The following is a 48,178-nucleotide window of genomic DNA, read 5'->3' as shown; positions in this document are numbered from 1 at the left end:
GGCAGGGTGTGGAAGCGCAGTGATGCGTGTAGCTAACCTGTACTAATTGCTCGTTTGGCTTGACCATACAACACCCAAGTGGTTTTGTAGCTCCTTATAAAGAGCAAGCTATAATTATTTCGATATCATCCTGATAATATTTGATTCAGGTTCTGATATAATAGTCAAACAAAGTTAAGCTAACCCTTAACCAACTCATATCTATACCCCCTTTGCTGACGACAATAGCACGATGGAACCACCTGATCCCTTCTCGAACTCAGAAGTGAAACATCGTTGCGCCAATGGTAGTGTGGTTCGCCCATGTGAGAGTAGGTCATCGTCAGCTCCCTATACCCTAAAAGCCCCCATTCAATTCGAATGGGGGCTTTTTTTATGTGCTTCAATAATTGCATAGCTGACAAGCACTTACCTAAAATAGCTTATGGCTTTATTCAGTATTAGCTAAATATCTTCTTAAAATGATTTGACTTATATCGTTTTGACTGCTAATTTTGACTTATATTCTTAAAAGGAGTTGAGAATATATTAAGTCGGCTCAAGGAAGGTATTGGAAGCAATGCTGACTTACTATCTATCTGCTATTTTCATTATACTTCGGCACTACTTTATCTTAGTAGAGATAGGCCGATAGCCCTCGTATTATCAACTCCTTTATAAGTTTAAAATTAAACGCTCTATTAATTACTAATGGAGTTTATTATTTATTTATCAAAAGGAATTGATAATGTCATTACGTACCTCTTTATCTATGGCTCTTTTACTGGCCGTAGGCCTTACCGGCTGCTCAAACCAATCTTCTGATTCTGCCAAAGGGTCTGCTTCTACAGAAACCACAGTTTTACGTTTCTCTCATTTTTGGCCAGCCACCTCTTCTATTAGTACAGAAGTATTTGAGCCATGGGCTAAGCAAATTGAAGAAGAGTCTAATGGTCGACTAAAGATAGAAATGTATCCTTCAGCCGGCCTTAGTAAGGCAGATGTTACTTATGAATCTGCTGTCAAAGGCACTATTGATATTGGCTCACAGGCTCACGGCTATACCAGCGGTCGCTTTCCGTTAACTCAGGTTGCCGAGCTTCCGGGTTTATCAAATTCAGCCACTCAAATGGGTTGTATCTTACAGACTTTATATGAAGACGGTACCATCGCGAGTGAGTATCAAGATTCTCATGTGCTCTTCATGTATGGGGCTGGTCCAGGATCGCTACATACCACAAATAAATTAATTCGTACTCCTGAAGATATGAAAGGGATGCGAATTCGTCGTCCTTCAGCGGTCGCAGGAGACATTATTGAGAGCGCAGGGGCTTCTCCTGTAGGTTTGCCTGCTAACGATATGTATACCTCATTACAGCGCGGTGTGGTCGATGGTTTAAGCTTCCCATGGGAGGCCGTGACAGCCTTTAAAATTGATGAGATTACTAAGTACCATACTCATATTCCTTTCTATAGCTCAGCCTTGATGGTGGCTATGAATAAGGATAAATATGAAAGCTTACCTGATGACCTAAAACAAATTCTGGATAAACACTCAGGCATGGCACTGGCGAATAAAGTAGGCGAGGTATTTGATAAACATGACTTGATGGCAATTGAAGCCGCTAAAGCTAAGGGAGATGAAATCATTGAAATTCCAGATCCATTAAATGATCCGGACTGGAAAGGACCTCTTGAAAAAGGCACGAAAAAGTATCTTGATGATCTAAAGGCACAAGGTCTTGACGCCGATGGTGTCTATGCAAAAGCAAAAGCGGCCAGCGCAGCTTGTAAGGGTTAACTAAATTAGAGGAGTTGTCTTATGGCTTATTTGCTAAAGATCAGCACTCTAATTTCAAGGTTTTGTCAGTTCATTGGTGGTATTAGTCTTATCATCATTGTTCTGACAACCATGTTAGATGTTGTTGCTCGCTATGTCTTTAAACTTACGGGCGGAGATTTTGGCTTTACCGTAAAGGGCAGTGTGGAGATTGTATCTTTTTTCATGCTGTTTGCTTTACTAGCCGCTTTCGCCGCTTTTGTCGAACGCTCACAAATTATCGTTGATATCTTCACCCAAAAAATGTCCAGAGCCATGAAGGGCTATATGATGGGTGTGTTTATGTTGGGATTTTTTGTAATCGGAGCTTTCTTTACTTGGGGGTTAATTGAGAGTGCCTTTGATGCCATAGAGTTTGGCAAGGTAACCCAAGATCTTCGTATTTCAATGATGCCCATTTACTTAATCAGTGCTTTTTTAAGTGTTTTGCTAGCCATACGATCACTGATCGAATCCATCAACATCTTTAAAACAGGCGAGTTCTTTGACGCCGAGGAGACAGGCGCATGAGTCCAGAAATTATTGGCGCTATCGGCCTAGTCGTTATGATCCTCCTCGTTGTTTTTCGAGTCCCAGTGGCTTTAGCCATGCTAGGTGTTGGTCTGGTTGGTTTTGGTGCAGTCACTACCCCAGATGGTGCGGTACAGATGCTAAAAGATTTACCTGTAGACGTACTGGCAAAATACGATTTTAGTGCCATCCCTTTATTTATTTTAATGGGCGTATTTGCCACTCACTCAGGTATGGCAGGCAAATTATTTGAAGCGACACGTACTATTTTCGGGGGTGTTAGAGGCAGTCTTGGTATTGCAGGGATTGGTTCCTCCGGTATTTTTGCGTCTATCTCAGGCTCTTCTTTGGCCACAGCTTCAACCATGACTAAAGTGGCACTGCCACAGATGGAGAAGTATGGTTATCAGCCAGGTTTTGCTTGTGGTATTTTAGCAGCAGGCGGCACCTTAGGGATTATGATTCCACCGAGTATTGCTTTACTGGTCTATGCCATTTTGACCCAGCAATCTGTGGGCGATATGTTTATCGCTGGTTTTTTGCCGGGCATATTAGGCATGGTGATGTATTCGATTACCGTGATGATCATGGTACGCTGGAAACCTCATTTGGCCCAGCGAGGAGAGCCTACAAGCTGGAAAGATAAGCTATTGTCATTAACAGGTCTTATCCCTTTCAGCTTCATTTTCATTATCATTATTGCAGGTATTTTCTTTGGCTTGTTTACCCCGACAGAGGGTGCGGCTGTAGGTGCCTTTGTATCATGGGCCTATGCCTTTGCCAAAGGCATGCGTATGGATGGGCTTAAACAGTCATTGATTGAGACTTTGGCGTTGTCTGCAGTGGTGTTCTTTATGCTACTGGGTGCAGAAGCGTTGGGGTACTTCATCTCAGTGTCTCGCTTGTCTTACTCATTGGCAACTTGGATTGGGACCTTAGCGGTTAGTCCTATGGTGGTCCTACTGTGCATTTTAGTGATGTACTTCTTATTGGGCCTATTTATGGATGCCCTAGCCATGTTGGTTATTACTATCCCGGTGGTATTCCCGATTGTAGTGGCTCTAGGTTATGATCCAGTTTGGTTTGGTATTATCGCAGTACTAACGGTTGAATTAGGCTTAATTACTCCGCCCATGGGCATGAACATATTCGTAATTAAGGCGATGGCACCCCACATTAAGTTGTCTGATATGTTTAAGGGAGTGGCGCCATTCATTGTCTCAGACGTGGTACGACTGGCTATTTTGGTCGCGTTCCCTGCCATCTCTTTAATACTTGTAAATTAACTTAACCTATTAGCAATTTTTTGCCACACCTTCTAACAGAGGGTGTGGTTTTTTGTTTTTTGGCACAGTGCCATGATGGTTTTATTGGTATTAGTAAGTTAAACCGTTCTTTAAATGTCAGTTAAACTGGTGTATATAGGTCTATAAAATGCAGACGTTTATGGGATAATAACTCATTTAGTTAATCACTGGTTTATTGAGGCTTGGGTAGTAATGGCTGTAGATCTCTCAAATACATTAATTGTTGCGATCTCCGCAACCGCACTTTTTGATTTAAATGAATCCGAAACCTATCGTGAACAGTTGATTGAACAAGATCCTTTAACTGCCACCCAAAGATTTCGGGAATATATGCAGCAACATGAAAATGATCCCCTAGAAATAGGAGCAGGCTTTCCATTAATTCAAGCCATATTAAATTTAAATAACTGTGCTAGAGACAATCATCCGGGCAGCTACCAAAATAATGCTCCTTTAGTTGAGGTAGTGATTATTTCAAAGAGTTGTCCTGAAACGGGGATTCGGGTATTAAACGCTATTCGAAAACGTGGCTTGTGTATTACCCGTTCAGCGTTTATTTCTGGCGGTGAGGTGGCGGATTATATCGCCGACTTTAAGGTAGATCTATTTTTGACTACCAACAGAGAGGACGCTCAAAGTGTGGCTGATGCCAAGATTTGTGCCTGCGCTATATTGGATGCGACACCGGTCAACACCTTCAAGTTAGATACCGAGCAATTACGCATTGCCTTTGATGGAGATGCGGTGTTATTTGATGACTCTGGCGAGCTTTTATACAAGCAAAAAGGACTCAAGGCCTTTCATGATAGGGAGGCTAAAATGACTGACTTACCTATTGAAAAAGGGCCTTATGCAGACTTATTAATAAAACTATCATTGTTACAAGATAGGCTGCCTCGTACAGAAGAGTCTCAGCCCATTCAGATTGCCTTAGTTACTGCCCGTAATGCACCGGCTGATTTACGAGCTATTAAGACCTTGCGTGATTGGGGCGTTTCAGTAGATATGGCATTTTTTTTGGGGGGACTTGAAAAAACCTCAGTGTTAAAAACCTTTGCTCCGCATATCTTTTTTGATGATTCCATTCAGCACATTGAGGCTGCCAGAAACTATGTGCCCACTGCCTTAGTGCCTTATCACTCCACCTCCAAGCTTTATAAACACACTTGGACCCCTAGAACCAAACGTTCTGGTTAACTATTCTCTAGCTGACCTGTTTATAGTAGGGCGTAGTTATATAGTTATATAGTTTTAAGCAGTCGTTATTTACATCCAAATTAAAGGGTGTTTAAGGGCTTTGTTATTACAAAATAGGGCGTTTAAAATCCCTACGATAGGGCGATATATATGAATTGGCAGAAACTATTTAGTCTTATTAAACATCGTCTTAGCCAGGTGATTGGCCTTTATGGTTTCGTCTTGATTCCCATATGGGGCATGTATATTTTAAACAGTACGATATTGTTTAATTTTTGGAATGCGCTAGGTATTATTCCGCGCAGTCTAAGCCTAAATAGTTTGATTGGGGTTACCTCCTCTTGGACCATGCATGGTAATTTTGCTCATTTAATGGGAAACACCCTTGTTTTAGTACAAATATTATTTTTATTTGGGCTATTTGAGCGTAATGCTTATCGAACGATAGTAAAGCTAATTATTGGCTCTGGATTAATGACCTGGGGATTGGGGTCGCCGTTCTCTATCCATATTGGAGCCTCAGGATTAATATTTGCGATGCTGGGTTATATGATCGGGGGTGCCGTTTTTGCGAGACGTTGGGGTTATTTGTTGGCCTGTATATTAATGGGAGCCAGCTACTGGTTCATATTAAAAGAAGGGCTTATGCCCCAAACGGGTATTTCTTTCGCGGCTCACTTTGGCGGTCTCTGCGTTGGTTTGTTAATTGGTGCTAATTCAAAGCATTATTATGGCAATAATTACTAAGCAGATATTAATATTACCAAGGCTCAGTATGTTGGGCATCAACCTTGAAAATTTGTTACACTAGCGATTATATATGCCTTAGTTTACTTAGCCGCAAATTTGGCGGGTAATCATGGGCTTTTGTTAGTTTGTAGGGAGTAGATGCATGGCAGAACGTTCAGCCAAGCAGTTAGGGTTAAGTAAGGCGGATTTACCCAATTCGATTATTGAAGTGATTGCCACTTTGACTAAAGCTGGTTTTGAGGCTTATATTGTCGGTGGTGGGGTCCGTGACACACTTTTAGGTCTCAATCCAAAAGACTTTGATGCCGTAACTGATGCAAGACCGCATGAAGTGAAAGACTTGTTTGGCAAGCGTTGCCGTATTATTGGGCGTCGTTTTCAATTGGCACATGTGTATTCAGGCCGTGACATGATTGAGGTGGCCACTTTCCGTGCGCCCCCTACTGGTAACGAGCATACTACCAGTGATGGTATGATCGTCCGCGATAACGTTTGGGGCGATATTCATCAAGACTTTGCCCGCCGCGATTTTTCCATCAACGCTATGTATTACGAGCCTTTGAAAGGGGTAGTACATGACTTTTGTAATGCGTTAGATGATATCAAAAATAAAACCCTTAGATTGTTGGGGCATGCGCCTTTGCGTATCGAAGAAGACCCAGTCAGATTACTACGCGCTTTACGCTTTAAAGCCAAACTTGGGTTCGAATTTGATAAAGAATTATCAGAGCAGTTTCATGATGACAACTGGGCTTTGCTGGATCAGGTTTCTCCGCACAGACTGTATGATGAATCGCAGAAGATGTTCACGGGCGGTTATTTAGTGCCTTTATTGCCGTTATTGTTTGAATATGGCGCCATTCGTCATCTAATTATCTATCCACCAGAGCAGCCCAGCAGATTGGTAAATCAAGTTGCTATCAATACTGATAAGCGAATTGCTTTGGGTAAAAGTATCAACCCCGCTTTCTTCTATGCAGCGCTACTTTGGGACAATTACTTGCATCAATTGGCTAAGTTTAAAAAGAAAAACATGCCTTTTCATGATGCTCAGCTACAAGCTGCCAGTAAAGTTATTGACCGTCAGCGTATTAAGACTGCGATTCCGCGTTTTGCCGAGCAGTTTATCCGTGATATTTGGGTGATGCAGCCCAAACTTGCCAATCCTAGAGTGAAGCAGATTCCACAGTTGGCAGAGCATCCTCGATTTAGAGCGGCTTTTGACTTCTTATTATTGCGTGAGCAGTGTGATGATGAGTTGAATCCGCTGTCTGAGTCTACCAATGGTATGGGAGAGTGGTGGCAAACGTATCAGACATTATCAGAAAAACAAAAGCAACAAGCCATTGATAGTTTTGCTGGAGACAGTCGCCGCGGTGCTAGTAAATCAAGCCGTAACCGCAATCGCAACCGAAACCGTCAGGACGATCAAAACAGTCCGGTGGCTAAAGCGAATAATCAAACTGCTGCTTATAGCCCCAAACCTCCTAAGCAAAAAGAAGGCAGTAGCCCTACCCAAAATAAACACTATGCTGCCGAAAGAGCGCAACTTGAAAAGCTCTCTTTAGGTAAGTTGGCAGGTGAGCAAACCTCTCAAAAAAGCCAGCCAAGCCCGCTATTTACCATCAATGCAGATAAAATGGCAAAACAAGTGCCACAGCAATCTGATATTGATAAGCAGCAGGTTGAGCAGACTGAAGCGCATCAAGCAACTGCTAAGACAGCTCAGTCAACAAAGCAAAATGAGCCTTCAAGTACAGCTAAGCCTGCTTCAAAGAACATTGCTAAAACCAGCACAGACAAGGTGGTTTCTTCGCAGTTGGTGGTAAAAAAAGATGTGGTGTTATTACCAAAAGCGGAGCCTATCCCCAGTCAGCGTCGACGTCGTCAGCCTAGCCAAACGCTGTCATACTCTGAACGCATGCAAGCAGCCAAAAGTGAGCAGAGTGTTGCTGAGAAGCAAAAACAGCCACAAGCGTTAACCGCTAAGACTGCCTCTGAGGCTAAAGTAGAGAACAGTCAGTCAGCTAGTCCTAAGCAATTAGTAGCCTCTACGCCTGAGCCAAAAGTGACAGCGTCTAAGCAGAAGCAGGTAAAAACTGAAAAACCAAGCTCAACCCCAGTAGCCCTTACTGATAAAGTTATTCCTAAAAGTGATCGAGTGCCGGCCACGCGTCGTCGTCGTGAGCCAAGCTCTACGATTAGTGTCAGTGAAAAAAAGGCTAACAAATAAAACGGGCCACAATCAGTCATAAGGTATCAGTTATTATGGAGAAAGCCTCAACTAGTAAACGCTGTTATCTGGGATTGGGTGGTAACCTTACCAATGAGCTGGGCAGTCCTAGTCAGCACATTCATAACGCCATACAAAGTTTGGAGGCTCATCCTAAGGTAACTCAGGTGAAGGCCTCATCTCTTTACGCCTCTAAGCCTATGGGGCCTCAAGATCAGCCAGACTTTATCAATGCCGTTGTTGAAATTGAGACCACTTTGAAGCCCCATGACTTACTGAGCTTGTGCCAACAATTAGAGCAGCAAGCACAGCGCGTTCGTTTGCGTCATTGGGGGGAGAGAAGCTTAGATGTGGATGTGCTACTTTATGGCGATGAGCAAGTGAATAGCCCTACCTTAACAGTGCCTCATCCTGGCATCACTCAGCGTAATTTCGTTCTGATGCCCTTAGCTGAGCTCAATCCTACCGTGAAGATTAACGGGATTACTATTGCTGACTTGGAACAAAGTCAGGATTGGTCAGGGCTTAGTCGCTTGTCTTAGTTCATAATATTTAGTTGGTCCTTTATTGTTTATTTGATTATTTCTTCTTAGGTGACCTTATATGATTACTTTATCGACTTTAAATAAATACAAAAAAGAGGGTCGTAAATTCAGCTGTCTGACTTGCTATGATGCGATGTTTGCAAAAATGATGCAGAATGCTGAAGTCGATACTATCTTAATCGGAGACAGCCTGGGTATGGTGGTTCAGGGCCATGACTCAACATTACCGGTGACCGTTGATGATATGGTATATCACACTGCGAACGTGGCGCGCAGCAACAAGCATGCGCTGATTCTAGCGGACTTGCCGTTTATGAGCTATGTTACGCTTGAGGACACTATTGCTAATGCTAGAAAAATCATGCAAGCAGGGGCACAAGTCATTAAGTTAGAAGGCGGTGCAGAGCTGGTAGATAAGGTAGCTGCATTGACAGCTGCTGGAGCACCGATTTGTGTTCATCTAGGATTAACTCCGCAATCGGTTAACGTGTTCGGTGGTTATAAAGTACAAGGTAAAACAGAAGATAGCGCGGCCAAATTGATGGCCGATGTTAAGGCGGTCGTCGAGGCGGGGGCGGCAATTATCTTGCTAGAGTGTGTGCCAGCCGCCTTGGCGAAACAAGTAACAGAAGCTGTGGATGTGCCAGTGATTGGTATTGGTGCTGGCGCTGATACCGATGGTCAAGTTTTGGTGATGCACGATATGTTGGGGGTAACCCATGGTAGAGTGGCGCGTTTTGTCCATGACTTCTTAACCGATGAGCGTAATCAGCAAAGTGATTATGCGGGTAGTGTAGAGGGTGCTTTTGCTTTATTTCATCAGTCGGTCATAGAAGGCAGCTACCCTCAACCACAGCATCAGTTTAATTAACCGTACTTAACTATTTAAATAAACTCTTTCAGTTGGTAATCGATCGGATCATTAGGATAACTGCATGACCATCACTCATAACTCTATTAAATCGTTACGTGAAGCGCTTAAACCACTAAGAGCCAATAGAACAGTAGCCTTAGTACCTACCATGGGTAATCTACACCAAGGTCACATCTCTTTGGTAAAGCTGGCCAAACAGCATGCAGATATCGTGGTGGTCAGTATCTTTGTTAACCCTACCCAGTTTGGGGTAGGAGAAGATTTAGACAGCTATCCTAGGACTTTGGAGGCGGATACCCAGAAATTAAAAGAAGCAGAAGCGGACTATATCTTTGCCCCTACGGTGGAGGAGATGTACCCAGTTATGCCGCCTCCGACCCAAGTGTTAGCAGGTAATATCAGTCAAATGCTGTGTGGTAAATCACGTCCTACCCATTTTGATGGAGTGGGGATAGTGGTCACTAAGCTGTTTAACATTGTACAGCCTGATGTGGCTGTCTTTGGCAAAAAAGACTATCAGCAACTGGCGATTATTAAGCAGTTGGTCCGAGACTTAAGTTTTGATATACAGCTGATTGGGGGTCCTATAGTTCGTGCAGAGGATGGGCTGGCCTTATCTTCACGCAATCAGTATTTGACACAAGAAGAGAGAGCCAAGGCTCCTGAGCTTCATAAAGCAGTTCAAGATTTAGCGCTAAAATTACAAAATGGAAAAGCTAGCTGTGACAGTGATCTTGAAAGTCTAATTGAGCAAAGTATTGCTGCAATTAATGCTAAAGGCTTTAAGGTTGATTATCTTGAAGTAAAGAATCAAGAACTAACACCGATTACCGAGTTTGCTGGCAAGCAGTCTTGGTTAATAGCAGTAGCAGCCTGGTTGGGTAAAGCGCGGTTATTAGATAACCAAGAGGTCGATGTTTAGCAGTAGCCTTAAGTGTGGTACGGTATTGAAATAAAAGTGCGGAGCTTGTCGGCTTTAGTTATTTGAGTAATAGTCATAGCATCTTACAATACAAGGATAGGGGGTCTACCATATGTCTGCCAAGCAATCAGAAGCTGAAACAGCGCTACAGCCGAATCCTGAGGTATTAGCAGTAGAGGTTTTGATTGTTTCCGGACGTTCCGGCTCCGGTAAGACCTCAGTGCTTAATATTTTAGAGGATTTGGGTTATTACGTTATTGATAACATGCCCTTATCTTTATTGCCGGCAGCCGCTGAAAAGCTGACAGAAGATGGTGATATTAAAAAACTAGCCTTGGGCGTAGACATAAGAACGTTACAAGCAGACTCCTCTAATTTTAAAAGTATTTATGAGCAGCTATTGACAGCTTATGGCGTTAATAGCGTTAAGGTTTTATATGTAACCGCACGAGAGTCGGTATTGGTAGCACGTTTTGCCGCCACACGCCGAGTGCATCCTTTAATGGCGATGTCGAGTTATGAGGTCAAAAACTTACCCAGCGCCATAAAAAAGGAAACCGAAACGCTGCATTCAATTGCCAGCAACGCCGATATTACCATCGACACCAGTAGCCTTAATATTCATCAGTTAAAAGAGCTGGTGCGTGAATACATAGGAGCAGATAATAAAATTACCGTCAACCTGCTGTCCTTTGGGTTCAAATATGGGGTGCCCATTGATGCTGATTTTATTTTTGATGTGCGCATCTTGCCCAACCCGCACTGGGATCCTAAATTAAGGGTTAAGACCGGTCGAGATGTTGAGGTGGCTGAGTTTTTTGCAGAGTTTCCAGAAGTGGACGAAATGCAGCAGGATATTTACCAGTTTTTAAATCGCTGGCTGCCTGAATTTTTGCACAACAATAGACACACGGTTACGGTAGCAATTGGCTGTACAGGGGGCAAACACCGCTCAGTATTTATTACCGAGAAGCTGCATACTAGATTGTCACAAAGCTTGCCAAGCGAGCTAAAAGCGATGGTTAAGCACCGTGAAAAATTACACTGGGGACATTAAAAGCAGGTATTCTGACCTGCGAAGCCCCAAGTTATACCAAAGTGCCGATATTACTTTATTATTAATTTGAGATTTTTATGATTGATTGGTCCGAACATGACATGCGAGTTTCTCGCACTGAACTAAAAAAAGCCCATGAGCGCTTACAGAAACTGTCTGTGCCATTGGCGGCTTTATCCAAAAAACAGATGAAGAAATTGCCGGCAACGGAATACTTCTTGGCTGAGCTGATGGCTTTATCTGATATCACCAGTGCCACCGCTCGTAATCGTCAAATTAAGCGTGTGGGCAAGTTAATCAGTGAAGAGGATCGCCACGCTTTAGTCGATGCTCTGTTCCAAATTCGATTTAGCAAAGAGCAAGCTGTTAAAATTGAAGGCTGGTATACCCGCTTAAATATTAATGATGAAAGCACCTTAAAGCAGTTCTGTAAGCAGTTCAAAGCGGCAGAGCGTAATAGCTTATTCCAGCTGTTGTTATGGATTGAATATGCCAAGCACATGAATGACGATGAGCTACTGCAAGAATCAGAAACCGACTTATTGAGCTACATTAAAGAGGTCGCTATCTTGAGTCAGCTAGATTAACGGTTAAATATCTATTACCTCAATCACATCATAAGCAGGCGTCTCGTAAGGGTGCGCCTGCTTTAATGCTTCTATAACCTCAGAAATCTTATCTTTAGCCACCACCATTTCTACCCGCCATTCGGTCACCTGCTCAACGCTATCTTGCTCACCGATATGAGGCTGACTGCCTGCTTCAGGCATAAATTGACCCGTACCTTTAACCTGCCAACAGCAGTGAGAGTAATTACCAATATGGCCAGCGCCTGCGTCAAACAAAGCTTGTTTCACTGGTTCTAAGTTTGATTCTGGAATAAATACAGTTAGCTTGTACATAGTCTTATTTCCTTTTAATATAAAAAAGCCGACTATAATTTAATCATAGTCGGCTTTGATAAAGCAAAGTGTAGCAATGAAGGCTGCTTAGTTTAAAGGCACACCAATACGCTGAGCCACTTCTTCATAAGATTCGATTACGTCACCTAGGCTTTGACGGAAGCGGTCTTTGTCTAGTTTTTTCTTGGTTTCTTTGTCCCAGATACGGCAGCCATCTGGTGAGAATTCATCACCTAGTACAATACGGTCTTGGAATACGCCGAATTCAAGTTTGAAGTCGACTAGCATTAGGCCGCCTTCATCGAATAACTGTTTTAGAACGTCATTTACTTTGAAAGTAAGCTCTTTCATTTTAGCCAGTTGCTCAGGAGTTGCCCAGCCCAATGCCACTGACAACGATTCGTTGACCATAGGATCACCTAGGGCATCATCTTTAAAGAATAACTCGTAAGTAGGAGGAGTTAGAGGCTGACCTTCTTCTAGTCCAAGACGACGTACAAGGCTACCCGCTGCAAAGTTACGTACCACACACTCTACTGGAATCATCTCTAAGCGTTTCACTAGAACTTCATCATCAGAAAGCTGCTTCTCAAAGTGAGTTTCAATACCGGCTTCATCAAGTTTTTGCATAATAAATGCATTGAAGCGGTTATTTACTTGTCCTTTACGACCTAACTGCTCGATACGCTCGCCGTTAAAAGCAGAAGTATCATCACGGAAGTGAAGGATTAAGTAATCTGGGTTCTCTGTTTCATAAACAGATTTGGCTTTGCCTTTGTAAAGCAGGTCTTTTTTTTCAAGCTGCATGATTTAAGTCCTATGCATATGGTTTACTGAGCGGAGGTGTCAGTATCCCTAAAGGGGGTTTAAAAGTAGAGTGGCGGTAGTAAAGTAAACAACTAAATAATCAAGCTAACCCTTAATTGCTAGCTTGATTGGCTGTGGGCACTTGACGATGAGGCGCTGGTAACTCATAGCGTTTGCCAGACTCGTTTTCAATATCAAGAGTATTCACGCCTACAGCCGGAGTAGGGTAAAGCGGAACAAAAGGAGCGGTCTCTTGATCGGCTGGCAATTGAATAGGATCAAGTTTTTCAGCTTTTTGATAAGCCAAGCTGCCATCTCCAATTTTACCAAAAGCCCCTTTAGTCGCTTGGCATCCTGATAAAAAAGCAACGCTACTTGCCGCAATAATCGCAACCTGCGTTACGGTGCGCAAAGTTGCGACCAAAGAGGGCTGTGAATGATTTGAAAATTCAATTTGAGACATGGGTCATCCTTTGTCAGCTGTACGAGTAAAGGGATAGATTTCTCTTTGCCATACAGCTTGTATTCAAAAGTACTGATAGTCAAAAGTACCGAAGTTAAACGTAATGGGAAGCAATTAACGCTATTAGTCAATTAAACCTGCGGCACGTAAGCCTGCATCTACCTGATCATGGTACTGCTCACTTAACCAGACCATTGGCAAGCGAATGCCTTTTTCAATTTTGCCCATTTTATTCAAAGCATACTTCACTGGAATAGGGCTTGATTCGATAAACATTAACTTGTGCAGTGGCGCAATAGTATCGTGAACTTTGGTAGCGGTTTCAAAGTCGCCTTTTAAAGCGGCATTGAACACTTGGCTCATGGCTTTAGGTACAATATTCGCCGTTACTGAGATATTGCCTTTAGCACCATGTTTCATAAGCTCTAGCGCCGTACCGTCATCGCCTGATAGCACCACAATACGATCACCTAAAGCTTCAATTAGCAATTTTCCACGTTCTACAGAACCGGTCGCGTCTTTAATAGCGACAATGTTTTCAATATCCGCTAGACGTTCAACCGTCTCTTGTGCGATATCTACCACAGTACGTCCTGGCACATTATAAAGCATTTGCGGCATATCTACAGCTTCAGCAATCGCTTTGTAGTGCTGAAATAAGCCTTCTTGAGTGGGCTTATTGTAATAAGGGGCTACTAATAAGGCACAATCAGCACCAGCATCTTTGGCTTCTGAGGTTAAATGTATGGCTTCTTGGGTGTTGTTGGCACCGGTTCCAGCGATAACAGGAATACGGCCATTTACATGCTTCACAAAAAAGCGGATCACATCACTGTGCTCTTGCATAGACAAGGTAGCAGACTCACCCGTGGTACCGACCGCTATTAAGCTGTCTGTCCCTTGTTCGATATGCCAGTCAATTAGCTCGGCAAGACGAGGATAATCTACCTCTCCATTAGTCAGCATAGGAGTGACTAAGGCAACCATAGAGCCTTGTAGTTGGGTTTTAAATTCAGAATAGGGGTTACTCATAATATTGCCTTGTTATTTTTAACTAAAGTTACTTCAATATATTAGCGTGTTTATTTATCACATCAATCTTTTTAAGCGGATTTGTCTGAGCAGATTTGATAGTAGCTAAGACTATCATAACAAGTGCTTTTTACTACGCAACTAACATTTAATTTAAAATTTACGGCTGCCTAATCAGATCACGGTAAATACAGAAAGTTAGTAGTACTGACTCTTAAAGCAAAGTAATCGCATGCTAGCCTGTATTAGCCAATTACTTTGGCTTTTTATTAAGCATAAAGCTTGAAAGTAGGTTTAAAAATTGCAATTAGTGTAGCACATTCGCCCTAAAGCAATCATTAAGCTATTTTACGTCTAAATGGCGCTATGTGATACCACACATTTGATAAAAATATGAATAAAAAGTGAAAATTTATGGCCCTTCAATTTTTACTGTGTTTATTGCTTCAGGTTAAGGCGCTCTTACAAACTGTAGTTTCTCCTATTACAGGAGTATGCTTTAATGAATTGATAGCTGTTGGCTTTATCAGTCGATAGCTAATCCAAGGGTTACTTTTAAATAAATAGAGACTTAAATAATAAATACTTTAAGGGATTGAACTGTATGACAAATGAAAATATAAAAAACTCACAGCAGAAATACGGGATTGTGCTTTATGGAGCCACAAGTTTTGTGGGCCAGTTGGTTGCTGCCTATTTACAAAAGTTCCTAGCAGAGGGCAGTGCGGGCAATGAAGTAAGCTGGGCGATTGCTGGGCGCAATCAACAAAAACTAGAGCAAGTTAAGGAGCAGGTAGGTAATACAGAGCTACCGATTATCATTGCAGACAGTGATGACGCTGATAGTTTAAATAAAATGGCAGCCCAAGCCCAAGTAATTATCTCCACGGTAGGCCCCTATTTAAAATATGGGGAGCCTTTAATCAAAGCCTGTGCTGAAAATGGCACAGATTATGTCGACTTAACGGGTGAGGCTTTATTCATCAAAAATATGCTCGATAAGTACCAACAAACGGCCAAAGATTCTGGAGCCCGTATCGTCAACTCTTGTGGCTTTGACTCCTTGCCTTCGGATCTAGGCGTACTATTCACCCAAAACTGTGCCCAAAAAGAGCATGGCGAGTATTGTGAAACCATCAATATGCGAGTGAAAGCGGCCAAAGGAGGCTTATCAGGTGGGACGGTGTCTTCGATGGCTACCATCTTTGAGGAGCTTGGCAAAGACAAGTCGCTACGTAAACAGTTAGCCAACCCTTATCTGTTAAATGATGATGACAATCGCCCTAATGTGCGTCAAGAAAATGTTAACCTTCCTCAGTGGGATGCGGAAAACGAGCGCTGGGTAGCGCCCTTTATTATGGCTTCTATTAATACCCGCATTGTTCATCGCTCGAACCAATTACGCGATTATCAATACGGTCGTGACTTTAAATATGATGAGGCCATGTGGTTACCAGCAGGTTTAAAAGGTCGCCTTATGAGTTATGGCATGACGGCAGGTATTGCAGGCTTTGCCGCCAGCATGATGTTTAAGCCCAGCCGTGACCTGTTAAATGAGCATGTCCTACCGAAATCTGGGGATGGCCCTTCTAAGTCAGAACAAGAAAATGGCTACTTTGATATTCGCTTCTTTGGGCATACCAGCAACAACCAGGAAGTATTAACTAAGGTGACGGGCGACAAAGACCCTGGTTATGGCAGCACCTGTCAGATGCTAGCTCAAAGTGCTTTATGTCTACTGCAAGACATCAGTAAGCAAGAAGTTGAAGGGGGTTTTTGGACACCAGCTGCTGCGATGGGTGAAGCCTTAATAGAGCGTTTACAAGATCATGCCGGCATTGAGTTTGTAGAGTTATCAGCCTAGTTTTGTAGGGGTTAAGACAGCTTTAATTACCGTTTTAATCAACTCTAAAAAATCAATGAATATAAAAAAGGACAGCCCATGAGGACTGTCCTTTTTTTATAACGATCAAATTAGCTTAGCGGTTACTTAAGGCCGGCTTGTTTTAATAAAGCCCCTAATGAGCCAATTTTATTTTCTTCAGGCTTTTGTTTCGCAGCTGGCTTGGCTTTGGCTTTATCACTACGTGGATTATTACGGCCACCTTTGTTAGCAGGTTTGGCTTTATTGCTTCTGCGCGGCGCACGAGTAGGCTTAGTCTCAGTCTTGTCAGTAGCTGGCTTTGCCGCAGTAGTAGTGCGTTTGGCTGGAGCTGCTTGTTCTGACTTCATGCTAAAGCCAATACGATTGCGTTTGGCATCCACTGAAATCACACGAACAGTGACGATATCGCCTGGTTTAACCAAGTTCATTGGGTCTTCAACGAAGTCATTGGCCATCTCAGAGATGTGCACTAAGCCATCTTGGTGCACGCCTACGTCCACAAAGCAGCCGAAGCCAGTGACGTTAGTGACCACGCCTTCTAGTTGCATGCCTTCTTCTAGATCATTGACGCTATTGACGTCCTCTCTAAACTGAGCCGTTTTAAACTCAGGGCGAGGGTCGTGGGCTGGTTTGGCAAGCTCTTGTTTAATGGCGGTAAGACTAATATTTTCATCATTAGCCGCTTCAATACCGTCAGTGGCTAAAGTATTAATCACACTGTCATTGCCTAAGACTTCAGTAATATCTTTACCAGATTTTTCTAGAATTTGTTTTACCAAATCATAGCTTTCTGGATGCACGCCGGTAGCATCTAAGGGCTCTTCACCATCACGGATGCGTAGGAAACCTGCGGCCTGCTCAAAGGTTTTCACTCCCAATCTTGGCACGTCTTTTAGCTGCTCGCGATTGGTAAAGGCGCCATGCTCTTTGCGATAATTAACGATCTGCTGAGCCACGTTGCGATTTAGACCGGCAATGTGAGCCAAAATAGCAGGACTGGCAGTGTTCACATCGACACCTACCGCGTTCACACAGTCTTGAGTAACTTTATCTAAGCTATCAGATAATTGAGACTGGTTTACATCGTGCTGATATTGACCGACGCCAATGGCTTTTGGCTCAACTTTTACCAGCTCTGATAGAGGGTCTTGTAGGCGACGGGCGATTGAGACTGCGCCGCGGATTGACACGTCTAAGTCTGCCAATTCATCACTGGCAAGCTCGCTGGCTGAATAAACAGAAGCGCCAGACTCATTTACCACAACGGCTTTAGCAGTAATGGCCTCATCGGCATCGATAACTTCTTTGATCATAGCGTCGGTTTCGCGACTGGCGGTACCATTACCGATTGCTACCAGTTCAACGTTACGCGCTTTTAATAAATCAGAGATAGTGGCTTTTGCTTCATCCATCTTGTTGTCTGGAGCAAAAGGATACACTGTGGCTGTGGCAGGAGTATCATCAGCATTACGAATAACCTGACCCTGAGCATCAATAACCGCCATTTTTACGCCATGACGAATACCAGGATCGACCCCTAAGATAACTTTACGACCAGCAGGGGCTGCCATTAATAAATGCTGAAGATTGCTAGCGAATACATCAATAGCATCGGCTTCGGCAGCCAAGCGTTTTTCTGTTAATAAGCGGTGCTCTAAATGCGGACGCCATTTGTCTTTCCACAAGCTATTAGCAGCCGCCACTAAAAATTCACGACGGGCTTCTGGCTGCTTGGCATCTAATTCGAAGTTGCTGATAATTTTTTCAACAAAAGGAGCGTCTTCACCATCAACTTTAAGCACCAGTACGTTTTCTTGACGGCCACGAAGCATGGCAAGTAGGCGGTGGTTTGGTAGGCGTGCTAAGCTTTCACTGTGCTCAAAGTAGTCCGCAAACTTCTCACCAACTTCACGCTTTTCTTCAGAGGCTAAGCTTGAATTGATGGTGGCTGTCTTAGCGAAACCTGTACGTAAATCATCTAGCAACTCTAGTTCTTGAGTCCAATCATCGATAATGATGGCTTCAACACCAGCCAGCTGTTTTTCGGCAACTGAGAAGTCAACTTCAATCTCAGTACCCGTATCATCGGTAATGGTCTCAGGTAACTGATAACCCTCTAAGGCTTCAGTAGGGGTGATCTCGGTGGTTAACAGCTTCTCAGCAACTTCACCTAGGCCTGCAGCACGGGCCTTGGCAGCCAAAGAGCGGCGACGAGGACGATAAGGCAAATAGATGTCTTCTAACTCAAGCTTTGAGGTGGCTTGCTCGATGCGGGCTTGCAACGCTTCAGTTAGGTTGCCTTGGCTTTGTAGTAGCTCAAGAATCTTGGCACGACGTGACGCCATGTCGCGCTCATAATTCAGGCCTTTTTCCAAAGCACGTAATTGGCTGTCATCCAGACCTTGCGTTTTCTCTTTACGATAACGGGCGATAAACGGCACCGTAGCACCTTCGTCGTAAAGCTTAACAAACGCATTGACTTGCGCAGGCTTAATGCCCAGCTCTTTTGCAAGCTTGGTATGGATGTTGGCAATGACATCAGCGGGCAAATTAGTACTGCCTTGGCTGGTAGGGGTGTTGGTAGTTGGGGTATCGGTTTGGTTCATATCCGTATCGAAGTTAATAAATGTGGTTGGCATTATAGCAAAAGCTGACATAATAAAAACGCTTTTGCTTATTTATGTTTATTTCTGTCAATAAGTCTTGATTAATTAACAAACCCATACAGCACTACTATGTAATAGGTGTGTAATTTGTTTCATAATCTTATACACTAAATGATATCGATTGTCAGGCTTAATGTGGTCGGGCCTAATACAATGGATAATAGTGGGTTTTAGGATGGCTAACAGGTCGAGGCAATAGTCCCTTAGCATTATCTGCAATGAGTACCCTATATTATTAAGTTAATCATTGATTAATGCTGGCTTCATAACCATATATAACATAAGACCCAATTTATTTTAGATATTAAAAATGCAAAAGGTATTTTTCCCTTTACCCTCTGGGTTACTATAATAAATAAACAGCAGGAAAATATTATGTCAGACAATAAAATCAACAATACCGACAGTTTAACCCACCGTATATTGGTAGTAGATGACGATGCGCGTTTGCGCTCTTTATTACAACGCTTTCTAGAAGACGACGGCTTTGTGGTGCGTACGGCTCATGATGGCAGTCAGATGGATAAGCTGATGCAGCGTGAGTTATTCTCGCTGGTGGTGCTAGATTTAATGCTACCAGGAGAAGATGGTATTAGCATCTGTAAACGCTTGCGTGAAGACAACAGTGATATTCCCATCATTATGTTGACTGCCAAAGGCTCAGACAGCGATCGTATTGCTGGCTTAGAGGCGGGCGCGGATGATTATCTGCCCAAGCCATTTAACCCCAAAGAGTTGCTGGCTCGTATCAAAGCGGTTTTACGTCGCCACAGCCGCGAGCTACCTGGTGCCCCTTCGCAGCAGGTAGAGGTGGTAGAGTTCGGTCCTTGGACCCTAGATTTATCAACACGCACCTTAAAGCGAGACGGTAACGTGGTGACCTTAACTACGGGTGAATTCTCAGTATTGAAAGCTTTGGTTCAGCACCCTCGTGAGCCGTTAACGCGCGATAAATTAATGAACTTAGCGCGTGGCAGAGAGTGGGGCGCAATGGAGCGTTCTATTGACGTTCAAGTGTCTCGCTTACGTCGTTTAATTGAAGACAATCCTTCGCAGGCTCGTTATATTCAGACGGTGTGGGGCGTGGGTTATGTGTTTGTTCCCGATGAAGAAGATGCCTAAATAATAGCTTTTCTTATCCCTAAAAAAGGGCACTCTATTTAATATAGAGTGCCTTTTTATTTTTTTATATTAATAGCTTTGGATATTAAGTTTTTTATATTTGCTACTCTTCTATAGCTTATAAGTTAGTGCAGGCCAGTGTCGCTAATAACCGTCTTCACTATGCTTAGCCATTGAGTTAGCGCAATTGACTGTCTTTACTACCGCGGCGATTATACAGCTCTTGAGTCTTAGTATGGGCTTCTAGCTCAGATTGGCATTTGACACAGTACTCCACTCCAGGCAAGGCTTGACGCCGAGCTTCTGGGATACGCTCGCCACATTCCTCACAGAATTCTAAGCTTTCACCTTTAGGCAAGGCTCTTCTTGCCCGTTCAAGAGCATCATTCACGGTGGCATCCATTTGTTCGTGCTCAGCGCCATCACGCGCCCATCCTCCGGCCATAATTGACTCCTTTTTTTATTCAGATTTGCCCAAATAAAATCAGGGCTTATCCTTATATTATGGGGCTATTAGCCTATTTTTCAAGGTGGAGCTTGGCGGTTACAATAAGCTTAAAAGTACAAAAAAAGCAGAAGCTTTGAGGGGCTTCTGCTCTAAGAATAGCTTAGGTCATTATCAATATTCAGGACGACTTAAGCTACCAGTGATGTGGGTTACTAGCAATATGGGTTATTAGCAATAGGGGGAACTAGCAACGTAGATTATTTAGGTTGCAGAGCAATAACCTGACCTCTTACCCCAATGCTGGCATCACTCATTAAACACACGTACGCTGGCATAATCTCTTCTGGAGTCTTCAGGCTCATGGGGTTCTCGCCAGGATAAGCATGAGCACGCATGTTGGTACGGGTGCCGCCTGGATTGATACAGTTAAAGCGTAAGCTGGTGGTGTTTTGAGTCTCTTGAGTAAAGATATCACTCATGCCCTCAACCGCTTGCTTCGATAGGGCATAGGCTCCCCAAAAAGCGCGGGGATGAGTACCTACGGAACTGCTGGTAAACACAAAAGAGCCATTGTCTACTTCTTTGACCAACGGCATGAGTACCTGAGTCAGCATGAAGGTTGCGGTAGTATTGATGCGCATCACTTGCTCAAAGGTCACGATGTCATACATCTCTAGCGGGGTTAGCGCCCCTAAGATTCCCGCATTATGTAGCACGCCATGCAGCTCACCAATTTCTGTTTGGATAAGGTTTGCCAACTGCTGCATATCGCTATAGCTAGCGGTCTCAAGGTTCATCGGCATAATCGCAGGTTGTTTGCCACCCGCGGCTTCGATTTCATCGTAAACGGCTTCTAACTTGCTTAAAGTCTTGCCTAGTAATAAAACCGTAGCACCGTACTTTGCATAGGTTAGGGCAGCGACTCGGCCAATACCATCCCCAGCACCGGTGACTAAGATGGTCTTACCTTGTAAGCAGTTTGGTTCAGGCTCAAAGGTACGAATTTGTTCGTGTGTTAAAGGAGTTTGGGTCATAAGGTCACTATTTTTTTATTTTAAAGAGAGTTTATTTTAAAGAGAGCTTTATTTAAAGAAAGTTATTATTTATAGAGCATTTGGTCAAACAGTCCTAAAAGTACTGAACCTGAAAGAGTAAAGCTACAGATAATCAAACTCTTTGGAGCGTAACAGTTTTACCAATGCCTTTGGGGTCTCAGCAATATAGTCGGCACCCCAAGCTTCCAAATCGTCTTGATCTTCTGGCGGAATATAGCCATAGCTGGCCAGTACGTTGGTCATGCCAGCTGCAGAACCAGCTTGAACATCACGAATATGGTCACCAACATAAATCACGCTGTTGGCAATACCGCGAGGCAACTCAAGTTTTTCTAAAGCTAAGTACATCGGTTCAGGATCAGGTTTGGTGTTATTCACATCGTCAGGGCAAACCAAAACCGAGCAACGCTCAGCAAGATTTAGGTACTCTAAAAGCTTAGTAGATAAGTAGCGGGGTTTATTGGTGACAATGCCCCAAGGAATGCCATTTTTGTCGTAAAAGTCTAACAAAGACTCAAGCTCTGGGAACACTCGGCTGTCGACACAGATATCCGCTTCATACTGGTCTAAAAACTGCTGACGGTAGTGCTGTACCTGCTCTTCTGTAAGCGGTTGGTTATTGTGCTTCAGCATCAGACTAACCATGGCACTCGCTCCCGCTGAAACTTGCTCACGAATGGCATCGTTAGAGGGGACCTGCCAGCCATTGGCTTCAGACATCTGGCCAATGATGCGGATAAAGTCTGCCGCGGTATCGATTAAAGTGCCGTCTAAATCAAATAAGACGGCTTTGACGTAATTTACTGACATAGTTTTTTTCTTTTTTAAAGGAAAATTTAAGTAATTTAATTTAAAAGACTCAACAGGCTGAAGCCTCGAAGCTTACTGCACCTAGCTATTCAACGGGTCAATGGGTTTGGTTGTTAAGCCAGCTTGGTTATTCAGCTGGCTTGACCACAGCCATCATATAGTTCACATCCACATTTTGTGCCAACCAATAACGCTTAGTAATGGGGTTGTAATGTAAGCCGATTAAGTCTTGACGGTTAAAACCGGCATTGATGGCCATTTTATCCAGCTCAGCTGGGGTGATGAATTTGGCGTAATCATGGGTGCCGCGGTCTAATAAGCCCAGCACATATTCAGCGCCGATAATGGCAAATAAGTAAGACTTAGGGTTACGGTTGATGGTAGATAGAACACAAACGCCGCCTGGTTTTAAGAGATCAAAGCAGGCTTGTACAATCTGACTTGGGTCAGGAACGTGTTCGAGCATCTCCATACAAGTGACCACATCATAGCTTTCAGGCTGTTCAGCGGCCAACTGCTCAATAGCGATATGTTTGTAGCGTAAACGGTCGGTTAGCCCTGTTTGCTCAGCATGGACAGTTGCCGCTTGCAAGTTCTCGATGCCTAAGTCGACACCGGTAGCATCAGCGCCTCTGCGGGCCATGGACTCCGTTAAAATACCGCCGCCACAACCCACGTCTAGTACGGTTTTCCCCGTTAACCCCGTACCCATATAACGAATGACATTTTCTTCAATCCAGTTTAGACGAAGCGGGTTAATCTCATGTAAAGTAGCGAACGGGCCTTGTTTGTCCCACCATTGATTAGCAAGCTGAGTGAATTTACCGACCTCACTCATATCCACGTTATTACCCAGATCGTTATTTTGTTGCTGAGTAGCATTGGGCGTGCCACTTTGTGTCTCAACGTTTGCAACGGGAGTTTCAGAAGGAGTTGAATCGGTTGGCGTATTGAACTGGGTCATGAGTTATCCTAAACCTTAAAGTTATCTAATTATTAACCGAGTTTATTGCTAAGTGGGTTAACTTTATTATTTTGAATCATTACAGTCTATCTTACCACGCTTAATAAGATAGGGCATCTTCAATGGCGGGGTTTGCAGACGATAATTTACAGTGTTTTACAAGATTTAACGCTACTTATTAGCCTAGGTGCGATAGCGTAATAACGCTTATTTAACCATCTATTAAGGTTTTAGCAATGCTTACGGTTCACACAGCACTGATAAATGCGTTATCATAACGCTACCTGAATAAGTAGCGACGACTCGTTGGCCTTGATTATCATTTTTAGGTTAACTGTTATTTGATACTTATGGATTGACTCTCAACTTCCAAGTATCCAAGTGGCGAACTTCAAATTTAACATTGATCCCAAACCTATCTATATACATATTCTTAAGGAATTACGATGAAGTTTTATTCTCAGCGAGGTTTTGCTTTAGCCTCTTTAGTTGCCGCTGTAGGCCTAGCCTCGATGCCAGCTTCCGCAGCAGATTATGTGGCAGGTAAAGATTATGTAGTATTGGATAATCCTGAAAGCATTAATGGCGACAAAATTATTGTTCGCGAGTTCTTCTGGTATGGTTGTCCGCATTGCTATGCCCTAAATCCGCATATGCAAAAATGGGCCAAGACCAAACCTAGCGATGTGCTATTTTTAGAGTCGCCAGCTGCCCTGAACCCAATGTGGGAAGTTAATGCGCGTGGCTTCTATGCGGCGCAGTTGATGGGCTATCAAGCTAAAACTCACAATAAATTGTTTGATGCTATTCACAAAGACAACCAACGCCTATTTGACCAAAACTCTCTATCTAAATGGTACGCTAACCAAGGCTTGGATCAAAAGAAATTCAACAGCCTATACAACTCATTTGCAGTTAGCACCAAAGTGGCTCGTTCAAAAGCAGGCGCCAAACGTTATCAGTTAACGGGTGTGCCCGCTGTGGTTGTGCATGGTAGATATGTGGTACAAGGTGAGTCTGAGAAAGTGCCAAAGGTAGTAGACTACTTAGTGAAAAAAGTACGCACAGATTTAAAAGCAGGCAAATAATTCTCGCTTGATACTCTGGACTCTCTTATTTGTCCGCTAAATATATAAAGAAGACCGAGCCTAGCTTGGTCTTTTTTTTATTTAATTTGCCTAAAAAGCAGAAGTCTAAGGTTTTATAAACCAAGCTTTACTAAGTAAGAGTGTTTTGTAAATTAGCAGAGATTGCGCTAAAAAATTATTGTAAATAAGAATTGTTATCGTTATCATATAGAATAACTTATTCACCTTACTTGCTTTGGCAGGCCGATAGATGCCAATAGATGAGGATATCAAGATGATCGTTTGCATATGTAATAATGTTAAAGACCGTCAAATAAAAGCCGCCCTTGCTTCAGGCATCGACTCTATGGATGGCTTAAAAGAAGCATTAGATGTCGCCACTTGTTGCGGCTGTTGCGAACCTATGGTGAATGATTTTCTAGAAGAGCATCAAGCAATGAGTGTGGATAGCGAGTTGGCAGGCCAATTGGCTTATGCTGTATAAATCTGATTGGTGCTGATATAGAGCTTGAGACCAGTTAATATTGGGCAAAAAAATCAGGAAGAAGCATAAAATAGAAAAAATAAAGTGAGCTACGAGATACTCGGGTTCACTTTTTTATAGCTTAAAATTTCTTATTTTTCCTTCTATTTGCAGTTCTAAAAAACACTGTGTGAACGCTCTAAGTTTGTTACTATGAATGTGGACTAGTAGATAAGTAAATAAAATAGATAATTAAAAGGTAGCTACTATGAAAGGAAGTCAGAAAGTCATTGATTATTTAAACTTTTTGCTTGGGGGTGAATTAGGAGCCCGCGATCAGTATTTCATTCATTCAGAAATGTATGGTGAATGGCACTACGGTAAGCTGTATGATCGTATTCACCATGAAATGGAAGATGAGACCCAGCACGCTCAGGCCATTATCCGTCGTATATTAATGCTCGGTGGTAAGCCGGACATGACGGTTGATGCCATTACTGTGGGCAGCACGGTTCCTGAGATGCTTAAGCTTGACCTAGAACTTGAATATAAAGTTCAGCAGCATTTAAAAGAGGGCATTGCTCTTTGTGAGCAAGAGCATGACTATGTGACCCGTGATATCTTGGTAGCTCAGTTAGAGGATACTGAAGAGGATCATGCACATTGGCTAGAGCAGCAGCTTGGTTTAATTGATATGGTGGGTCTGCAAAACTACTTACAAAGCCAAATGGGTGAGATTTCAGAATAGGCCCTATTAGCTAGAATTATTTCATAATTTCAGCACCCAATAAGTGCTAATGCAAATGTAGGAGAAAGTTATGCAGGGAGATAAAGAAGTCCTTCGCGCTTTGAATAAGGTGCTTGGACAATCGTTAATAGCCATTAACCAGTATTTTTTGCATGCCCGTATTGCCAAAAACTGGGGAATTGAAGAGTTAAATGAAGCTTTCTATAAACAGTCTATTGCTGAAATGAAATGGTCAGACGCCTTGATTGAGCGTATTTTGTTATTAGAGGGTCTGCCAAACTTGCAAGAGTACGGCAAACTGTTCATCGGTGAAGATGTGGCGGAGATGATTGAGTGCAATGTGCGCTTAGAAGATCAGAAGTTTGCCACTATTACCGAGTCAATTGCGCTGTGTGAACAAAAGCAAGATTATGTGTCACGTAAGCTATTATTAGATTTAAAGGATGGTAACGAAGAGTACTCAGACTGGCTAGATACTCAGCAAGACCTGGTTGAAGCTATGGGCCTAGAAAACTATATTCAAGCAAAAATTGACGATTGAGTAATGAGTAATAGAACGCTGTCAATGCCTTAACTTAAAAGTCGAATTTATTTAACAGTAACTTATACTAGCTGATACCAACTTACAAAAGTAAGTTGGTATTTTTTATCCCTGCGGTTTAGTCATCAGTTAAGGTGTACTCATTAGCCAGTTACAGCTATACTAAAAACGCAAGGTTTTATTTGTGGTATAACTAGATAATTAGCAACATATAATTTAAATAAAAAAAAGGAGTAGCTATGCCTGCATTACGTTGTGATGTTGATCCTGATGGTTTATTAGAATATTCAGTGGTCTATACTGACCGTGCTTTAAACCACATGTCAAAAGTATTTCAACAGGTAATGAATGACTTATCCAGCAACCTAAAGCAAGTTTACGCAGCAGACGCAGTGGCCATTGTGCCAGGCTCTGGTACTTATGCTATGGAAGCCATTGCCCGTCAATTAGCCACTGATAAGAACTGCTTGGTTGTGCGTAACGGTTGGTTTAGTTATCGCTGGACTCAGATTTTAGAAAAAGGAAAAATTGCCCAATCAGTAGGCGCATTAAAAGCCAATCAGGTAGAAGGTGAGTCAGAAGAGGGTACTCCAAATCCTTTCGCGCCAGTAGCCATTGAAGAGGCTGTGGCAGCGATTAAAGAGCAAAAGCCAGATTTGGTATTTGCTCCGCATGTTGAGACCGCTTCTGGCATGATATTGCCTGATGACTATATCAAGCAGTTGGCAGATGCTGTACATAGCGTGGGCGGCCTACTGGTTATTGACTGTATTGCTTCAGGTTGTATTTGGTTAGATATGAAGCAGCTGGGTATCGACGTTCTTGTTTCAGCACCACAAAAAGGGTGGAGCAGCACCCCTTGTGCAGGCCTAGTTATGCTAAGCGAAAAAGCTGTGGCCCAAGTAGAGGGGACAGAATCAAATAGCTTCAGTTTAGACTTGAAGCAGTGGTTAACCATCATGCGTGCTTATGAAAATGGTGGCCATGCCTATCATGCCACTATGCCAACTGACAGCTTGCGTATGTTCCGTGATGTGATGTTGGAAGCCAAAGACATTGGCTTTGAAGAATTAAAGCAGGCGCAGTGGGAATTAGGCAATCGTATTCGTGATCTATTAGAAGACCGCGGCATCCAAAGCGTGGCGGCTGAAGGGTATCAAGCGCCAGGGGTTGTGGTGTGCTACACCGAGAATGAAGAAATGCACAAAGGCCGTGCTTTTGCTGAAGAAGGCATGCAGATTGCTTCTGGTGTGCCACTACAAGTAGGTGAGCCGGAGGGCTTCCAGACTTTCCGTCTAGGTCTATTTGGTCTTGATAAGCTAACGGACATAGATGGTGCGGTAGAGCGTTTTAAAACGGTACTGGATAAAGTACAGCCCGCTTAATCAAGCCAGCTAAGCTTTATTATAAAAGCTTTTAGGAAAATAATAAAAATGCCCATTGATATCTCAATGGGCATTTTTGTTGATTACAGCAATTTGTAGCGCTTAATGCTTAACCTTCGGCTCTTCATTGGCCATAGATTGGGCGGCATTGCGTAGCTCAAACTTCTGGATTTTACCGGTGCTGGTTTTTGGAATTTCGCAGAAGATAACGTGTTTTGGCACTTTGAATTTGGCTAAATTCTGACGGCAGTGCTCGATAACCTGATCTCGGGTTAAAGTCGCGCCTTCGGCAATTTCAATAAAGGCCACTGGTACTTCGCCCCACTTCTCATTGGAGGCAGCGACCACACCGCAACTGTTCACTTGTGGAAGGCCATAAAGAATGTTCTCGATTTCAATACTGGAAATATTTTCTCCGCCTGAAATGATGATGTCTTTTAAGCGGTCCATAATCTTAATATAGCCATCAGCATCTTTGACTCCTAAATCCCCAGTACGGAACCAACCGCCTGCGAAGGCTTCTTCAGTCGCTTTCGGGTTTTTCAAATAGCCCTTCATCACCATATTACCTTTTAATGCCAGCTCTCCCATCTCAGTCCCATCGGCGGCCACCGGCTCATTGGTGCCTTGTTTTAGTACTTCAAAGCCCGTCATTAGATGTGAGGTAGTGCCTTGGCGAGATTTCTTAGAAGCACGCTCTGCCACCGACAACTGTTGCCACTCATCATGTTCTGCACAGATAGTGACCGGGCCATAGACTTCGGTCAAGCCGTAAACGTGAGTGATGTTGAAGTTCATGGCTTCCATCTTCTCTAGCATGGCTTCTGATGGCGGAGCACCGGCCACAAAGCCATTAACGGTATGAGTAATAGCTTGCTTTAGAGCTTCGTCGCCAGCAGCAATCATATTGTGCACAACAGGCGCAGCACAATAATGGGTGATGTTATATTTGGCAATTAACTTTAGAATTAAGTTGGCATCAATCTGACGTAAACACACGTTAATACCGGCTCGTTCAGCTACCGTCCATGGGAAGCACCAGCCATTACAATGGAAGAGAGGTAGGGTCCACAGATAGGTATTAAACTTTGGCATGTCCCAATCCAAAATATTGGATAACGCATTAAGCGTGGCGCCTCGATGGTGATAGACCACCCCTTTAGGTTTGCCAGTGGTACCAGAGGTATAGTTTAAGGCAATGGCATCCCACTCATCTGCAGGATATATGGTCCGGTCAAAATCTGCTTTAGCTTGATCGCTATCGAACCCCCCAAACTCTATCAGCTGCTCGTAACTCATTTTGCCAAAAGGTTTGGTTTCGGAAAACGCTCTGTCAGTGGCATGAATAAGGATTAAATGAGGAAAAGTTTCTTCGATAAGATCGACATGCTCAGCAAACTCACTGTCTAAGATCAGCACTTTCGCCTCAGAGTGCTGCAGACAAAAAGTGAGCGCGCCAATATCAAGTCGAGTATTTAAAGTACAAAGGACACCTTGCGACATTGGCACCCCAAAGGCGGCTTCAACCATGGTTGGGGTATTGGGGGCCATAATGGCCACAGTGTCATCTTTATTAATACCCAACTTTTTTAATCCATGCGCAAGATTGCGACAGCGATTATAAGTCTGTGCCCAAGTATAGGTAATCGGTGACTGCACCAAGTCATCATAAATAATAGAGGTTTTGTTGGGATATACCGTCGCTGTGCGCGCGATAAACTGTATTGGAGTTAAAGGTTGGTAATTGGCTTCGGTCTTAGCTAGACCCGTACTATAGTCGGTCATTACAGATAGTCCTTTATCAGAGTTTTGAGCAGTCGTATCTTGGTTAGAGTGCCTAGACGGTCATTGCATACCCTTTGCATGACCTGGCTTAATCAGCTTATGATACGAAGGTAATAGGATAAGTTTAGTCAGTGAGTATATGTGAACTGAATTTATCTAGTCAACAGATAACTATTAATTTTAAATCAATAAAACGATACTAACTGAGGGTAGTTAAATGATATTATCGGATTCATTTAACCAAATACTCATCTAACAACTGCTAAGTTTGGTCTACTCTTCTTAGTCACATATTTCGGTTAAACGCTACTGCCCACTGGGTTTAGTGTCACTCTGAATTTAATAAGGATATTTTTTTATGGCAACTGCTGCTACCTCTAACGCTTTAAATAACTCAAACGGCAATACTGCAGGGGAAAGCTCTGGCTCTAACAATATTGCCACCACAAATGTTCCTTATCCGCATATCTTTCAGCCTTTGGATTTGGGTCATACCAAACTAAAAAACCGTATTGTTATGGGCTCAATGCACACCGGCCTAGAAGATCGCTTCTATAATTATGGCAAGTTGGCAGCGTATTTTGCTGAACGCGCTAAAGGTGGCGTAGCGATGATGATTACTGGTGGTATTTCTCCTAACCGAGAAGGCTGGTTGTTGCCTGCAGGGGGAACGATGAATACCCGAGCTGATGTGATCAACCATCAGCGTTTAACCCGTGCTGTGCATCGACATGACAGTAAGATTATCATGCAAATCTTACACAGTGGTCGTTATGGGTATCATCCTTTTGTGGTTTCTGCCAGTCCTTTTAAATCGCCCATCTCTCCTTTTAAACCGCGCCAGATGAGCATTAAAAATATCAAAAGCACAGTTGAGGATTATGCCCGCTCGGCCTCTTTGGCTAAGCAGGCAGGATACGACGGTGTTGAGATTATGGGCTCAGAAGGCTACTTGCTAAACCAGTTCTTATCTCGTCATGTCAACCAGCGCAAAGATGAGTATGGTGGCGATATTAATAATCGCATGAAATTCCCACTAGAGGTGGTTAAAGCCGTACGCGAAGCCGTGGGCGAAGACTTCATTATTATTTTCCGTCTTTCTATGATTGATTTGGTAAAAGACGGCAATGTCATGGATGAAGTCGTTACCGTTGCCAAAGCCCTAGAGGAAGCCGGGGTGTCTATTATTAATACCGGTATTGGCTGGCATGAAGCGCGGGTGCCCACTATTGTGACCAGCGTGCCTCGTGCAGCTTTTGTGGATTACACGGCTGAAGTGAAAAAACACGTGTCTATTCCGGTAATGGCCGCCAACCGTATCAATATGCCTGAAACTGCAGAAAGCATCTTGTCATCAGGCCAGGCCGATCTTATTCAAATGGCGCGTCCTTTCTTAGCTGATCCAGACTGGGTAAACAAGGCTAAAAACGGTGAGACGGATCTTATTAACACTTGTATTGCTTGTAACCAGGCTTGCTTGGATCACACTTTTGAAAATAAACGCTCCACTTGCTTGGTTAACCCAAGGGCTTGTTATGAAACCGAGCTAACTTATGAGCCTGCTAAGAAGGCGAAAAAAGTAGCCGTAATTGGCGGTGGTGTGGCCGGTATGTCAGCGGCGACTGTAGCGGCGAAACGGGGTCATAAGGTAACGCTTTATGAAGCAAAAGATATTTTAGGCGGGCAGTTCAACTATGCCAAAGTGATTCCAGGCAAAGAAGAATTCTTTGAAACCACGCGCTACTTCCTAAATGAGCTAAATCATCAAGGGGTAACTATTAAGCTGAATACCAAAGTTACCAAAGAGATGCTAGATGAAGCGAAATATGACCATGTGATAGTCGCTACCGGTGTTGTGCCTCGCAGCTTAGAAGGTACGCTTGAGGGAGCGGATAATCCAAAAGTTATCAGCTATGCCGAGCTATTATCCGGTGAAAAAGCTGTTGGTGAGACAGTGGCGGTTATCGGTGCCGGCGGTATTGGCTTCGATGTCAGTGAATACTTAACCGCGCGTCACGGCCAGCCGTTACACGAACTAGGTCCTGAAACTCTAAAAGACCCAAGCTACCGCCCTGAACCGCAGTCAGTAGAAGATTGGAAGCAAGAGTGGGGTGTGGATGATAATGTTGACTATGAGACTGATGGGGGCTTAACTAAGCCTGAAAATATTGTGCCAATGCGTCAAGTATATTTACTACAACGTCGTGAGGGTCGTTTGGGTAAAGGCTTAAATAAGACCACGGGCTGGGTGCACCGCGCACATATTAAATCACACGGCGTGATGCAGATGCCTGGGGTGACTTATGATAAAGTAACCAATGAAGGATTATGGGTAACCACGCCTCAAGGACACAGCCAGCTATTACGTGTGGATAGTATCGTGGTTTGTGCCGGACAGGAGTCGGTGAACGACTTAATGCCTGCCGTAACCGATATCAAGAAAGGTAAGGCGATTAAAAAAGGTAAAACCGAGTACCACATTATCGGTGGGGCTAAATTGGCGGCAGAATTGGATGCTAAACGTGCGATTCGAGATGGTGCTGAACTAGCCGCTCAACTTTAAAACTGGCAACGAACTTTAACAAAGATAGTTAAAAAGTGGGGGTTAATAACCCCCTCTTTTTTTATGGAAATTGTTAATGTAGTAATGAGGTCGTAAATAAAATTAAATACTGATTTTACAATTCATTGACATAACAGCAAGATAAGTATTTAATTTAAAGGTGGCATTTCTAATGCTATGGATTTTACTTCTACTGACAAAAGGATATTGTCATGAATTCCCTAAAGTATCGCACTAAGATTCAGCTTTCTATTGCCGCCAGTTTATTGATGGGCGTGACTTCTCATGCTGCTGGTTTAGAATATACCAAACAATCTATCCTGCCTTTTTTTGAGCCTGGCAACTATGCCGAGCTGTCTTATGCTTATGTCGATCCCAAAATTGAAGGGACAGATGTGGCAGGCGGGGTAGAGAATCCAGCAGCAAATCAGAAAATTGATGACATGATGGATGATTTTGAAATCTGGGGGGGAGCCGTGAAGATAGCGCCCACCGAAAATACGGCTTTAGCATTAATTTATGATGAGCCGTTTGGCGTAGATACAGTCTATAGCAAAGGGAGTGAGTTTAACAATAGTATGGGGACTACAGAGGCCCGAGTAGATACTCGCAGTTTAACTGTGCTAGGTGGCGGTAAGGTTAATAATAATTTTTGGGTGTATGGGGGAATGGAGTATCAAGAGGCGGATGGTTCGGTTGAGCTGGCGCAAAACTTCGAAGGTGATCCTATTTTCTATGATCTAACTATTAAAGATAAAAGTCATGCCCTAATACCTGTATTGGGGGTCGCTTATGAAAAGCCTGAAATTATGCTACGAGCTGCCTTAACGTGGCGCGCCGAAGGTACTCATAATTTAAAAGCCCATGAAAGTTTGCTGGTAAATAATGGTCTGCTAAATACTGTATTAGATACCACAGGCCCAACCAATTACAATGCTATACCAGATGAGATTAAAGACTTTCAAGGACTGCCAAAAGTAACCTTTGGAGATACTCAGTTAAGTTTTAAAACTCCGCAATCGGTTAACTTTGATTTTCAAACCGGTTTGAGTGAAAAATATCAACTCTTAGGTATGATTAATGCGCGCTGGGTAGAATGGACCAAATTTAATATTTCTCCAGAGGGAATTACCAACGTGGTTGGTGAGCCATTAGCGGAATACAAGGAGGATGCTTATAGTGTGGAGGTAGCCTTAGGCAAGCAGTTCACGCCTAAGTTTGCAGGTGAAATAAGAGCGGGCTATGATTCAGGTACAGCCGAGCCTCTAAGTTTATTAGGCCCTTACGATTCAATTAAAACTTTGGCTTTAGGCGGTAGCTACGATGTCACTAAACAACTAAAATTATCCGCTGGTGCACAGTATATGTGGTTTGAAGGCGGTACGGCATATTCTAAGCTACCCATTGAAAAGACACTGTCAGAAAGAACCTTAGCAAAATTTGATGATGGTACGGGCTACGCCTTGGGGGTTAAGTTGGGCTATCATTTCTAATGCTTCATGAATTAACTATCAATAAAAAACGGCCAATCAGAGTGAGTGGCCGTTTTTTTATTGATGATAACTAAATCTGGTGGGAAGCTGTAGTTATTAACCTAAGTTAATGACTTAAGTTAGAGGGCAGATTTGGCCAGCCATACTGAGTAGAAGATGAAGGTTAAAATCAGTACTACGCCACTACCATGTTTCATTTCACCCTGACGTCTAAAGGCAATAATTGCCAAAATAAACAGGATTAGAGTGACCAAGCCTACCATCACCATATCACGCGATAAAATCAGCGGGTCAATGTTTTGCATGGGTTTAATAATAGCAGCTAGACCCACCACACCTAAGGTATTAAATAAGTTGGAGCCAATAACGTTGCCTAAGGCCATGTCATGCTCACCACGTCTTGCTGCCGCAACACTGGCTACTAACTCAGGTAAGGAGGTACCAATGGCCACAATGGTAAGCCCAATTAGAAGCTCACTCATTCCCCATAAAGTAGCCAACTCAACCGCACCCCAAACGATGGCTCGTGAGCTAGCGATTAATAAACTTAACCCCAATATCAAGGTGCCAAAAGACTTTAAGACATTAATTTGCTGTTTTGCGGCCAACTCTTCTGGTAGCTCTACCTTGTCTTTATTACCGCGTAGGCTTAAAAATATTTGTATCATCAGTACAGCCACTAACGCCACAACCAGCATAATACCATCGATTAATGACAAATTGCCATCCGCCAATTGTATGGCGGCCAAAGCGGTAGTTGCTATTAACAGCATTAGGTCATAACGAATCACATCGCTACGAATGATGATGGGGCTAATGAGGGCAGTAACCCCCAACACTAAAGTAATGTTAATGATATTAGAGCCATAGGCATTCCCTAAGGCGATATCGGGACTACCTGCTAAGGCAGCTAAAGCAGAAACGACTAGTTCAGGTGCCGAGGTGCCAATGCCTAAGATAATCACCCCAATTAAGAAGCTAGGCATATTAAAGCGCACAGCCAGACTGGTGGCTCCATCAATAAAAGTATCAGCACTCCAGACCAAAATAGCCAGGCCAATAATGACAGCGATAATCGCTAGGCCCATAAAAAACTCCAAGATAGATTAATGGAAAAAATTAAGAAAAATAAAAAAGCTAAGCAATATAAATCGCTTAGCATTTTTTATTAAAGATAGTAAAAGTATAGATTAAGAAACTTGCACAGGAATAACATTAGCCGTGTCTTTCACGGTATTGTCTTCGTTGCAGTAAACTAATTTTGGCTTATGAGTATCGGCTTCTTTTTCATCCATCTGGGCATAAGCACAAATGATAACGATATCACCAAGATCTGCCATATAAGCCGCTGCACCATTTAATGAAATAATACCAGAGCCTGCTTCAGCACGAATGGCATAGGTACGAAAGCGCTTACCATTGCTTACGTTGTAGATATCAATCGACTCGTTCTCACGAATACCAGCCAAATCTAGTAAGTCACCATCTACCCCACAAGAGCCTTCATAATGCAGGTCAGCGTGAGTGACACGGGCACGGTGTAGCTTGCCTTTTAATAAGGTCAATAACATAGGGGATTTCCTTGAAATTATAGACTAGAGGTCGTGCAGAAAAGAATTAGAAAGCAGATTATACCTATAAAATAAGCAGTTTTCTGCCAATTTATACCTAAATTATCAAAAAACCTAAATTATCAAAAAATTATCGAATAATCTAGTGTTAAGTATAAGCTAGTTTTAAAGTAGGGAAGAGAAAAAAAGCCATCGTTACCGACAGCTTGTTTACTTAACAGAATCAATTAGCTATTGGGCAGCTTAAAGCCATTAATCTGGCTACGTGCTTTTTCGATATCACCAGTTACCATAAGCTTTAAGGAATCCATGGCTGCACCCAGAGCGGCTTCAATCGCAACCTGATCATCAGGGGAGGGTTTGGATAAAACATGGCCACTTACTTTGGATTTATGTCCTGGATGGCCAATGCCAATACGTAAGCGATGGAAGTCATTTCCAAGATGAGGAGTAATATCACGCAGTCCGTTATGACCGCCATGACCGCCTCCTGTTTTAAGTTTAATACTTCCCGCAGGAATATCTAACTCATCATGGGCGATTAGCAGTTCTTCTGGCTTAATATCGTAATATTTTGCCATTGGGACCACAGATTGGCCTGACTTATTCATAAAAGTCATCGGCAACAGTAGGCGCACATCGGTATCAAAGATACGACCACGGCCAGTTAAACCATGAAACTTTTTGTCAGCTGCCAGTTCAATATTAAATTGGTCAGCAATCAGGGCCACAAACCAAAAGCCAGCATTATGTCTGGTTTCGACATACTGCTGACCTGGGTTGCCAAGCCCAACAATAAGCTTAAGTTGGGACATAGCGTTCTCACTGTATAATAAATTATGTCTGCCAGTATCAAGATTTAGATAACTGCCCGAAAGCAGTCATCCAATCTATAGGCAGGAGACGAATTATTCTTCGCCTTTGTCTTCTTCAGCACCTTGCTCAGTAGCAGGTACGTCAGCGGCGTCAACTTCTTCTTCAGTATCTTCGTCCACTTCTTCAACCGTTGGAGCTTGCATGTTAACTACAGTACGATCAACTGGCTCATCAACATCTAGTTCAAAGATGATAACACCTTCAGGAAGTTTGATGTCTGTTAAGTGTAGAGACTCACCGATTTCTAGAGCTGATACGTCAACTTCTAGGTACTCTGGAAGATCTTGTGGTAGACATACGATTTCGATGTCAGTCACTAGAGTAGATAAGATACCACCAGCTTTAGTACCTGGCGCTTCTTCACGACCGATGAAGTGAACTGGGATGTTCATGTTGATCTTCTGACCTTTAACAATGCGCTGGAAGTCAGCATGCATTGGGAAGCCTTTAGATGGGTGACGCTGTAGGTCTTTAATAACCGCTAGCTGTTCTTCACCATCAAGCTTGATAGTCAAAATGTTTGAGAAGAAAGCTTCGTTTTCTAGAAGTTTCCAAAGCTCATTGTTTTTGATAGCGATAGTAGTAGGCTCTTCGTTACCACCATAGATAATGGCAGGAACTAAGTTTTGCTTACGCAGGCGGCGGCTCGCACCTTTGCCCTGCTGATCATCGGTACGGACAATGCCATTTACCGTGTATAAAATATCACTCATGAGAGTATCCTTGATTAAATTAATTAGGGTTTGATGCGTTCAAGCTACGCTTGCGACCAACGTGGCCAGACACACATCTATATACTGTATAGCAGATTTTACTGGCTGTTAATTCAGTCTCAGTACTTTTTGCTTACATACAGAGGGCGTATTATACGGACATTGATCCCTAAAATCCAGTACAAAAAAACCGCTCTCTAAAAGACAGCGGTTTTTTTAATATCAATAAAGCTTATTAGGGCAGAAAGGTTCAGTCGATAGACTCAAACATAGCACTAATAGATTCTTCGTTATTGATACGGCGTAAGCTTTCAGCCAGTAAGGAAGCAATGGTTACTTGGCGAATTTTTTCACAAGCTTTTGCTTCTTCAGATAAAGGAATACTGTCAGTAACTACTAACTCATCCAAAACTGAATTGCTAATGGTCTGAATAGCATTACCCGATAATACTGGGTGAGTGATATAACCTAAGACACGGCGTGCGCCATTGTCTTTAAGCGCTTGAGCCGCTTTACACAAGGTACCCGCAGTATCTACCATGTCATCAACGATTACGCAATCACGGTCTTTAACATCACCAATGATGTGCATAACTTGTGATTCGTTAGCGCGAGCACGGCGTTTATCAATAATAGCAAGATCCGTGTTACCACCTAGCTCTTTGGCCATGGCGCGAGCACGAACCACACCGCCTACATCCGGTGAAACAACCATAAGGTTATCATAACCTTGTTTTCTAAGGTCTTTTAGTAATACTGGAGTACCATAGATATTGTCTACTGGAATATCGAAGAAGCCCTGGATTTGATCTGAGTGTAAATCCACAGTCATTACGCGGTCGATGCTAACGATGTTAAGCATATCGGCCACAACCTTGGCTGAGATAGGCACACGAGCTGAACGAGGGCGACGGTCTTGACGAGCATAACCAAAGTACGGCATTACAGCAGTGATGCGGCCAGCACTTGAACGGCGCAGAGCATCAGCCATAACCATGATTTCCATCAAGTTATCGTTAGTAGGGGCACAAGTAGGTTGCAGAATAAAAACGTCTTTACCACGGACATGCTCTTTAATCTCGACAGCAATTTCGCCATCAGAGAAGCGCGTGACATCAGCACGGCCAAGAGGAATGTGTAGGTGATCAGCGACAGTTTTTGCCAGTTCAGGGTGGGCATTACCCGTAAAAATCGCCAGATATGGCATGGTCCAAGTCCTATTTATTTGACTTAAGAGAGGAGCAGTAGAGACTGCACAAATAAAGAAGAAAGTTGAACGTTTAGAAGAAAATGGCAGGGGTAGCTGGACTCGAACCAACGGATGTCAGGATCAAAACCTGATGCCTTACCAACTTGGCTATACCCCTGTAACAGACAAACTTTATCAAGAAGTCATTTGCTGCTATTAAACTAGCATGTCTCTTGATAATTTACTATCAAAATATTAATAAATTCGTTTCACTAATATTTTGATACTTTTTACTTGTTGTCTTCTCGGTAGCGTTCGAGGCGAACTATACCGAAAACTAACTAGATATGTCAACAAACTAAAGCGTTTAATTTTATAAATTATTGGCTTAGCCTATGACGAATATGGCAGGGGTAGCTGGACTCGAACCAACGGATGTCAGGATCAAAACCTGATGCCTTACCAACTTGGCTATACCCCTTTATGGGCGAGTTATTATACACAAGAATTTATTGATTGCAACTGTTTTTCTAAGATATTTAAAAAATATCGAGTTTATAAGGTTAAATCCTGCTTTTTTGCCCTAATAAAGACTCAATTATTAGCGCGTGACAAGGGGGAGGGTTGTCAATCATATAAGTTTGTATTTGTGGGGTCATCGCCTCGGGTAGGGGTAAAAATACACTGCTGCCTGTGCCAGTCATTCTAGCAGAGCTGTGGGTGAGTGCCTCTAATTTTTTTAAATAGTTTAGGGCTTCGCTCACTTCGGGCACTAAGCTGGTCACTACCGGCTCAAACACATTACTAAAAGTGGGGTAGAGCCGATTGAGATAGCCTTCGCTATTTTCTTCAATGTCGTCCACGCTCATAGCCGGAATGTCTCGGCGTAAGTCAGGGTGAGCAAATAGAGCTTGAGTAGAAGCGTGAGCATTGGGGTTTAATAAAAGATAATACTGCGGCGGCAAGGACAGCGGAGTCAGTTTCTCCCCTATGCCTTCTGCAACAGCATCTTGACCTAAGATAAAAATGGGCACATCCGCGCCGACACTACGGCCAATATCAATTAAGGTTTGCTGCTCTAAATTAAGGCCCCATAGGGTGTTTAGTGCCAAAAGAGTGGTGGCGGCATTGGAGGAACCTCCCCCTAGTCCAGCGCCAGCAGGCAGCACTTTATCGAGCTTAATATCAATGACTGGTAACCGATCTACTGCCTCAAAGAGCGAGGTATTGGATTTAACACTATCAATCAAAGCCAAGGCCGCCTTAGTAATTAAGTTATCACGAAGGTTTGTGGTGACGGCTACTTTAGTGTCTAAAGTGATGGGTAGCCTGGTATCTGCAAAGTCTTGATGAGGGTTAAACTGTTTATCACTGACCTGAAAATGTAAGGTGTCGCCCCAGTTAAGAAGTCGAAATACCGTTTGCAAGTTGTGATACCCATCTGCACGTTTACCGGTAATGTGTAAAAACAGGTTGATTTTTGCAGGGGAGAACAGGCTAAGCTGAGGCAAAGAGGTCATAGAATAATCACATCAAAGACAGAAAAGGAATCAGAGCGTCCCAGCCGAAGGAATTAACGAGTCAGTTGAAAAGTTATGTAAAAAATACCTTAAAAAGCAACAGGCTGAGACAGTCAATTAACCACAAATCAAAGTAAAATATTGAGAGGATGAAGGGTTAACCCCTCAATAGTTATAAAAAAAAGTCAAATTAGCCATGTGAAATGGTCATAATGACTTTGTGACCATCAGCACGAGTCACCGAAATTTTATTGGGGGTACGGGTGCTGGCATTGTTATAACTAAAGCTAGCAACCCAATCTCCATTCTGTGAGGTTTGTAAGCGGCCTTGAGCATCTAACTGACTGTTAGTATCTGAAGGGGCTGGGCGACCAGAGATCCAATGGCGCAGCTGTGAGATAGGGGCTTGCCAACCAGTGGCTTGTAGCAATAATTCTTCAGGAGAGGCTGCTTTAATTTCTCCCGTGCGATCACTTACTAAAGTAGCACTACGTCCATCATATTCAATAACGGTATGGCCAATACCTAAGGCACCGGTCAGGTCTATGGCAAAGCGCTCCTGTTCTTGGGCCCAGACATAAAAAGCGCTGCCGGTTTGGGCTTCACTGTTTTGCGTTTTAGGAGTAGTGATGCCGATTTTACCGCGGATGTTAAAACTTTGTAGTAGCTCTGGGTATTGAGTGCTGCCAGTGACCACACCGCTAGTAGCATTAGGTGTCGTACCCATGTGTTGCGTGGTTTGACAGCCGGTAATAATAAAGGCACTGGCGGCCAACATCAAACTGAGGCTTGCTTTTTTAGAAGACGCTTTAGAAAAAGAGGGCTTTAGGCTTGAGAATAGAGGCTTGTTGCTGAGCAGTGTGGTCATAATTATCCTTAATTTAATTAGGCTTAGTCTGTCTTTAAGCGGTATAGATTAGCGCTTAAAGACAGAGCAATAGGAAGTATAGGTTTAAATAGAAGGTTTATTAAAAATGTGATTTTATCAAGGCTTTGTGAGTTTTAAGAGTCTGTAGCGTTCAAGTTTTGTGTCTAAGGGGCGGGTTAGTAAGATTGCAACCTATCGCTGATGTCTTGCTGGCCTACTGCAAAGCGCTGCTGAATGTCATTGAACAAGTCTAAGACCTTATCTTGTTGTCCCAAACCTTGATAGGCACGAAGTAAGATAATTCCTGAATCCAGAGTCGGTGAGATATCGTAAGGCACTTCGAGATACTCAATAACTTGTTGGTACTGCTCTTTGGACAGAGCATCAGCAGCTACTAGATTTAAGGCGGTTAAGTAGTTCTGTTGATCAAACTGGGGTGAATCAAAGGGCAGTGACAATATCGACTGCGCTAAATTTAGAGATTGCTCAACATCTTGCTCGTTGCCTATTTCAAACAATAGTTTGGCAGAAGCGATGATGTAATCGGGATTTTCAGGATCAATGAGCAGTAAACGATCAAGTAGCCTACGCTTTAGCGCGGTGTCTTGTTCATTGTCTAAAAGCTGGGCTCTAGCAAACATCAATTTGGTATCATCGGGATAGCGCTTATTGGCTTCAGCCAAAATGTTTTTCGCGGCAGTTAACTGCTCTTGTTGACGTAAAATGTCTGCTTGCATGATGGCGCTTTCGGGTCCGTACACATCAAATTGCTCACTAAATTGCTTTAAGGTCGCTAGCGCGTCATCTGCACGACCTTGTAAAAGTTGAATAGACACCAACTTTTGACGCGCCTTTAGCACCAAGTTTTCTTGCATAACCTTGGATAAAAAGCGCTCTGCTCTATCAAACTTCTGTTGTCGTTCGGCGCTAATACCCAAATAGTAGTAAGCTTGATCGATATAGGCCGGCGAGGAGGCAAGCGCAGATAACAACTCATCTGCTTGGGGGTAAGCTTCAATATCGATACTGACTAAAGCGGCCAGTAACGTGACCTCTTCATCATTAAATAATTTGTGAGCTTGTAATAAAAGTTCATGCGCTTCTTGGGTCTCACCCAACTCCAAGCGGTAGCGGATTTCGTACAGATACAAGGTTTTATTATTTTTTAATCGTTTTCGCTCAGCACTAATAAACTTCAGTACCTGACGGTCAGGTTGAAGCTGCTTTAAGATATCCGCTTTTAGGACAATAAAAGGCGCATTGTCAGGCTTGAACTTTAAGGCTCGGTTGACACTCAATAAAGCAATATCTGGCTGACCCAATTGCGACATTAGACCTGCTTGCATCACTAACAAAGAGGGGTTGTCATGCTTGGGCAGGCGTAATAAGGTTTCTAGTAATAAGCGCTGATCAGACTCATTGGTGGGGTAAATACCAATGAGGATTTCACTAAGATCGGCCTGATTATCATACTCTAGGATTTCAGTTAGCACCTTGCCCGATAAATTATAATCATGAGCTTTTAATGCCAAGTGAGCGACGTAGAACAAGGCTGGAACGTGTTCGGTATTTTGTCGCTGCCATTTAACTGCGAACGCCAAGGACTCTTCTGGCATCTCATACAGTAAGGACAGCTCTAAGGCACGTTCAAAGACAGTCGTCGCTTCATCTTTAAGGGATTCCTGTTTGTAAAGCTGTAATCCTGCGTCTATCTCACCGCGATTAATCAAGAACTCAGCTTGCATCACATTTAGCAAACTGGGTCGATCTTTGGTCAGAGATAAGCGGCCATGAGATTCTTCTGTTTTTTCGTTACTAGTATTGGAAGTCGCTATCAGTTCAGCCTCAGACAGGATAGGTTGAGCAACAGGCTGTGTAGTCTCTTTTTTATCTATGATGCTGATAATCGGCGATAGCACACGACGTATCGGGTCAAAAACATTGGCAGATGCTGAGACAGAGTGGGTGGCCATACTCGCCAAACTTAATAAAATACACAAGCGTAATAAGCGCTGACGGCTTAGGCTTAGCGGCTTTTTTTGATCGAGCTGCTTTTGATTGAATTGTTTTTGATTGGTCTGTGCTTTTTTTGATAGCTTGCGGCTTGAAGCGGTTCGTAAACTACGTGTTGAGGGTTTGGCTAAAGTGGCTTTTTTTAGCTGAGCGCTCAAAGCCTGCTTAAAGCTCAGGCGCCGGCCAGTCTGAATATTACCAAAACGACTTTTGGCCCTCTTTGTTACTTTTTTAGACTCATTAATCTGCTGTAAAAAAAGCATAAACTTCCGACTGGTGTAATAAGATGTTGTGCACTTGGCAGTGTCTACTTGGAGGACAGCAAACCCTGGCACGATAAAAATAGGGCTTGCTATAGAGACAGTCCCACTAGCGGTACCCAAAAGAATCTATAGGATAGTGCTTATAATAGAGCATTAAGCTGGGCATCGCTGACAGCAGAATATGGAATTCTATTATAATCAATTATTAGACAGTCTAATAGTGCTGTTAGTGTTACTTCTGGCGCTGCCATAGCCAGTCTGCTAGCACGGTTAAGGCACTTTGCTGACCAAAGCTATCGACAATCGCTTGTTTGCCTTCATCAAATAAGGATTTAGCATAATCTCTTGCCGTCTCTACCCCCATTAATCTGACATAGGTCGACTTATTCAGTCCCTCATCACTGCCAGCAGGCTTGCCTAGAATATCGGTGCTGGCCGTCACATCTAAGATGTCATCTTGCACTTGGAAAGCTAGACCTATATTAGTGGCAAACTGGGTCAAAGCGCCCAATTGATCAGCGGTTGCTTCGGCACACACGCCGCCCATAAGCACCGCTGCTTCAATTAGAGCCCCAGTTTTATCCCGGTGTATGGCTTCAAGTTCGGCTTGGGTAATCTGTTTGTTTTCAGCATTTAAGTCCAGCATTTGACCTGAGACCATTCTTCTGGCTCTTGGCGCTAAAACCGTTAGTAATTGGGCAGCTTGCACCTCTGAAATAGGGGCAAACCCTTCGATGTCAGCGGTTAATGCTTCAAAGGCTAAGGTCTGTAGCACATCGCCTGCCAGCATGGCAGTGGCTTCATCGAATTTGATGTGGCAAGTGGGGCGGCCCCGGCGTAAATCATCGTCATCCATGCAGGGGAGGTCATCATGGATAAGAGAGTAGGTGTGAACAAACTCTACCGCTAACATCGCCCGTCGACAGTTGTCTGACAAAACTGACTCTAATGAGGTCTCAGTTTTTGTCGCCTTGTTATCAGCAGTTTCAGTCTCACCTTGCAGCACGGTTTGATAACCACAAGCCACCATTAACGGACGCACTCGCTTACCTTGTCCAGTCATCGCATAGTAGCAAGCTTCTTGTAAGGGACTGGGTAAGTTGGCATGGCTTAGCAAAGACTCAATGTCGGCCTCTAATGTGGCAATGACCTGTTGACTTAGATTTTCAAAACTGACGGGCTGTTTAATCATAGAACCGATGCTCAATACAAATGAGGGGAAATTATAGTAATACTATCTTAATCTTTATGGGGACTAGTTTAACATGTGCAAGTTACACTTTTCGCCTGCTGTTAGCACACCTAAGCTAACAGAATAATATAATATCTATTTAATCAATGACTTATGAAGTCTATGATACTTAGATTAATATCGATTTAAGCAGGCCTGATGTGGAGCTTGGTAGGGCGGTTTTTTTGGGGTAATAAATGTTTCTGTAAAGAATATACAATAAAATATATGACCTATGAGTCAGTGATTGCGCTGTGACATCAAGGGGTTAAATCCCCTACACTAACCGGCGTAAATGATGACTCAACACACAGCTGCTAGGGTAAAGATATAAAGCGGCAAGTTATATGATAGTAATTTACTACACTGTGTGCGCTCTAATAATATAGAATCTATAGAAGCCTATGTTTTACAGCTTACGCTTTACCTAAGCTTATTAGAATATAATTAAAGTGATTTAGCTTATGACGTGGAGTGATTGCACGTGAAGCTTAAAATAAAGCAATAAAATAACAAGGAGATTTACATGATATATCAAGGTAACCGCATTACGGTATCATTGTTAGATGATGGCATTGCCAACCTACAGTTTAATGCTGAAGGCGAGAGCGTTAATAAATTTGATGCCGAAACCAATAAACAGTTCGACGAAGCTGTGACCGCTCTAGAAAAAGCAGATAATGTAAAAGGCCTAATTGTCACCTCTACCAAAGGCGTATTTATCGCTGGTGCAGACATCACAGAATTTGTGGCCCATTTCAAAAAAGAAGAAGCAGAAATTACAAACTGGATCGTTGAAATCAACGGTGTATTCAACCGCTTTGAAGATCTGCCATTCCCTAAAGTAGCTGCGATTAACGGTGCTGCTCTAGGTGGCGGTTGTGAAATGACCCTAGTTTGTGAATACCGTGTAATGGGCGAAAAAGCTCAAATCGGTCTTCCAGAAACTCAGCTAGGTATCTTCCCAGGCTTTGGCGGTAGTGTGCGTACCCCACGTGTTATCGGTATTGACAATGCGTTAGAGTTAATTGCAACCGGTAAGGCTCAAAAGCCAGCCGAAGCTCTTAAATTAGGCTTGGTTGATGCTGTTGTGGCACAAGACGATCTAGAAGCCGCCGCTATTGACCTAGTCAAAAAAGCCATTGCAGGTGACTTAGACTGGCAAGCGAAGCGTGAAGAGAAGCTGCAACCGGTTAAGCTAAATCAGCTTGAGCAAGCGATGGCATTCAACAGTGCCAAAGGCGCTATCTTCGCTAAAGCAAATCCTAAGCAGTACCCAGCTCCAGCTATTGCTATCGAAGCGATTGAAAAGCATGTGAACTTGGGCCGCGATGAAGCGATTAAAGTAGAAGCGGCTCATTTCGCTAAAGCGGCGAAAACCCCACAAGCAGAAAGCTTAGTAGGTTTATTCTTAAACGATCAAGCGGTTAAGAAACTGGCCAAAAAACACACTAAGAATGCTCATGAAATCAATGAAGCTGCGGTACTTGGTGCTGGTATCATGGGCGGCGGTATTGCTTATCAAGCAGCCTCAAAAGGTCTGCCAATTATCATGAAAGACATCAAGTCTGAGCAATTAGACTTAGGTATGGGTGAAGCCAGCAAGCTGTTAGGCAAAATGGTTGAGCGTAAGAGAATGACGCCAGCACAAATGGGTGAAACGCTAAGTCGTATTCGTCCAACCCTTAACTACGGCGACTTTGGCGAAACTGACATCGTTATCGAAGCGGTTGTTGAAAATCCAAAAGTTAAGCACGCAGTATTAAAAGAAGTGGAAGGACTAGTTAAAGAAAACGCTATCCTAGCTTCTAACACTTCAACCATCTCTATCACTCATTTAGCCACTGTGCTTGAGCGTCCAGAGAACTTCGTGGGTATGCACTTCTTTAACCCAGTACACCGCATGCCATTGGTAGAAGTTATCCGTGGTGAGAAATCATCAGAAGAAGCGATTGCGACTACTGTTGCGCTAGCTCAGCGTATGGGTAAAGTGCCTGTTGTTGTAAACGACTGCCCAGGTTTCTTAGTAAACCGCGTATTGTTCCCATACTTTGGCGCATTTGATTTGCTATTGAAAGAAGGCGCTGATTTCGTACACGTTGATAAAGTAATGGAGAAATTCGGTTGGCCTATGGGTCCTGCCTACTTAATCGACGTGGTAGGCCTAGACACGGGCGTGCATGGTGCAGACGTAATGGCAGAAGGCTTCCCAGATCGTATGAAGCCAGACTACAAAGGCGCTATCAAGCATCTATTTGAAAACAACCGCTTAGGTCAGAAAAATGGCGTTGGTTTCTATAAGTACGAGATGGACAAACGTGGTAAGCCGAAGAAAACTGCTGACGAAGCCACTTACGAGCTATTAAAAGCGACTACAGACAGCGATAAGAAAGAGTTTGATGATCAAACTATCATTGATCGTATGATGCTTGCTTTCTGTAACGAAACGGTTCGCTGCCTAGAAGACAACATCGTTGCTACTCCAGCCGAAGCTGATATGGCAATGATTATGGGCGTTGGTTTCCCTGCATTCCGTGGTGGTCCATGCCGTTATATCGACCAACTAGGCCTTGATAACTACTTAGCGCTATGTGAGAAATATGCTCACCTAGGCAAGGCTTATGAAGCGCCACAGAAAATCCGTGATATGGCTGCAGCCGGCGAAACTTTTTACCCAAAAGCCTAATACCATAAGCTTGGGACGACTAAATAATTAATTAGTCAACTGATGCTGACATCTGCTCTAGTAGCGCATGACTCAATAATGAATGAGCAGGCAGCATCAGTTAGACTAAACGATAAAAAAATTTAAGGAGTATTACATGACAACATTAAGTCCAAAAGACGTGGTCATCGTAGATGGCGTGCGTACTGCAATGGGTAAATCCAAAAACGGTATGTTCCGTAATGTTCGTGCAGACAGCATGTCAGCAGAGCTAGTGCGTGCCTTAGTTCAGCGTAACGATTTTGATACCAATGAAGTTGAAGATGTGATTTGGGGTTGTGTTAACCAGACCCTAGAACAAGGCATGAACATTGGCCGTAACATCGGTTTATTGGCTGATATTCCTAAAACTGCTGGCGGTCAAACTGTAAACCGTTTATGTGGCTCATCAATGCAAGCGCTACATACTGCAGCGGCTCAAATCATGACCAACCAAGGTGACGTGTTCATCATCGGTGGTGTGGAGCACATGGGTCACGTAGGCATGATGCATGGTATCGATATCAACCCAGCCGCCTCTAAGCACTATGCTAAAGCTTCTAACATGATGGGCTTAACGGCTGAAATGTTAGGCCGCATGAATGGCATCACTCGTGAGCAACAAGACGCGTTTGGTGTTGAATCTCATCGCCGTGCATGGGAAGCAACTCAAGCTGGTCGTTTTGACAATGAAATCATCGGTATTGAAGGTCATGACGAGCAAGGCCGCCTACAGCTTTGTACTGTGGACGAAGTTATCCGCCCTGACACTACCTTAGAGTCATTAGCAAAACTACGCCCTGTATTCGACCCAGCAAATGGTACAGTTACTGCTGCGACTTCTTCTGCGCTATCAGACGGTGCATCTGCAATGCTAGTAATGAGCGCTCAAAAAGCAAAAGACTTAGGTCTTAAGCCACGTGCTCGTATCCGTAGTATGGCGGTTGCTGGTTGTGATGCCGCTATCATGGGTTACGGTCCAGTACCAGCCACTCAAAAAGCTCTTAAGCGTGCTGGCATGAGCCTTGATGACATGCAAACTATTGAGTTAAACGAAGCATTCGCTGCTCAAGGTCTGTCTGTCCTAAAAGCTCTAAACCTATTAGACAAGCAAGACATCGTTAACGTTAACGGTGGCGCTATCGCTCTAGGTCACCCACTAGGCTGTTCTGGTGCACGTATCACAGTAACCCTGCTAAATGCTATGGAGCAGATGGATACTGAAATTGGTCTAGCCACCATGTGTATTGGTCTAGGTCAAGGTATCGCTACAGTTATCGAGCGTGTATAACCCAAAAAAAGTTAAATAATAGAGCAAAAAGTTCTGTTTATTTATCTTGTATAAAAGGCACCTCTGACGTAATGTTAGAGGTGCTTTTTTATGTCTTTATTAGGCAAAATAAATTCAGCTTTTACCAAAAGGTATTGCCTTATGTCTAACAATAAAACTGCCGAACCTATTAAAAATGGCCAAACCAATCAAAACACAGATCCTACTAGCAACGATAAAAATCCTTACCAAAAAGCGGCTTTAACCAAGCTGTTTTTAATCACAGCTGTGGGGGTGGGACTAAGCCTGATAACGAGTGCTAAGTTAGCAGCGACTGGCTTAGCGGATAAAAAAAATCCGCAATCAATTAAGCCGCAAGTCATGGTAGGAAAGGTTACTAAAAGCTTAGAACAGTTTAGCTTTACCAGTGAGCAGGGCGTGCAATATCATGTGGCAGACCCAAGCAATATTTTAGATGATCTGGCCAAAAAGAGGGGGGTAGTGGACTAATGCCAGTCAGTTAAGG

The 48,178-nt window shown here is 43.2% G+C and carries 42 protein-coding genes, 2 tRNA genes and 1 rRNA gene; 24 read left to right on the top strand and 21 right to left on the bottom strand.

Annotated features, from left to right (window positions below; genetic code table 11):
- The first annotated feature begins 214 nt into the window (after positions 1–214).
- The 12 genes from rrf (at position 215) to yjgA (ending at position 11,801) form a co-directional block, all read left to right on the top strand.
- A 5S ribosomal RNA gene (gene rrf / locus B3S92_RS01890) occupies positions 215–328 on the top strand.
- Between the two features lie 399 nt (positions 329–727).
- The gene (locus B3S92_RS01885; RefSeq protein ID WP_296202181.1) at positions 728–1,780 is read left to right on the top strand and encodes a TRAP transporter substrate-binding protein; all 1,053 of its coding nucleotides are present in this window, start codon (positions 728–730) and stop codon (positions 1,778–1,780) included.
- 21 nt (positions 1,781–1,801) lie between these two features.
- Positions 1,802–2,329, top strand: a complete 528-nt coding sequence (locus tag B3S92_RS01880) for a TRAP transporter small permease (RefSeq protein ID WP_296202180.1) — start codon at positions 1,802–1,804, stop codon at positions 2,327–2,329.
- Positions 2,326–3,615, top strand: a complete 1,290-nt coding sequence (locus tag B3S92_RS01875) for a TRAP transporter large permease (RefSeq protein WP_296202178.1) — start codon at positions 2,326–2,328, stop codon at positions 3,613–3,615. The genes B3S92_RS01880 and B3S92_RS01875 overlap by 4 nt, the downstream gene beginning before the upstream one ends.
- 213 nt (positions 3,616–3,828) lie before the next feature.
- Complete coding sequence (locus B3S92_RS01870) at positions 3,829–4,833, top strand: 5'-nucleotidase (RefSeq protein WP_296202177.1); 1,005 nt, start codon at positions 3,829–3,831, stop codon at positions 4,831–4,833.
- Between the two features lie 150 nt (positions 4,834–4,983).
- A complete protein-coding gene (locus B3S92_RS01865; RefSeq protein ID WP_296202175.1) occupies positions 4,984–5,580 on the top strand; it encodes a rhomboid family intramembrane serine protease in 597 nt (198 codons plus the stop codon).
- Between the two features lie 145 nt (positions 5,581–5,725).
- Positions 5,726–7,816: a polynucleotide adenylyltransferase PcnB gene (gene pcnB / locus B3S92_RS01860; protein ID WP_296202174.1), complete on the top strand. Its 2,091-nt coding sequence runs from the start codon at positions 5,726–5,728 to the stop codon at positions 7,814–7,816.
- Positions 7,817–7,851: 35 nt separating this feature from the next.
- Positions 7,852–8,358, top strand: a complete 507-nt coding sequence (gene folK / locus B3S92_RS01855; protein WP_296202173.1) for a 2-amino-4-hydroxy-6-hydroxymethyldihydropteridine diphosphokinase — start codon at positions 7,852–7,854, stop codon at positions 8,356–8,358.
- A gap of 61 nt (positions 8,359–8,419) precedes the next feature.
- Positions 8,420–9,232, top strand: a complete 813-nt coding sequence (gene panB / locus B3S92_RS01850; RefSeq protein ID WP_296202172.1) for a 3-methyl-2-oxobutanoate hydroxymethyltransferase — start codon at positions 8,420–8,422, stop codon at positions 9,230–9,232.
- Between the two features lie 64 nt (positions 9,233–9,296).
- Positions 9,297–10,157, top strand: coding sequence for a pantoate--beta-alanine ligase (panC, locus tag B3S92_RS01845; RefSeq protein ID WP_296202171.1), 861 nt, complete (start codon positions 9,297–9,299; stop codon positions 10,155–10,157).
- Between the two features lie 112 nt (positions 10,158–10,269).
- Positions 10,270–11,214, top strand: a complete 945-nt coding sequence (gene rapZ / locus B3S92_RS01840; RefSeq protein WP_296202170.1) for an RNase adapter RapZ — start codon at positions 10,270–10,272, stop codon at positions 11,212–11,214.
- Positions 11,215–11,291: 77 nt separating this feature from the next.
- On the top strand, positions 11,292–11,801 hold the full coding sequence (gene yjgA, locus B3S92_RS01835) for a ribosome biogenesis factor YjgA (RefSeq protein WP_296202168.1): 510 nt from the start codon (positions 11,292–11,294) through the stop codon (positions 11,799–11,801).
- Between the two features lie 3 nt (positions 11,802–11,804).
- Here the strand turns inward: yjgA and cutA are convergent, their stop codons facing one another.
- The 4 genes from cutA to dapA all read right to left on the bottom strand — a co-directional run bounded on the left by cutA (position 11,805) and on the right by dapA (position 14,418).
- Entirely contained in the window at positions 11,805–12,116 is a 312-nt protein-coding gene (cutA, locus tag B3S92_RS01830) for a YqfO family protein (protein ID WP_296202167.1), read from the bottom strand.
- Between the two features lie 87 nt (positions 12,117–12,203).
- Complete coding sequence (purC, locus tag B3S92_RS01825) at positions 12,204–12,923, bottom strand: phosphoribosylaminoimidazolesuccinocarboxamide synthase (RefSeq protein ID WP_077451487.1); 720 nt, start codon at positions 12,921–12,923, stop codon at positions 12,204–12,206.
- 112 nt (positions 12,924–13,035) lie between these two features.
- Positions 13,036–13,386: a hypothetical protein gene (locus tag B3S92_RS01820; RefSeq protein WP_296202166.1), complete on the bottom strand. Its 351-nt coding sequence runs from the start codon at positions 13,384–13,386 to the stop codon at positions 13,036–13,038.
- Between the two features lie 123 nt (positions 13,387–13,509).
- Positions 13,510–14,418 (bottom strand): 4-hydroxy-tetrahydrodipicolinate synthase, encoded by a 909-nt coding sequence (gene dapA, locus B3S92_RS01815; RefSeq protein WP_296202165.1) that lies wholly within the window; start codon positions 14,416–14,418, stop codon positions 13,510–13,512.
- A 604-nt stretch (positions 14,419–15,022) separates the two neighbouring features.
- On the opposite strand from dapA, the gene B3S92_RS01810 reads away from it, so the two are divergent.
- A complete protein-coding gene (locus tag B3S92_RS01810) occupies positions 15,023–16,282 on the top strand; it encodes a saccharopine dehydrogenase family protein (RefSeq protein WP_296202164.1) in 1,260 nt (419 codons plus the stop codon).
- 122 nt (positions 16,283–16,404) lie between these two features.
- On the opposite strand, the gene B3S92_RS01805 is transcribed toward B3S92_RS01810, so the two are convergent.
- Positions 16,405–18,909, bottom strand: a complete 2,505-nt coding sequence (locus tag B3S92_RS01805; RefSeq protein WP_414706976.1) for a Tex family protein — start codon at positions 18,907–18,909, stop codon at positions 16,405–16,407.
- A 435-nt stretch (positions 18,910–19,344) separates the two neighbouring features.
- Between B3S92_RS01805 and ompR the strand changes: the two genes are divergently transcribed.
- Entirely contained in the window at positions 19,345–20,091 is a 747-nt protein-coding gene (ompR, locus tag B3S92_RS01800; RefSeq protein WP_007395826.1) for a two-component system response regulator OmpR, read from the top strand.
- A 178-nt stretch (positions 20,092–20,269) separates the two neighbouring features.
- Here the strand turns inward: ompR and B3S92_RS01795 are convergent, their stop codons facing one another.
- The 4 genes from B3S92_RS01795 to ubiG form a co-directional block, all read right to left on the bottom strand.
- Complete coding sequence (locus B3S92_RS01795) at positions 20,270–20,536, bottom strand: DksA/TraR family C4-type zinc finger protein (protein WP_077450606.1); 267 nt, start codon at positions 20,534–20,536, stop codon at positions 20,270–20,272.
- A 260-nt stretch (positions 20,537–20,796) separates the two neighbouring features.
- Complete coding sequence (locus B3S92_RS01790; RefSeq protein ID WP_296202163.1) at positions 20,797–21,573, bottom strand: YciK family oxidoreductase; 777 nt, start codon at positions 21,571–21,573, stop codon at positions 20,797–20,799.
- 123 nt (positions 21,574–21,696) lie between these two features.
- Positions 21,697–22,404 (bottom strand): HAD family hydrolase, encoded by a 708-nt coding sequence (locus B3S92_RS01785; protein ID WP_296202162.1) that lies wholly within the window; start codon positions 22,402–22,404, stop codon positions 21,697–21,699.
- Between the two features lie 127 nt (positions 22,405–22,531).
- Positions 22,532–23,242 (bottom strand): bifunctional 2-polyprenyl-6-hydroxyphenol methylase/3-demethylubiquinol 3-O-methyltransferase UbiG, encoded by a 711-nt coding sequence (gene ubiG, locus B3S92_RS01780; RefSeq protein WP_244156538.1) that lies wholly within the window; start codon positions 23,240–23,242, stop codon positions 22,532–22,534.
- 572 nt (positions 23,243–23,814) lie between these two features.
- Between ubiG and B3S92_RS01775 the strand changes: the two genes are divergently transcribed.
- From B3S92_RS01775 to B3S92_RS01755, 5 genes are all read left to right on the top strand, one after another.
- The gene (locus tag B3S92_RS01775; RefSeq protein WP_077450609.1) at positions 23,815–24,456 is read left to right on the top strand and encodes a thiol:disulfide interchange protein DsbA/DsbL; all 642 of its coding nucleotides are present in this window, start codon (positions 23,815–23,817) and stop codon (positions 24,454–24,456) included.
- 274 nt (positions 24,457–24,730) lie between these two features.
- On the top strand, positions 24,731–24,940 hold the full coding sequence (locus tag B3S92_RS01770; protein ID WP_296202183.1) for a (2Fe-2S)-binding protein: 210 nt from the start codon (positions 24,731–24,733) through the stop codon (positions 24,938–24,940).
- Positions 24,941–25,187: 247 nt separating this feature from the next.
- A complete protein-coding gene (gene bfr, locus B3S92_RS01765; RefSeq protein ID WP_077450611.1) occupies positions 25,188–25,667 on the top strand; it encodes a bacterioferritin in 480 nt (159 codons plus the stop codon).
- 70 nt (positions 25,668–25,737) lie between these two features.
- Complete coding sequence (bfr, locus tag B3S92_RS01760; protein ID WP_077450612.1) at positions 25,738–26,208, top strand: bacterioferritin; 471 nt, start codon at positions 25,738–25,740, stop codon at positions 26,206–26,208.
- A 239-nt stretch (positions 26,209–26,447) separates the two neighbouring features.
- Complete coding sequence (locus B3S92_RS01755; RefSeq protein WP_296202161.1) at positions 26,448–27,593, top strand: aminotransferase class V-fold PLP-dependent enzyme; 1,146 nt, start codon at positions 26,448–26,450, stop codon at positions 27,591–27,593.
- Between the two features lie 102 nt (positions 27,594–27,695).
- Here B3S92_RS01755 and B3S92_RS01750 read toward each other — a convergent pair whose 3' ends face one another.
- Positions 27,696–29,378, bottom strand: coding sequence for an AMP-binding protein (locus B3S92_RS01750; protein WP_296202160.1), 1,683 nt, complete (start codon positions 29,376–29,378; stop codon positions 27,696–27,698).
- A gap of 358 nt (positions 29,379–29,736) precedes the next feature.
- On the opposite strand from B3S92_RS01750, the gene B3S92_RS01745 reads away from it, so the two are divergent.
- Both B3S92_RS01745 and B3S92_RS01740 read left to right on the top strand, forming a co-directional pair.
- The gene (locus B3S92_RS01745) at positions 29,737–31,941 is read left to right on the top strand and encodes an NADPH-dependent 2,4-dienoyl-CoA reductase (protein WP_296202158.1); all 2,205 of its coding nucleotides are present in this window, start codon (positions 29,737–29,739) and stop codon (positions 31,939–31,941) included.
- Positions 31,942–32,153: 212 nt separating this feature from the next.
- Positions 32,154–33,434: an outer membrane protein transport protein gene (locus tag B3S92_RS01740; protein WP_296202157.1), complete on the top strand. Its 1,281-nt coding sequence runs from the start codon at positions 32,154–32,156 to the stop codon at positions 33,432–33,434.
- A gap of 119 nt (positions 33,435–33,553) precedes the next feature.
- Here the strand turns inward: B3S92_RS01740 and B3S92_RS01735 are convergent, their stop codons facing one another.
- The 11 genes from B3S92_RS01735 to B3S92_RS01685 all read right to left on the bottom strand — a co-directional run bounded on the left by B3S92_RS01735 (position 33,554) and on the right by B3S92_RS01685 (position 43,639).
- Positions 33,554–34,522 carry a calcium/sodium antiporter gene (locus tag B3S92_RS01735; RefSeq protein ID WP_296202156.1) on the bottom strand — a complete coding sequence of 323 codons (969 nt, stop codon included), beginning with the start codon at positions 34,520–34,522 and terminating at the stop codon, positions 33,554–33,556.
- A gap of 102 nt (positions 34,523–34,624) precedes the next feature.
- Positions 34,625–35,005, bottom strand: a complete 381-nt coding sequence (gene panD, locus B3S92_RS01730) for an aspartate 1-decarboxylase (protein WP_296202154.1) — start codon at positions 35,003–35,005, stop codon at positions 34,625–34,627.
- 227 nt (positions 35,006–35,232) lie between these two features.
- The gene (gene pth, locus B3S92_RS01725) at positions 35,233–35,820 is read right to left on the bottom strand and encodes an aminoacyl-tRNA hydrolase (RefSeq protein ID WP_077450617.1); all 588 of its coding nucleotides are present in this window, start codon (positions 35,818–35,820) and stop codon (positions 35,233–35,235) included.
- A 93-nt stretch (positions 35,821–35,913) separates the two neighbouring features.
- On the bottom strand, positions 35,914–36,594 hold the full coding sequence (locus B3S92_RS01720) for a 50S ribosomal protein L25/general stress protein Ctc (RefSeq protein WP_296202153.1): 681 nt from the start codon (positions 36,592–36,594) through the stop codon (positions 35,914–35,916).
- A gap of 250 nt (positions 36,595–36,844) precedes the next feature.
- The gene (locus B3S92_RS01715; RefSeq protein ID WP_077450619.1) at positions 36,845–37,801 is read right to left on the bottom strand and encodes a ribose-phosphate pyrophosphokinase; all 957 of its coding nucleotides are present in this window, start codon (positions 37,799–37,801) and stop codon (positions 36,845–36,847) included.
- Positions 37,802–37,885: 84 nt separating this feature from the next.
- A tRNA-Gln gene (locus B3S92_RS01710) sits at positions 37,886–37,961 on the bottom strand.
- 227 nt (positions 37,962–38,188) lie between these two features.
- Positions 38,189–38,264 (bottom strand) — tRNA-Gln (locus tag B3S92_RS01705).
- Between the two features lie 82 nt (positions 38,265–38,346).
- Positions 38,347–39,303 (bottom strand): 4-(cytidine 5'-diphospho)-2-C-methyl-D-erythritol kinase, encoded by a 957-nt coding sequence (gene ispE, locus B3S92_RS01700; RefSeq protein ID WP_296202151.1) that lies wholly within the window; start codon positions 39,301–39,303, stop codon positions 38,347–38,349.
- 190 nt (positions 39,304–39,493) lie between these two features.
- Positions 39,494–40,171 (bottom strand): lipoprotein insertase outer membrane protein LolB, encoded by a 678-nt coding sequence (lolB, locus tag B3S92_RS01695; RefSeq protein WP_296202150.1) that lies wholly within the window; start codon positions 40,169–40,171, stop codon positions 39,494–39,496.
- Between the two features lie 176 nt (positions 40,172–40,347).
- A complete protein-coding gene (locus B3S92_RS01690) occupies positions 40,348–42,447 on the bottom strand; it encodes a tetratricopeptide repeat protein (protein ID WP_296202148.1) in 2,100 nt (699 codons plus the stop codon).
- A gap of 232 nt (positions 42,448–42,679) precedes the next feature.
- The gene (locus B3S92_RS01685) at positions 42,680–43,639 is read right to left on the bottom strand and encodes a polyprenyl synthetase family protein (RefSeq protein WP_296202146.1); all 960 of its coding nucleotides are present in this window, start codon (positions 43,637–43,639) and stop codon (positions 42,680–42,682) included.
- Between the two features lie 565 nt (positions 43,640–44,204).
- Between B3S92_RS01685 and fadB the strand changes: the two genes are divergently transcribed.
- The 3 genes from fadB (at position 44,205) to B3S92_RS01670 (ending at position 48,162) form a co-directional block, all read left to right on the top strand.
- A complete protein-coding gene (gene fadB, locus B3S92_RS01680) occupies positions 44,205–46,364 on the top strand; it encodes a fatty acid oxidation complex subunit alpha FadB (RefSeq protein WP_296202144.1) in 2,160 nt (719 codons plus the stop codon).
- A gap of 136 nt (positions 46,365–46,500) precedes the next feature.
- The gene (fadA, locus tag B3S92_RS01675; protein WP_296202142.1) at positions 46,501–47,673 is read left to right on the top strand and encodes an acetyl-CoA C-acyltransferase FadA; all 1,173 of its coding nucleotides are present in this window, start codon (positions 46,501–46,503) and stop codon (positions 47,671–47,673) included.
- A gap of 141 nt (positions 47,674–47,814) precedes the next feature.
- Positions 47,815–48,162: a hypothetical protein gene (locus tag B3S92_RS01670; protein ID WP_296202140.1), complete on the top strand. Its 348-nt coding sequence runs from the start codon at positions 47,815–47,817 to the stop codon at positions 48,160–48,162.
- Positions 48,163–48,178: the final 16 nt, after the last annotated feature.

Origin of the sequence: Psychrobacter sp. UBA3962 (genome assembly GCF_002385225.1) — a bacterium.
In the GTDB taxonomy this organism is placed as follows: Bacteria; Pseudomonadota; Gammaproteobacteria; order Pseudomonadales; family Moraxellaceae; genus Psychrobacter.
Note: the sequence above shows the minus strand (reverse complement) of the source record. Positions and strands in the feature narration are given on the sequence as shown.

Coding starts and splice junctions, on each gene's coding strand:
- B3S92_RS01885 (WP_296202181.1), top strand. CDS start 728: ATGTCATTACGTACCTCTTTATCTATGGCTCTTTTACTGGCCGTAGGC.
- B3S92_RS01880 (WP_296202180.1), top strand. CDS start 1,802: ATGGCTTATTTGCTAAAGATCAGCACTCTAATTTCAAGGTTTTGTCAG.
- B3S92_RS01875 (WP_296202178.1), top strand. CDS start 2,326: ATGAGTCCAGAAATTATTGGCGCTATCGGCCTAGTCGTTATGATCCTC.
- B3S92_RS01870 (WP_296202177.1), top strand. CDS start 3,829: ATGGCTGTAGATCTCTCAAATACATTAATTGTTGCGATCTCCGCAACC.
- B3S92_RS01865 (WP_296202175.1), top strand. CDS start 4,984: ATGAATTGGCAGAAACTATTTAGTCTTATTAAACATCGTCTTAGCCAG.
- pcnB (WP_296202174.1), top strand. CDS start 5,726: ATGGCAGAACGTTCAGCCAAGCAGTTAGGGTTAAGTAAGGCGGATTTA.
- folK (WP_296202173.1), top strand. CDS start 7,852: ATGGAGAAAGCCTCAACTAGTAAACGCTGTTATCTGGGATTGGGTGGT.
- panB (WP_296202172.1), top strand. CDS start 8,420: ATGATTACTTTATCGACTTTAAATAAATACAAAAAAGAGGGTCGTAAA.
- panC (WP_296202171.1), top strand. CDS start 9,297: ATGACCATCACTCATAACTCTATTAAATCGTTACGTGAAGCGCTTAAA.
- rapZ (WP_296202170.1), top strand. CDS start 10,270: ATGTCTGCCAAGCAATCAGAAGCTGAAACAGCGCTACAGCCGAATCCT.
- yjgA (WP_296202168.1), top strand. CDS start 11,292: ATGATTGATTGGTCCGAACATGACATGCGAGTTTCTCGCACTGAACTA.
- cutA (WP_296202167.1), bottom strand. CDS start 12,116: ATGTACAAGCTAACTGTATTTATTCCAGAATCAAACTTAGAACCAGTG.
- purC (WP_077451487.1), bottom strand. CDS start 12,923: ATGCAGCTTGAAAAAAAAGACCTGCTTTACAAAGGCAAAGCCAAATCT.
- B3S92_RS01820 (WP_296202166.1), bottom strand. CDS start 13,386: ATGTCTCAAATTGAATTTTCAAATCATTCACAGCCCTCTTTGGTCGCA.
- dapA (WP_296202165.1), bottom strand. CDS start 14,418: ATGAGTAACCCCTATTCTGAATTTAAAACCCAACTACAAGGCTCTATG.
- B3S92_RS01810 (WP_296202164.1), top strand. CDS start 15,023: ATGACAAATGAAAATATAAAAAACTCACAGCAGAAATACGGGATTGTG.
- B3S92_RS01805 (WP_414706976.1), bottom strand. CDS start 18,909: ATGAACCAAACCGATACCCCAACTACCAACACCCCTACCAGCCAAGGC.
- ompR (WP_007395826.1), top strand. CDS start 19,345: ATGTCAGACAATAAAATCAACAATACCGACAGTTTAACCCACCGTATA.
- B3S92_RS01795 (WP_077450606.1), bottom strand. CDS start 20,536: ATGGCCGGAGGATGGGCGCGTGATGGCGCTGAGCACGAACAAATGGAT.
- B3S92_RS01790 (WP_296202163.1), bottom strand. CDS start 21,573: ATGACCCAAACTCCTTTAACACACGAACAAATTCGTACCTTTGAGCCT.
- B3S92_RS01785 (WP_296202162.1), bottom strand. CDS start 22,404: ATGTCAGTAAATTACGTCAAAGCCGTCTTATTTGATTTAGACGGCACT.
- ubiG (WP_244156538.1), bottom strand. CDS start 23,242: ATGAGTGAGGTCGGTAAATTCACTCAGCTTGCTAATCAATGGTGGGAC.
- B3S92_RS01775 (WP_077450609.1), top strand. CDS start 23,815: ATGAAGTTTTATTCTCAGCGAGGTTTTGCTTTAGCCTCTTTAGTTGCC.
- B3S92_RS01770 (WP_296202183.1), top strand. CDS start 24,731: ATGATCGTTTGCATATGTAATAATGTTAAAGACCGTCAAATAAAAGCC.
- bfr (WP_077450611.1), top strand. CDS start 25,188: ATGAAAGGAAGTCAGAAAGTCATTGATTATTTAAACTTTTTGCTTGGG.
- bfr (WP_077450612.1), top strand. CDS start 25,738: ATGCAGGGAGATAAAGAAGTCCTTCGCGCTTTGAATAAGGTGCTTGGA.
- B3S92_RS01755 (WP_296202161.1), top strand. CDS start 26,448: ATGCCTGCATTACGTTGTGATGTTGATCCTGATGGTTTATTAGAATAT.
- B3S92_RS01750 (WP_296202160.1), bottom strand. CDS start 29,378: ATGACCGACTATAGTACGGGTCTAGCTAAGACCGAAGCCAATTACCAA.
- B3S92_RS01745 (WP_296202158.1), top strand. CDS start 29,737: ATGGCAACTGCTGCTACCTCTAACGCTTTAAATAACTCAAACGGCAAT.
- B3S92_RS01740 (WP_296202157.1), top strand. CDS start 32,154: ATGAATTCCCTAAAGTATCGCACTAAGATTCAGCTTTCTATTGCCGCC.
- B3S92_RS01735 (WP_296202156.1), bottom strand. CDS start 34,522: ATGGGCCTAGCGATTATCGCTGTCATTATTGGCCTGGCTATTTTGGTC.
- panD (WP_296202154.1), bottom strand. CDS start 35,005: ATGTTATTGACCTTATTAAAAGGCAAGCTACACCGTGCCCGTGTCACT.
- pth (WP_077450617.1), bottom strand. CDS start 35,820: ATGTCCCAACTTAAGCTTATTGTTGGGCTTGGCAACCCAGGTCAGCAG.
- B3S92_RS01720 (WP_296202153.1), bottom strand. CDS start 36,594: ATGAGTGATATTTTATACACGGTAAATGGCATTGTCCGTACCGATGAT.
- B3S92_RS01715 (WP_077450619.1), bottom strand. CDS start 37,801: ATGCCATATCTGGCGATTTTTACGGGTAATGCCCACCCTGAACTGGCA.
- ispE (WP_296202151.1), bottom strand. CDS start 39,303: ATGACCTCTTTGCCTCAGCTTAGCCTGTTCTCCCCTGCAAAAATCAAC.
- lolB (WP_296202150.1), bottom strand. CDS start 40,171: ATGACCACACTGCTCAGCAACAAGCCTCTATTCTCAAGCCTAAAGCCC.
- B3S92_RS01690 (WP_296202148.1), bottom strand. CDS start 42,447: ATGCTTTTTTTACAGCAGATTAATGAGTCTAAAAAAGTAACAAAGAGG.
- B3S92_RS01685 (WP_296202146.1), bottom strand. CDS start 43,639: ATGATTAAACAGCCCGTCAGTTTTGAAAATCTAAGTCAACAGGTCATT.
- fadB (WP_296202144.1), top strand. CDS start 44,205: ATGATATATCAAGGTAACCGCATTACGGTATCATTGTTAGATGATGGC.
- fadA (WP_296202142.1), top strand. CDS start 46,501: ATGACAACATTAAGTCCAAAAGACGTGGTCATCGTAGATGGCGTGCGT.
- B3S92_RS01670 (WP_296202140.1), top strand. CDS start 47,815: ATGTCTAACAATAAAACTGCCGAACCTATTAAAAATGGCCAAACCAAT.